Source organism: Faecalibacterium sp. An192, assembly GCF_002160175.1.
Lineage (GTDB): Bacteria > Bacillota > Clostridia > Oscillospirales > Ruminococcaceae > Faecalibacterium.
In genome coordinates this window covers 1-54917 of sequence record NZ_NFKB01000018.1, presented here as the reverse complement: position 1 = coordinate 54917, position 54917 = coordinate 1, and the positions used below count along the sequence as shown (strand labels likewise).

Annotated in this window: 50 protein-coding genes, 2 tRNA genes and 1 CRISPR repeat array; of the genes, 31 read left to right on the top strand and 21 right to left on the bottom strand. The window is 57.3% G+C overall.

Annotated features, from left to right (window positions below; translation table 11 throughout):
* Positions 1-239: 239 nt before the first annotated feature.
* Genes B5F27_RS17495 through B5F27_RS17485 form a run of 3 tightly spaced genes read left to right on the top strand, consistent with a single transcriptional unit; the run spans position 240 to position 958 of the window.
* Complete coding sequence (locus B5F27_RS17495; RefSeq protein ID WP_343214634.1) at positions 240-482, top strand: transposase; 243 nt, start codon at positions 240-242, stop codon at positions 480-482.
* Positions 479-718 carry a transposase gene (locus B5F27_RS17490; protein WP_343214633.1) on the top strand — a complete coding sequence of 80 codons (240 nt, stop codon included), beginning with the start codon at positions 479-481 and terminating at the stop codon, positions 716-718. The genes B5F27_RS17495 and B5F27_RS17490 overlap by 4 nt, the downstream gene beginning before the upstream one ends.
* 45 nt (positions 719-763) lie before the next feature.
* Positions 764-958 carry a hypothetical protein gene (locus B5F27_RS17485; protein ID WP_242962122.1) on the top strand — a complete coding sequence of 65 codons (195 nt, stop codon included), beginning with the start codon at positions 764-766 and terminating at the stop codon, positions 956-958.
* 122 nt (positions 959-1080) lie between these two features.
* Positions 1081-2735: direct repeats of the CRISPR family, unit length 33 nt; unit sequence ATTTCTATCCACGCCCTCCGTGAGGAGGGCGAC.
* Between the two features lie 219 nt (positions 2736-2954).
* Here the strand turns inward: B5F27_RS17485 and cas2 are convergent.
* From cas2 to B5F27_RS07525, 7 genes are all read right to left on the bottom strand, one after another.
* Positions 2955-3245, bottom strand: coding sequence for a CRISPR-associated endonuclease Cas2 (cas2, locus tag B5F27_RS07555; protein ID WP_087365985.1), 291 nt, complete (start codon positions 3243-3245; stop codon positions 2955-2957).
* Positions 3246-3257: 12 nt separating this feature from the next.
* Positions 3258-4289 (bottom strand): type I-C CRISPR-associated endonuclease Cas1c, encoded by a 1032-nt coding sequence (cas1c, locus tag B5F27_RS07550; RefSeq protein ID WP_087365982.1) that lies wholly within the window; start codon positions 4287-4289, stop codon positions 3258-3260.
* A complete protein-coding gene (gene cas4 / locus B5F27_RS07545; protein ID WP_087365979.1) occupies positions 4274-4954 on the bottom strand; it encodes a CRISPR-associated protein Cas4 in 681 nt (226 codons plus the stop codon). Before cas4 ends, cas1c begins: the two co-directional genes overlap by 16 nt.
* Positions 4954-5838 carry a type I-C CRISPR-associated protein Cas7/Csd2 gene (cas7c, locus tag B5F27_RS07540; protein WP_087249186.1) on the bottom strand — a complete coding sequence of 295 codons (885 nt, stop codon included), beginning with the start codon at positions 5836-5838 and terminating at the stop codon, positions 4954-4956. Before cas7c ends, cas4 begins: the two co-directional genes overlap by 1 nt.
* A gap of 2 nt (positions 5839-5840) precedes the next feature.
* Complete coding sequence (gene cas8c / locus B5F27_RS07535) at positions 5841-7601, bottom strand: type I-C CRISPR-associated protein Cas8c/Csd1 (protein ID WP_087365976.1); 1761 nt, start codon at positions 7599-7601, stop codon at positions 5841-5843.
* The gene (cas5c, locus tag B5F27_RS07530; protein ID WP_242962121.1) at positions 7598-8242 is read right to left on the bottom strand and encodes a type I-C CRISPR-associated protein Cas5c; all 645 of its coding nucleotides are present in this window, start codon (positions 8240-8242) and stop codon (positions 7598-7600) included. The genes cas8c and cas5c overlap by 4 nt, the downstream gene beginning before the upstream one ends.
* Before the next feature lie 274 nt (positions 8243-8516).
* A complete protein-coding gene (locus B5F27_RS07525) occupies positions 8517-10688 on the bottom strand; it encodes a CRISPR-associated endonuclease Cas3'' (RefSeq protein WP_087365969.1) in 2172 nt (723 codons plus the stop codon).
* 418 nt (positions 10689-11106) lie between these two features.
* On the opposite strand from B5F27_RS07525, the gene dctP reads away from it, so the two are divergent.
* The 7 genes from dctP to B5F27_RS07490 all read left to right on the top strand — a co-directional run bounded on the left by dctP (position 11107) and on the right by B5F27_RS07490 (position 17775).
* Positions 11107-12123, top strand: coding sequence for a TRAP transporter substrate-binding protein DctP (dctP, locus tag B5F27_RS07520; protein WP_087365966.1), 1017 nt, complete (start codon positions 11107-11109; stop codon positions 12121-12123).
* Positions 12124-12140: 17 nt separating this feature from the next.
* Positions 12141-12632, top strand: a complete 492-nt coding sequence (locus B5F27_RS07515; RefSeq protein WP_087365963.1) for a TRAP transporter small permease — start codon at positions 12141-12143, stop codon at positions 12630-12632.
* Positions 12633-13940: a TRAP transporter large permease gene (locus B5F27_RS07510; protein WP_087365959.1), complete on the top strand. Its 1308-nt coding sequence runs from the start codon at positions 12633-12635 to the stop codon at positions 13938-13940.
* Between the two features lie 81 nt (positions 13941-14021).
* The gene (locus tag B5F27_RS07505) at positions 14022-14975 is read left to right on the top strand and encodes an AraC family transcriptional regulator (RefSeq protein ID WP_087365956.1); all 954 of its coding nucleotides are present in this window, start codon (positions 14022-14024) and stop codon (positions 14973-14975) included.
* Positions 14972-16090, top strand: coding sequence for a glycoside hydrolase family 88 protein (locus B5F27_RS07500; protein WP_087365952.1), 1119 nt, complete (start codon positions 14972-14974; stop codon positions 16088-16090). Before B5F27_RS07505 ends, B5F27_RS07500 begins: the two co-directional genes overlap by 4 nt.
* Before the next feature lie 15 nt (positions 16091-16105).
* The gene (locus B5F27_RS07495) at positions 16106-16924 is read left to right on the top strand and encodes a sugar phosphate isomerase/epimerase family protein (RefSeq protein WP_087365949.1); all 819 of its coding nucleotides are present in this window, start codon (positions 16106-16108) and stop codon (positions 16922-16924) included.
* A 41-nt stretch (positions 16925-16965) separates the two neighbouring features.
* Positions 16966-17775, top strand: coding sequence for a gluconate 5-dehydrogenase (locus B5F27_RS07490; protein WP_087365946.1), 810 nt, complete (start codon positions 16966-16968; stop codon positions 17773-17775).
* Between the two features lie 179 nt (positions 17776-17954).
* Here the strand turns inward: B5F27_RS07490 and B5F27_RS16915 are convergent, their stop codons facing one another.
* Positions 17955-18227: a hypothetical protein gene (locus B5F27_RS16915; RefSeq protein WP_144066493.1), complete on the bottom strand. Its 273-nt coding sequence runs from the start codon at positions 18225-18227 to the stop codon at positions 17955-17957.
* A 174-nt stretch (positions 18228-18401) separates the two neighbouring features.
* A complete protein-coding gene (locus tag B5F27_RS07480; RefSeq protein WP_087365939.1) occupies positions 18402-19487 on the bottom strand; it encodes a glycoside hydrolase family 88 protein in 1086 nt (361 codons plus the stop codon).
* A gap of 236 nt (positions 19488-19723) precedes the next feature.
* Here B5F27_RS07480 and B5F27_RS07475 point away from each other — a divergent pair, with 236 nt between their 5' ends.
* Complete coding sequence (locus tag B5F27_RS07475) at positions 19724-21229, top strand: response regulator (protein ID WP_087365937.1); 1506 nt, start codon at positions 19724-19726, stop codon at positions 21227-21229.
* Positions 21226-23019: a histidine kinase gene (locus tag B5F27_RS07470; protein WP_144066492.1), complete on the top strand. Its 1794-nt coding sequence runs from the start codon at positions 21226-21228 to the stop codon at positions 23017-23019. The genes B5F27_RS07475 and B5F27_RS07470 overlap by 4 nt, the downstream gene beginning before the upstream one ends.
* 56 nt (positions 23020-23075) lie before the next feature.
* Here the strand turns inward: B5F27_RS07470 and B5F27_RS07465 are convergent, their stop codons facing one another.
* The 6 genes from B5F27_RS07465 to B5F27_RS07435 form a co-directional block, all read right to left on the bottom strand.
* Positions 23076-24341, bottom strand: a complete 1266-nt coding sequence (locus tag B5F27_RS07465; RefSeq protein ID WP_087365931.1) for a glycosyl hydrolase family 28 protein — start codon at positions 24339-24341, stop codon at positions 23076-23078.
* Positions 24342-24529: 188 nt separating this feature from the next.
* Complete coding sequence (locus tag B5F27_RS07460) at positions 24530-26041, bottom strand: recombinase family protein (RefSeq protein WP_002575864.1); 1512 nt, start codon at positions 26039-26041, stop codon at positions 24530-24532.
* Positions 26042-26135: 94 nt separating this feature from the next.
* Complete coding sequence (locus tag B5F27_RS07455; RefSeq protein ID WP_002584948.1) at positions 26136-26348, bottom strand: hypothetical protein; 213 nt, start codon at positions 26346-26348, stop codon at positions 26136-26138.
* Positions 26332-27276 carry a MobV family relaxase gene (mobV, locus tag B5F27_RS07450; RefSeq protein WP_002575862.1) on the bottom strand — a complete coding sequence of 315 codons (945 nt, stop codon included), beginning with the start codon at positions 27274-27276 and terminating at the stop codon, positions 26332-26334. Before mobV ends, B5F27_RS07455 begins: the two co-directional genes overlap by 17 nt.
* Positions 27277-27449: 173 nt before the next feature.
* Positions 27450-27845, bottom strand: coding sequence for a replication initiator protein A (locus tag B5F27_RS07440; protein ID WP_002575861.1), 396 nt, complete (start codon positions 27843-27845; stop codon positions 27450-27452).
* Positions 27846-27956: 111 nt separating this feature from the next.
* Positions 27957-28370: a cysteine-rich VLP domain-containing protein gene (locus tag B5F27_RS07435; RefSeq protein WP_002575860.1), complete on the bottom strand. Its 414-nt coding sequence runs from the start codon at positions 28368-28370 to the stop codon at positions 27957-27959.
* Between the two features lie 228 nt (positions 28371-28598).
* Here B5F27_RS07435 and B5F27_RS07430 point away from each other — a divergent pair, with 228 nt between their 5' ends.
* Both B5F27_RS07430 and B5F27_RS07425 read left to right on the top strand, forming a co-directional pair.
* The gene (locus B5F27_RS07430; protein WP_002575859.1) at positions 28599-28862 is read left to right on the top strand and encodes a hypothetical protein; all 264 of its coding nucleotides are present in this window, start codon (positions 28599-28601) and stop codon (positions 28860-28862) included.
* A gap of 78 nt (positions 28863-28940) precedes the next feature.
* Complete coding sequence (locus tag B5F27_RS07425; protein ID WP_002575858.1) at positions 28941-29741, top strand: helix-turn-helix transcriptional regulator; 801 nt, start codon at positions 28941-28943, stop codon at positions 29739-29741.
* A gap of 80 nt (positions 29742-29821) precedes the next feature.
* Here the strand turns inward: B5F27_RS07425 and B5F27_RS07420 are convergent, their stop codons facing one another.
* Positions 29822-31042, bottom strand: a complete 1221-nt coding sequence (locus B5F27_RS07420) for an MFS transporter (RefSeq protein ID WP_002584949.1) — start codon at positions 31040-31042, stop codon at positions 29822-29824.
* A 1135-nt stretch (positions 31043-32177) separates the two neighbouring features.
* Here B5F27_RS07420 and B5F27_RS07400 point away from each other — a divergent pair.
* From B5F27_RS07400 to B5F27_RS07380, 5 genes are all read left to right on the top strand, one after another.
* A complete protein-coding gene (locus B5F27_RS07400; RefSeq protein WP_087365928.1) occupies positions 32178-33119 on the top strand; it encodes an ABC transporter permease subunit in 942 nt (313 codons plus the stop codon).
* A 12-nt stretch (positions 33120-33131) separates the two neighbouring features.
* A complete protein-coding gene (locus B5F27_RS07395) occupies positions 33132-34058 on the top strand; it encodes a carbohydrate ABC transporter permease (RefSeq protein ID WP_087365925.1) in 927 nt (308 codons plus the stop codon).
* A gap of 48 nt (positions 34059-34106) precedes the next feature.
* A complete protein-coding gene (locus B5F27_RS07390) occupies positions 34107-35831 on the top strand; it encodes a twin-arginine translocation signal domain-containing protein (RefSeq protein ID WP_087365922.1) in 1725 nt (574 codons plus the stop codon).
* Positions 35832-35931: 100 nt separating this feature from the next.
* The gene (locus B5F27_RS07385; protein ID WP_087365920.1) at positions 35932-38028 is read left to right on the top strand and encodes a hypothetical protein; all 2097 of its coding nucleotides are present in this window, start codon (positions 35932-35934) and stop codon (positions 38026-38028) included.
* Between the two features lie 32 nt (positions 38029-38060).
* On the top strand, positions 38061-38843 hold the full coding sequence (locus B5F27_RS07380) for a hypothetical protein (protein ID WP_087365917.1): 783 nt from the start codon (positions 38061-38063) through the stop codon (positions 38841-38843).
* A gap of 128 nt (positions 38844-38971) precedes the next feature.
* Here B5F27_RS07380 and B5F27_RS07375 read toward each other — a convergent pair whose 3' ends face one another.
* The 4 genes from B5F27_RS07375 to B5F27_RS07360 form a co-directional block, all read right to left on the bottom strand.
* On the bottom strand, positions 38972-39673 hold the full coding sequence (locus B5F27_RS07375) for a topoisomerase DNA-binding C4 zinc finger domain-containing protein (RefSeq protein WP_087365914.1): 702 nt from the start codon (positions 39671-39673) through the stop codon (positions 38972-38974).
* Positions 39674-39780: 107 nt separating this feature from the next.
* Complete coding sequence (locus tag B5F27_RS07370; protein ID WP_087248918.1) at positions 39781-41475, bottom strand: carbon starvation protein A; 1695 nt, start codon at positions 41473-41475, stop codon at positions 39781-39783.
* 1652 nt (positions 41476-43127) lie between these two features.
* Positions 43128-43685, bottom strand: a complete 558-nt coding sequence (locus B5F27_RS07365) for a DUF4364 family protein (RefSeq protein ID WP_087249226.1) — start codon at positions 43683-43685, stop codon at positions 43128-43130.
* A gap of 88 nt (positions 43686-43773) precedes the next feature.
* Positions 43774-44709: a S1 RNA-binding domain-containing protein gene (locus B5F27_RS07360; protein WP_087365911.1), complete on the bottom strand. Its 936-nt coding sequence runs from the start codon at positions 44707-44709 to the stop codon at positions 43774-43776.
* Positions 44710-44887: 178 nt separating this feature from the next.
* Between B5F27_RS07360 and B5F27_RS07355 the strand changes: the two genes are divergently transcribed.
* From B5F27_RS07355 to B5F27_RS07325, 7 genes are all read left to right on the top strand, one after another.
* A complete protein-coding gene (locus tag B5F27_RS07355) occupies positions 44888-45085 on the top strand; it encodes a DUF951 domain-containing protein (protein ID WP_087249222.1) in 198 nt (65 codons plus the stop codon).
* A gap of 69 nt (positions 45086-45154) precedes the next feature.
* Positions 45155-46213 (top strand): peptide chain release factor 1, encoded by a 1059-nt coding sequence (gene prfA / locus B5F27_RS07350; protein WP_204228871.1) that lies wholly within the window; start codon positions 45155-45157, stop codon positions 46211-46213.
* A gap of 44 nt (positions 46214-46257) precedes the next feature.
* Positions 46258-47283, top strand: coding sequence for an L-threonylcarbamoyladenylate synthase (locus B5F27_RS07345; protein WP_087249220.1), 1026 nt, complete (start codon positions 46258-46260; stop codon positions 47281-47283).
* On the top strand, positions 47280-47900 hold the full coding sequence (gene coaE, locus B5F27_RS07340) for a dephospho-CoA kinase (protein ID WP_087365907.1): 621 nt from the start codon (positions 47280-47282) through the stop codon (positions 47898-47900). The genes B5F27_RS07345 and coaE overlap by 4 nt, the downstream gene beginning before the upstream one ends.
* Positions 47901-47902: 2 nt before the next feature.
* The gene (locus B5F27_RS07335; protein ID WP_242962120.1) at positions 47903-48463 is read left to right on the top strand and encodes a lytic transglycosylase domain-containing protein; all 561 of its coding nucleotides are present in this window, start codon (positions 47903-47905) and stop codon (positions 48461-48463) included.
* Between the two features lie 67 nt (positions 48464-48530).
* Positions 48531-49934 carry an aminopeptidase gene (locus B5F27_RS07330; protein WP_206422997.1) on the top strand — a complete coding sequence of 468 codons (1404 nt, stop codon included), beginning with the start codon at positions 48531-48533 and terminating at the stop codon, positions 49932-49934.
* A gap of 75 nt (positions 49935-50009) precedes the next feature.
* On the top strand, positions 50010-51143 hold the full coding sequence (locus B5F27_RS07325; RefSeq protein ID WP_087365901.1) for an SLC13 family permease: 1134 nt from the start codon (positions 50010-50012) through the stop codon (positions 51141-51143).
* Between the two features lie 247 nt (positions 51144-51390).
* Here B5F27_RS07325 and B5F27_RS07320 read toward each other — a convergent pair whose 3' ends face one another.
* Positions 51391-52233, bottom strand: a complete 843-nt coding sequence (locus B5F27_RS07320) for a polysaccharide deacetylase family protein (protein ID WP_087365898.1) — start codon at positions 52231-52233, stop codon at positions 51391-51393.
* A 167-nt stretch (positions 52234-52400) separates the two neighbouring features.
* Here B5F27_RS07320 and B5F27_RS07315 point away from each other — a divergent pair.
* The 5 genes from B5F27_RS07315 (at position 52401) to B5F27_RS07295 (ending at position 54773) form a co-directional block, all read left to right on the top strand.
* Positions 52401-52483: transfer RNA gene (locus B5F27_RS07315), tRNA-Leu, on the top strand.
* Positions 52484-52886: 403 nt separating this feature from the next.
* Positions 52887-52963 (top strand) — tRNA-Arg (locus B5F27_RS07310).
* Positions 52964-53428: 465 nt separating this feature from the next.
* Positions 53429-53722 carry a hypothetical protein gene (locus B5F27_RS07305; protein WP_087249210.1) on the top strand — a complete coding sequence of 98 codons (294 nt, stop codon included), beginning with the start codon at positions 53429-53431 and terminating at the stop codon, positions 53720-53722.
* The gene (locus tag B5F27_RS07300) at positions 53715-53933 is read left to right on the top strand and encodes a hypothetical protein (RefSeq protein WP_087365895.1); all 219 of its coding nucleotides are present in this window, start codon (positions 53715-53717) and stop codon (positions 53931-53933) included. The genes B5F27_RS07305 and B5F27_RS07300 overlap by 8 nt, the downstream gene beginning before the upstream one ends.
* 81 nt (positions 53934-54014) lie before the next feature.
* A complete protein-coding gene (locus B5F27_RS07295) occupies positions 54015-54773 on the top strand; it encodes a phage antirepressor KilAC domain-containing protein (RefSeq protein ID WP_087365891.1) in 759 nt (252 codons plus the stop codon).
* The last annotated feature ends 144 nt before the right edge of the window (positions 54774-54917 follow it).

Below are 54917 nucleotides of genomic sequence, written 5' to 3'. Positions count from 1 at the left end.
ACTTGGACCTTGCTTTATACCAGGCGTTTGCTGCCGTTACTTCTTCGGACTGTCGTAACTGGTTTGCTTGTGCCGGTTATTGTTGATATTTTATGGGGTTGCTCTAGGCTACAGCAGTAAAACTCTTTGGACCAGTTTTGGAGATGTGGAAGTTTAGGTGTCTCGGGATCGAAAGGGGGAATTTGAACCCCAGGTGCTAAAAAGAACCAGACCAGCATAAGCCTGAATATCTATACGGCATTTCTGTCTCAGACAGCACCATAAACCGGATTACAGATAAGATTCTTCCCATCGCCAAAGGGTGGCAGCAGCCGCTGGAGTCCATCTATACAGTGATCTTTCTGGACGCCATCTGCTACCATATTCGCAGTGAAGGCCAGATTGTGAAGATGGCCGTCTACATTACCATTGGGGTCGATCTGGACGGAAGAAAAGATGTTCTGGGAATGTGGAGCGGAGAAAATGAGAGCGCCAAGTTCTGAGCAGCTATACTGAACGACTTAAAAACGGCGGTATAGAGTGCGTTTTTGCTGACTGCACAGATAACTTCATGGGATTTGACACAGCCATCCATGCAAGATTCTCTCAGACCGAGATCCAGAACTGTATCATCCACCAGGCCGTTGTGGATGAGCAGGTCGCGACGTCTTTGGGGAGCGCTGAGACAAGAAATACCCGAAAATCTCCCAGTCCTGAAGAGACAACTGGGCAAATCTGAGTACCTACTTCAAGTATTCCCAGGAGGTCCGGCGGCTGATCTACCATGAATAACATTGAGGGCTTTAATCGCCAGCTGTGCAAGGTAACCAAGTCCGTATTCCCCACCGATGACAGCCTGCTCAAAATGCTGCATCTGGCCATGATGGACATTACCAAAAAGAGGGCCGGACGGCGGCAGGACTGGAGTACGATCCACGCACAGATGGCGATCTACTTTGCCGAATGGATGCCCGAGTAACACCGCTGTGTCTGGATGTCAAGGATGAAATGAACGGCATTGCCGCCCTGGACGTCCATCCCCATTGGCGTTATGTTTTAGACACGGGCGGCAGATGGCCTGGCGCAGATGCAGGCCTTTGTGTTTCTATCCACGCCCTCCGCGAGGAGGGCGACCCGCCGTCTGAATATCAATAACAAGGGTATCAACCAATTTCTATCCACGCCCTCTGCGAGGAGGGTGACCCTTCGGCAGCCATGAGCAGAGTCAGATGGGCCAATTTCTATCCACGCCCTCCGCGAGGAGGGCGACCTGCCTTCAAGCAGCGCACCCGGGCCGCCGAGTGATTTCTATCCACGCCCTCCGCGAGGAGGGCGACGCGGCCCGCGCCCGCAGCGCCCAGCACACCCGGATTTCTATCCACGCCCTCCGCGAGGAGGGCGACCCGCCTTTTCCGCTGCGCTCAGCAGCGGCCCCATATTTCTATCCACGCCCTCCGCGAGGAGGGCGACGATTGCGGGCGTAGCCCTTGCGGAAATCCTTCACCATTTCTATCCACGCCCTCCGCGAGGAGGGCGACTGGAGCGGATGCAAAATCAGGTCCGCAAAATCCAATTTCTATCCACGCCCTCCGCGAGGAGGGCGACTTCGAGAGCGGGCTCTTTTTTTGTGCCAATCTCCCATTTCTATCCACGCCCTCCGCGAGGAGGGCGACCGGCCGGCCTGCGTGCGCCTATTCGCGGCGGCAACCTATTTCTATCCACGCCCTCCGCGAGGAGGGCGACGGAAACCATGTTTATGGGAGGCATGTTCTAATGATTTCTATCCACGCCCTCCGCGAGGAGGGCGACTCAGGCCCTGGAGCTTGATAGACGTTCCAGGGCGATTTCTATCCACGCCCTCCGCGAGGAGGGCGACCGGTTGAGAGGCGAAAACCCGACCCCGGCCACAGAGATTTCTATCCACGCCCTCCGTGAGGAGGGCGACGAGCTTATCCAGTACGAAGAAGCACAGGCCCGTTTATTTCTATCCACGCCCTCCGTGAGGAGGGCGACTCCAGATATGCGTGTAAGCAGTATGCGCCTGCAAAAATTTCTATCCACGCCCTCCGTGAGGAGGGCGACGAGCGCGGGGCGCTGGCATCAGCCTGCGGCTGATATTTCTATCCACGCCCTCCGTGAGGAGGGCGACCCCCCACCTATGCGGACATGGCGTCCGCCATCAAATTTCTATCCACGCCCTCCGTGAGGAGGGCGACACCGGCACCTTTGTGGCCGCCTAAAATCAAAAGGAATTTCTATCCACGCCCTCCGTGAGGAGGGCGACGACCGCCCGCAAGACCTTGTATTTCTTGTGCCGGTATTTCTATCCACGCCCTCCGTGAGGAGGGCGACTCGCCAACGGCAAGAGCCAAGCTGTCATGGATCAATTTCTATCCACGCCCTCCGTGAGGAGGGCGACGCAGCGGGGCGCCGTGGTGGAGGACTTCCAGCAATTTCTATCCACGCCCTCCGTGAGGAGGGCGACCTGCCCTTAGTAAGGCTTGGATGTGTGGCATCTCTAGATTTCTATCCACGCCCTCCGTGAGGAGGGCGACTTACCCCCGCGGCCATGATCGGCGACGAACACATATTTCTATCCACGCCCTCCGTGAGGAGGGCGACCCAGCAGGATGGCCAGGATATCGATGCAGTTGCGATTTCTATCCACGCCCTCCGTGAGGAGGGCGACCCGACGGCGGCGTCTGGAAACTGGAAGCCAAAAAATTTCTATCCACGCCCTCCGTGAGGAGGGCGACAGCAAATGTGACGGTCAAATGAGAATATAACCGCTGACATTTGTTCACAAAGATAAGGCTGACAAAAAAGACATCTGTATTTTATGCAGCCTGCAATGAATGAAGGAGACAATTTTATATTTTTACCATCCAGGAACAGTCAGAATCCGGTGCGAGGAAAGCGTGAAAGTTCTGCGGACTTCCGGCTCGCACAGAGGCGGCTGAAAGCAATCCCGTCCTTTACACTAAAAGGATTCCGTCCTGGGGCCATTGGGGCGTAAGTCCGATCTGCTCCACCTTGGATGCATAGTGATTGCCAAGACAGTAAAAACGGAGACTATCCGTTTCCGGATCAATCAGTGCAGCCAGTTCGGCTTTGAACAGAGCGTATTGCGCCGCATCCAGCATACATTCAAAAACGGAGTTTTGAACCCGCTGACCATAATTGACACAAGCTTTGGCCACGTTGCGCAGACGGCGCCGGCCGGCGGCCGTCTCGGTGTTCACATCATAGGTGACAAGAACCAACATAAAACCACCCGTTTATTTCCAAAAGAAAGGAGGATACCGATCCAGATCTCCGCGCAGAGTGCGGGCCAGCAGAAGGGCCTGAACATAAGGGACAAGCCCCCAGGGAATCTTTTCACCAAGAAAAGGATGCTGGATGGTTTGCTGTCTGCGCTGCTGCCAGGCAGTCAGAAAGGCGCGCCGCCCTTCGTCGGTCAGAAGAATGGCTCCGCTCTCCTGGCGAATGCAGTGTTTGGAGAGGATGGTTTTCTGATGGATGCAGGTCAGAACAAAGCGGTCTGCAAAGGCGGTGCGCAACTCTTCCATCAGATCAAGGGCCAGGCTGGTGCGCCCGGGGAGAGGGGTATGCAGAAAGCCGACATAGGGGTCCAGACCGACGCCTTCCAGTGCAGCGGCGCAGTCCCAGGCCAGCAGGGTATAGGCGAAGGAAAGAAGTGCGTTGACGGGATCGAGAGGCGGCCGCCGGCTGCGGCGGACAAATGCAAAGTCTTTTTTCTGCTGCAGAATCAGATGATCCAGAACGCCAAAATACAGCTGGGCAGCTTCTCCTTCGATGCCGCGAAGTTCCTCTGTGGTCATGGCATCCTCGATTTTGGGCAAGGCAGCAGCCAGCTGGGCCGAGACCGTCTTGAGGGTTTCCACAGGAACGCGCTGCGGATGATCGCGGGTGGCACGTTCCAGGACCCAGCGGGCGTTATACACTTTCCCCAGGAGAAATCCTTTGGCGTACCGACAACAGACGCCGGGGTCATCGGCAGTGCGAAATTGCTGCTGGCGAAGCAATACGTTGCCTCGGGTCTGGCCGACCGAGCGGGCCAAAAACTGCCCGCGGGGTGTAAAAAAGGCCAAATCTACGTTCCGCTGCGCACAGGCGCCCATCAGGGCAGGAGAAGCGCCCGGATAGGAAAAACAGAGGATGCCCTCCAGAGTGTGCAGCGGGAAACGGGCCGTTTCGGTTTGGTCCTGTTTGATGACAACGTTTTCGCCGTCCAGGGTCAGATAGCTGCTTTCGGTCAGGACAAACAGGGTATTCAGCAGCTTTCGCATGGTATTTCTCCTTCGGATTCCAGCAGGTAGGTGCGAACGTACCCGGCAGCATCGGCGCGGCGGCATAGGACAGGCAGACAAAGCTCTTTCAAAGAACAGGCGTTGCAGTGCTTTCCGGGTTTCACCTTGGGCGTATAACCTCGGGCAAAGAGACGGGACATTTCCTCCGCCATGGACTGGGCCTTCTGGCGAAGCTCCGGCGTAAGTTCCACGGTTTCTCGCCGCCGGGTCTCGGCATAGAAAAGGAACGCCTGCGGGATGGTGCAGACCAGCATTTCTTCCAGCGCCATTGCCTGGGCGCAGAGTTGGAGACGATCCGCATCGTTGATTTTCGGGGAGCCATGTTTATACTCCACCGGTACAGGAAGCCAAAGGCCCGGGTATCCTTCCAGTGCAATGCCTTCAGGGTCGGCGTGAAATTCCACCACGTCACAGGTGCCAGTCATTTTCAAGCGGTGGCTGACAACACGCATCCCCCGCACCACCAGGAGATTTCCACGCTTTTCATGGAAGGTTTCGTCGTGGCAGCGCTGATGCAGTAGCTGCCCTTCGGTGGTCTGGAGGTTTTCGGCCCACTGCTGCTCCAGGTGAATCAAAGCCCACTGACGCCGGCAAAAGGAAAAGTGCTGGATGCCGGACATCATCAGATAACCGTCGGTGTCCATCAGGACAGTCTCTCACAGGTGACGCCGGCAGGCAGCTGCTGGTCCACCGTCACCACATAGTCGCTGTACTTGCGGGGGACCGTCACGCCGGCGGCGTGGTCCACATGAACTGCGTCAAACAGTTTGTAGGCGGGGGCGTTGCCCAGCTCACTGTCGTGCTTGAAGACGATCAGTTCCCGCACCGCCATCTTGCCGCGGGCGGCGCTGTGGTCATTTTCAAACATATTCAGGATGGCCTGCCACAGAAGCTGCAGGTCTTCCTCCGAAAAACCGGTGACCTTGCGGGCCAGATTGGCAGAGACATACCCTTCGGCCCGGTACAAGCCATAGGGGACAATGTACTTGCGGCCCATTTCGGTGCCTTTTTTCTCGGCATCGGCCTCGGTAGTGATGGCCACCCGGGTGATGGTGATTTCCTGGGGCAGGATGGGGTCCACGCTGCGGGCAAAGCTCAGCTGAACGGGTCCCCGGACCTGGCCGCAGTTCAAAGCGCCTTTGACAAAGGTGGTCATCACCGCGCCGAAGGTGCGGATGTCATAGAAGTTGTGGCACATGAAGTCACGGATTTTGACGTCCAGGGTGGGGTCGTCCTTTTTGGCTGCCTTCAGGTCCTTGTCAACCCCCAGATAGGACAGGGCTTCGGCGTCGCTGCGCTGGAGGGGAACCTGGTCCTTGATGTAGATTCGGTAGCCCTCGGCGTCCTCTTTGGCCGTTTCCACATAATTGCGGATTTTCCGCTTCAGGCATACGTCGGTCACCAGGCCATAGCCGGTTTCCGGGTCCACCCGGGGCATATTGCCGGAATCGGGGTCGCCGTTGGGGTTGCCATTTTCGACATCAAACAGAATGACGAAATCATAGCGGTTCTTGATGGGCTCGGACATGGTTACTTCTCCTCCTTCTTGGTGTAGCGCTTCTGGGTTTCGTGATAATATCCGATCTGGAATGCACTCTGTTCCGGCAGCGTCATCCGGGCGGGCAGGGTCTCGGTGATACGGCTGCTCAGTTCGGTGATCTGTTTGTCATAATAGGTGGCAATGCCGCCGTCCAGCTTATTCAGGTGCTTTTGAGCCAGATTGATGAGAGTAGGAAAGACCAGAGCCGGGGTGGCAGATGCCGAATTGAAATAGCGGTTTTTGATGGTGGTGTTGATCCCCGGATTGGCGCGCTGCTGCACAGCTTCCAGGACCGAAAACAGACGCCCCAACACATAGGGTAGATAGGTGCTTTGTTCGTTCAATTCCATGGTCATAACCTCCTTGAGCTGTTGATTGCTGGAATTGCGCAGATAGTAGGCTTTGAGGATAGCGGCCTGTCCCCAGCTGATATCCTGCTGGGCGCGGATGCGGAGCTGGACGCCGTCCAGCAGGGTGGCGGGGTAAGGGGCATTGTTCAGAATGGCCAGCAGCAGATCGCCGGCCAGACGGGGGCTGGGTTCGGGGCGCTTGGACCCGGCGGGCACTTTGCGCACCGTTTCCAGCACCATGCGCCAGACCGTGAGAGACGAAGTCTGGTCATAGGAGGGACGGACGATCCGCAGACGGTTATAATGAGCGTCCAGATTTCGGGCCAGCTGCCCGAAGCTGTTCTGCCAGAAAAAGCGGACCGACAAACGGGCAGCATTGGGGGCAAGGCCCAGAACATAAAACCGGGTATTGGGGTCCAACCGGCTTTCCTCCCAGTCAATGGCATGACCGCTGGCCAACTGCTTCAGGGCGTTCAGAAGATCGTTTTCCTGGTAGGCAGGGGCATCGGAGCCCATGCCGCCGAACAGGGCGGCCATGGCGCAGTCTTGATAGGCGTTGCCAGCTCCCTCGGCCCACAGTACAATCGTGGTGTCTCCCACCCGGCAGACGTGGTTGCGGTCGGCCAGCAGGGTGTTCAGGGCTGTTGTATAGGCAAAAGCGGCATATTCGCTGGTGGGAGCATTGGCTCCCTGCTCGTGGTCATAGGAACAGAAGGCGGAGGCGTTGAAGGACACCAGTGAAGCGCCGCTGCTCTGGGCGCCAGCCACCCCCTTGATGCTGGGATGAAGCTGGGCCAGGGGGCCGCGGCGGCCGGTGACCAGACAGAGAATATCCGGTTCGCCGGCGTCGTCTCCGCCGTCATAGTGGCGCTGCCACGCCTCACAGATGACGGGGTCCTCCGCAGCCGGGCGGTCCTGATACCAGAAGGTTAGATTGCCGCCCTTCATCAGGTCCTCCCAGTCTTCCAGCAGGACGGGACAGTCTGCGGCCCGGGCGGGGTCCCAGTTCTCAAAAAAGCGTACAATGGCCCGGGCAGCAGGGGAATCTGCGTCCCGCAGGAGACTTAGATGCAGTTCCTTGGCGGCTGCAAAACATTGGGCGGTTCGCTGGGGTTTGCCCTTGTTGTCTGCGCCCAGCAGATAGCCGCTGTTGTCCCAGAGAAAATTGGGCGCCACCCCTGAAGAACGCTTGACAGGGGCGGGGAGGGAATATTCCTGCGGGGCAAGAACCATCTTTTTGCCCCGGGAGACTTCCTGCTGCAGGTGCAGCAGCTGCACCAGATGGCCGTCGTCGTCCAGCAGCAATCCGTAGGAAATTTTGGAGAGGTTCCAGCCGGGCCGGGCAATGGTGCCAAGGTTCAGCAAATCCTCATAATAGTGGGTAAGTGCCTGCAGGATCATCGGAGCACCTCGCAATCCCGAACGTTCAGAACGCCGTTGTCCAGTTTGGCGCGGAAATAGGTGGGGGTAATGTGCTGGGGATCAGAATAGTCGAAATCATACAGCATCAGGCCCAGATCCCGGGTTTCCGGGATGGTGGGAATGGGACCGCCCGGCCAGCGCCGGAAGGATGCGGAAAACTCCCTGCACCCCAGATACGGGGTGTTGAAGCACTGGCCCCGCTCCATCCGGCGGGTGACAATATCCTGAAATTTGCCGGGATTGTCGGACAGAGAGGCCTTGTCGGTCATATCAAAATGGGCCTCTATGACATAGTGGACATCCTGCAGCAGCAGGGAGGAACGCTGTACGATTTCCTGGGGCGTGGCCAGGTATAAATCCTGTTTGCCGCCCTGGGCTGCCTGGCGCACATTGCGGGCCGAAATTTTGCTCATGACCTCGTTGCGCCGGATGCTGACAAAGCGGATGGGATTCATCACATAAATGCGGTCAATGTGCCACCGCAGACCAGGATGATAATAGATGGCTTCCACCATCCCGCGGGCCGCCGAAGGGGTGGGCACGTCATACGAAGCTCGCTCCACCTTCAGTTCGGGCCTGCTGAACAGGGCGTAAGGCCCCCAGACTTCCAGTTGGATCACTGCGATAACTCCTTTCTTCAATTAAATGTAATTTAAAATTGATTGCGATATGATTCTATACCCGATCCCCAAAACTGTCAAGACAAACCGGCAGATTTGTTGCATCGTCCAAATCAACCGCATGTAAATTGTGAAATTTGAGGGGTGAATTTGCCTTCAGCCCCATGATTCGATATAATAAAGGCGTCAGCAACTGCTGTGGATAGAAAAAATTAGATGTACTTTGTAGGAAAGCGGCGGCAAGGAAGGATCTTGCCGCCCTTTTCTTATGCCATCATCCAAAAAGAGCTTTTCCGGTCTCCGCCTGCAGGGCAAGGCCGGTATCGCGGCTGTAGAGAGAAAGATCCGTCAGGACATAGCTGTCACCGTCCAGCGGCGTTGCGGTGCCTGCATCCAGCAGGTTTTTCAGGTGGTCCGGGTAAATGTTGACGGCATACTGTCCCAGCTTCCGATAGAGAGAGCGGCTGGCATACCCGGCCCGCAGCTGGTCGATTAGGCTTTGGCCCTGATCTACGGGGATGTAGAGGGTGACGGTAGACTTATCAATCAAATGAAAATGTTCCGCCACCCAGGCAAAGGGAAGCATACAGCCCTGGATTCCCTTGCAGAACGCGTCCAGCACACCTTGGGCATCCAGAGAGGCATTGCCTTTCAAGGTTCGGTAAAAGGTGAAGTAAGCCTCAATAGCCTGGGGACTGGCGGGGTCGGAACACTGCCTCAGGACATTGTGGGCGGCGTCTGCGCAGGCCTGTATGGAAGAAAGGGGCCGTACCCCTTCCAGACGGAACACCGAGACCAGACTGTCCGCCGCATCCCGTTTACCCTCCCGGTTGCAGCGTCCGGCGGTCTGCAAGATGGAGTCGAGACCGGCTTCCTCCCGCCAGGCGGTGGGGAAGTCTACATCCACACCGGCTTCAATCAGGGATGTAGAGATCACCCGGCAGGGAAGCCCCTCCTGCAGGCGGGAACGAATCTGGTGCAGCAGGCGTTTGCGATCAACTGGGCAGAGCAGAGTGGTCAGGCAGAAGCGGCCTTCCGGTGCCACCAGGGCGCCCAGTTCCGGAACGGTGGCCCGGCGGTTGACCACACAGAGGGTCTGGGGCTGGGCGTTCAGCCGGGCGGCCAGGTCTTCCAGGGAGAGAGTGCCGGCCTGACAGAGGGTGGTCCGGCAGAAAAAGCTGTAGAGCGCCTGGGTGTCAGGACAGATTTCCCGGATGGAAAGATGGGGCGCCAGCTCTGCGAACAGAGGCTGGAGGGCTGGCTGGGTGGCGGTGCAGAGCACCGCTGTCACCCGGTAATACTGAACCAGCTGCCCAATGGCCTCCACACAGGGCCGCAGATAGGAAACCGGCAGGGTCTGGGCCTCATCAAAGATGACCACGCTATTGGCGATGTTGTGAAGTTTGCGGCAGCGGGAGGAACGGTTCCCGTAGAGAGATTCAAAGAATTGCACCGACGTGGTGACGATGACCGGAGCGTCCCAGTTTTCAGCGGCCAGAGCTTTCCGGTAAAAGGAAGGATCGGTCTGGTCTCCATTCACCTGGTAGTCTGCGCCGGAGTGATGCTCGATGACGTTTTCTTCTCCCAGAACTTTCCGGAAAATTTCGGCGGTCTGGTCGATGATGGAGGTATAGGGGATCACATAAATCACCCGGTCCTTGTGGGCGGCCTGGGCATGGGCCAGGGCGAAAGCCAGAGAAGAAATTGTTTTGCCGCCCCCGGTGGGAACCGTGAGGGTGTAGAGTCCGCTGGTTCCGGTTTGTCCGGCGTGGAGACATTGCTCCAGAATTTCACAGCGCTTTTGATTGAGGGGTGTGGTGGGATTCTGCCAGGGGGCAATGTACTGCTGCAGGCGGTGGAACAGAACCGGAATGGAATCGTATCCGCCCCGGGGGGCGGCGCGGCCCTGCATAAAGGTTTCGGTGTCCAGAAAATCTGCGTCCACCAGGCAGGAGTACAGCATCCGAATGTAAAAGGCTTCGCTCAGATTATCCATCGGGATCTGGGGCGGCCGCCGGGCCGAAGGCAGAGCAGGCTGTTCGGTGTGCCAGGCATCGCAGGAGGGGATGGTTCGCTTCATCCGTGCACATAAGGTGCTGCCTTCCGGGCTGTCTGTGGCAGCACCCCCGTCCGGCAGACCAGCGTGGTGTCCGGCCACCGCAAAAGCAGCCTCCAGCTGCCGCTGGGCAAAAGCTTCCTTTGCTCCGGCGGTGGAATGGTCAACGGTGACTGCCTGGCCCTGGAGCCGCTTTTGGAAGGCTTCGCTGTATTTGCCGATGTCGTGGAGCAGACCGGCCAGCCGGGCCTGTTCCTCTGCCCCGAAGGCGGATCCGAAGTCCTGGGCCAGGGCAGCTGTGCCCTGCAGATGTTCCAGGATGGTCTGGGCGCGGGCTTTGTCCTCGGTTTGGTGGGCGAGAAAGTGGGTCTGGGTCCGGGCTGGTTCCATGCAGATACATCCTTTCTAACCAGAATCGAGCATTCTTTTTTGTTTTTATGATAGCACAGATAAAATACGATAGAAAGGACTTATACAGCATTTTCAGAGAAAAGGTTCCGCGTTTTCCTTTTACAGATGGATCTGTAAAATAGGTTGATTACGCATTGACCTGGAGCGTGAATTGTCAAAATGCACAAAAATGCATCACTTGTTTTGAGCTATATGTGAGCAAAGCTCTTCGTTTTCCACAATGAAGCGCAAGATAGTTTGAATTCTTTTTTATTTTTGCAAGATACTCGGATGACGCATCCGTGGCTAAATGGTACAATAAGCACGTAAATCATGCATGATATCGAAGGTTCTGATGAAAACTGACGCGCAATAGTCCAGCGCACAGCTTTCAAAAAATGGGAAGAAAGGAAAATCCATGACCATTCAAAAGAAAATCGGCGCGGCTGTCTGTGCGGCTGCCCTGTTGGTGGCAGCCGGCACCTTTGTCCAGGTGTACAGCTCCAACAACTCCTCCGCGGCCGAGATCCGTCTGGCCCACAACCAGCAGGAAGGCTCCGAAATTGCGGATTCCATCGCCCTGTTTGCGGACTTTGTGGCGCAGACCGATACCGACATGGAGGTAAAGATCTACCCCTCGGGTGTGCTGGGCACCGAGAACGAGGAAATCGAGATGGTCCAGGCCGGCATCCTGGACATGGCCAAGGTCAGCTCCAACACCCTGGAGCAGTTTGATGACCGCTATGCCATCTTTGCCATCCCCTATCTGTTTGTGGATCAGGATCACTACTACACCGCCATGGAGGAGAGCCAGGCCGTCAAGGATTTGTTCACCTCCACAGCGGACCAGGGCTTCATCGCCATCGGCTACTACGCCAACGGTTCCCGCAACTTCTATCTGAAAGAAGATGTGGCCGTCACCGACCCGTCGGTGCTGGCCGGCAAAAAGATCCGGTCCATGGTCAGCTCCACCTCCATGGAGATGATCGAGGCCATGGGCGGCTCGGCTGTTCCCATGTCCTCCAGCGAGACTTATACCGCCCTGCAGCAGGGCATGGTGGACGGCGCGGAGAACACCGAGCTGGCCCTCACCGTCAACGGCCACGAGGACCTGGTCAAATCCTACACCTACACCGAGCACCAGTACTCCCCCGATATCTACATCATCAGCACCGACACCTGGAACAGTCTGACCCAGGAACAGCAGACCGCCCTGGTGGAAAGCCTGGAAAAGACCAATGAAAACTTCAAGAGCCTGTACAGCGACATGATGGCCGACGCCATTGCAGAGGCCCAGGAGCATGGGGTCCATATCTACTACGATATCGACAAGACCGCTTTCATTGAGGCGGTGCAGCCCATCCATCAGGAATACTGCGCCCGCGGCGATGAATACCGCGCCCTGTACGAGGACATTCAGAATTACGCCGACTGAGCGAGGAGGAAAGCGCAATGAAACGTTTAACCGCGCTTCTGGATAAAATCCTGGAAGTGATCCTGTCCATCATGGTGGTCCTGATGGTGTTCGGGTGCGTGTATCAGATCTTCACCCGTTTTGTTTTGCAGAATCCCAGCGACTGGACCGAGGAATTTGTCAAATACGTCCTGATCTGGACCACCATGCTGGGCGTCCCCTACGCCTATGGCCGGGACAAGCACATCTCCATCGGCTTTGTTACCGGCACCTTTACCCCCAAGGGCCTGGCCATGGACAAAATCTTCAATGATATTCTGATTCTTCTCATCAGTGTGGTCATCATGATTGCCGGCGGCATCATGGTTACTTCCAACGCGGCAGGCCAGGTGTCGGCCGCCCTTCAGATCCCCATGCAGGTGTATTACAGCGGCGTGCCGGTTTCGGGCGTGCTGATGGTGCTCTACAGCATTCCCCGCCTGATGGACCATGCCGCCGAACTGAAAAACAGCTGTGAGGAGGTCAAATAAATGGAGATTTCAGCCGCGATCGTATTGATTATCCTGTTCGCCTTCCTGCTCATCATGGGGACGCCGGTGTCTTTCAGCATCATCACTTCCGCCGCCGTCACCATCACTATGTTCCTTTCCCCCAAGTTTGCCATGTTCATTGCCGCCCAGAAGCTCACCACCGGCATCGACAGCTTCAGCCTGCTGGCGGTTCCCTTCTTCATCCTGGCCGGCAACCTGATGGGCAGCGGCGGCCTGGCGCAGCGCCTGGTGAACCTGGCCATGCTGGTGCTGGGCAAGGTGCCCGGCTCCCTGGCCCTGACCAACATTGCAGGCAACGCCATGTTCGGCTCCCTGTCCGGCTCGGGCATTGCCGCCGCTTCCGCCATGGGCAGCGTCCTGAACGGACCCGAAAAGGACGCCGGCTATGAGGAGGAATTCTCCGCCGCCACCAACATCGCCACTGCTCCTGTGGGCCAGCTGATCCCGCCCACCAACGCCTTTATCATCTACTCGGCCGCCTGCGGCGGCGTCTCGGTGGCCACTCTGTTCATTGCCGGCTGGATTCCCGGCCTGCTGTGGGCCGGCCTGTGCATGGTGGTGGCCTTCTGCTTCGCCAAAAAGAACGGCTATGTGGTCCGCAACGCACAGAAACTCACCGCTTCCCAGGTCCTCAAGACCATCTGGGACGCCGTGCCCAGCCTCCTTATGATTCTCATCATCATCGGCGGCATTCTGGGCGGCGTGTTCTCTCCCACTGAGGCCAGCGGCATCGCCGTGGTCTATGCCTTCCTGCTGTCGGTCCTGATCTACCGCAGCATCAAGCTGTCCGAAATCAAGGACATCCTGGTCAATACCGCCACCATGACCACCATCGTCATGCTGGTCATCGGCGCATCCTCGGTGCTCTCCTTCGTTCTGTCCTTCACCGGCCTGCCCCAGGCCATCAGCAATGCCCTGCTGTCGGTCACCGACAACAAGTACATTCTGCTCCTCATCATCAACCTGATCCTTCTGGTCGTGGGCACCTTCATGGATATGGCCCCCGCCCTGCTGATCTTCACCCCCATCTTCCTGCCGGTCATCAACAGCATCGGCATGGACCCCGTCCAGTTTGGCGTCATGATGGTCATGAACCTGGCCATCGGCACCATCACCCCGCCGGTGGGCAGCGTCCTGTTTGTGGGCTGCAGCGTGGCCAACCTCAAGGTGGAAAAGGTGGTCCCCCGCCTGATCCCCTACTTTGGAGCCATTGTGATCGGCCTGCTGCTGGTGACCTTCATCCCCGCTTTGAGCCTTGGCTTGCCGGGCCTGTTCGGTATGCTATAATAGCTGAAAAAACAGCTGTTTGACAGAAAGGGCTGCCCCGGTGCAGCCAGGAGCCCCTGCCCGGCTCAGGAAGGAGACCCCATGGAAGAAACCGGCTTTGTTGCGTATGGCGCCTCGGTGAACGGCATCTCTCTGGAGCATGTGAACCGCCGCCGCGAACACAACATGAGCGTCCGCCATTTTCACGATGAATACGAGATTTTTTACATCATGGACGGCTACCGGCAGTTCTTTTTCAACAACCGCTCTTTTCTGGCCGGCAAAGGGGACCTGGTCCTCATTGACAGCGACATGATTCATATGACCCGCTGTCCCGACCACTGTGAGCCGGGGTATGAGCGGATGATTTTGTACATCACCAGCCAGAAGATGGCCCAGATGGACGCCAAGTTCCCGGATCTGAACTTTGCCGCCTTTTTCCGCAAAAATCCGGGCATCTACCACCTGAACCCGCGGCAGCAGGAATTCTTTCTGCAGATGTGCGGGCGTTTTCAGGAAGAAGAAACCCGCCGCGCCTTTGGCTACGCCCAGGCCATCGAGGCCAACACTGTGCTGCTGCTCCTGAGCCTGGTGCGGGAGCTGACCGCCGGGGAATCCATCCTGCCCCTGTACCAGGATGAAAAGTACAAATGCGTGTACCAGCTGGCGGACTATCTCACCCAGCACTACGCCGAGCAGCATTCTCTGGACCAGCTGGCGGCGCAGTTTTACCTCAGCAAGTTTTATATGTGCCGCCTGTTCCGCAGGGTGATTGGATATTCGGTCAGCGAATACCAGACCATTCTGCGGATACAGAAGGCCCGGGAATACCTGGAAAAAACCAAATGGAGCGTCTCAACCATTGCGGAGCGGGTGGGCTACAACAGCCTGACCCACTTTGAGCGGGAGTTCAAGCGCTATATGACCGTTTCCCCGCTGCGATACCGTGGAACCCTGCACACCGTGACCGCTTTTGATGTTTCCACCGACTTTATGCAGCCGGCCGACAATCTTACAAGGGAGGAAAGGGAGTCAACTCCTGACACAGAGCTATGAAAATCAATGAAAAGGAATTACGGGAAAAGCTGGATCTGGTGATTCAGAAACTGATGCACCTGGGCGGCCCTGAGAATGAGGACAGCCTGAAAGAGGGCGGCGAAGCCATCGGCTTTTTCAAGCGGGACTTCGGCATCCAGGAATGGGACTGGCCCCAGGGGGTAGGCCTGTATGGCCTGCTGAAGGTGATGCAGTGCGACCACTGCCAGGAGTACCGGGAGTTTCTGGACGACTGGTTCCGCCAGAACCTGGCCCTGGGCCTGCCCAGCCGCAACATCAACACCACCACCCCGCTGCTGACCCTGGTGGAGCTGAACGAGCTGTGCCATAACGATGAATACGAGGCCCTGTGCAAGGATTGGGCCCACTGGCTGATGCACTGCCTGCCCCGGACCCAGGAAAACGGCTTTCAGCATGTGACCAGCGCCAACGGCGACCGGCTGGGGGTGCGGCTCAACGAGAACGAGCTGTGGATTGATACCCTGTTCATGACGGTGCTGTTCCTCAACCGGATGGGCCTGAAGTACAACCGGCAGGAATGGATTGACGAGGCCATGCATCAGGTTCTGATCCACATCAAGTACCTCTATGACACCCACACCGGGCTGTTCTACCACGGCTGGAGCTTTAACCGGATGGACAATTTCGGCGGCGTGTTCTGGTGCCGCGGCAACAGCTGGTTTACCCTGGGGATTCTGGACTACATCGATATGTTCAAGGGCACTCTAAACGCCGGGGTCAAGACCTTCATTCTGGACACCTATAAGGCCCAGGTGGCTGCCCTGAAGCGTTTGCAGGCCCCCAGCGGACTGTGGCACACCGTTCTGGACGACCCCACCAGTTATGAGGAGGTATCCGGCAGCGCAGCCATCACCTGCGGCATCCTCAAGGGGATTCGTCTGGGGATTCTGGACGACTCCTATCTGGACTGCGCCCAGCGCGCCATCCAGGCTCTGCTGCGGAACATCGACACCGACGGCACCGTGCTGAACGTCTCCGGCGGCACCGGCATGGGAATGAACGCGGACCACTATAAAAACATTCTCATTGCCCCCATGGCTTATGGTCAGTCCCTGACCATTCTGGCCCTGGCCGAGGCGCTGCAGCATCTGTAACCCGGGAGGTCCGCCATGAAACTTGGTTGCCGCGCCCACGATTATGGCCGCCACAGCCCCGGAGATCTGGCGGCCCTGCTGGCGGGCAGAGGGTACAATGCCTGCCAGCTGGCCCCGGTCAAGGGGCTGATGGGGGTGGAGAGCTACCGCCAGCTCACCCTGGATGACGCTTCCGCCATCGGAAAAGCCTTTCAGGATGCCGGTGTGGAGATCAGCGTCCTGGGCTGTTATATGGATCTGAGCAGCCCCGATTCCGCTGCCCGCCGCGCTGCTGTGGAAAATGTCATCCACTGCCTGAACCTCCAGAATGCCATGGGCGCCCGTTGCGTCGGCAGCGAGAGCAGCTATGAGCATCTGGACGCCGAAGAAAAGGCCCGGCGGTTTCCCCTTCTGGAGGACAGCGTCCTGCGGATCACCGAGGCCGCAGCCCGGTGCGGCGGTGTGTTCGCCATAGAACCGGTATTCTGGTACCCGCTGGACAGCATCCAGCGGACCCAGGCCCTTCTGGAACGGGTGGCCGACCCGCAGCATCTGGCCCTGATTCTGGACCCGGCCAACGTGCTCAAACGCCGGGATCAGCCCCATCAGGGAGAAATCTGGACCGCATGGCTGGAAGCGTTCGGACCCCGCATCCGGGCCATGCATATCAAGGACTTTGTCCTGGAGGGGGACACCTATTGTCCCCGGGGACTGGGTCAGGGCGTGATGGATTACACCGCCATTCATTCCTGGCTGGTTCGCTGCCGCCCTGACCTGCCTCTCCTGCGGGAGGAGGTCCAGCTTTCCCGGGATGCCGCGGATCTGGACTTTATGCGGCGGCTGGCGGAACCGTGACCTGTTTTGACAAAATCCAATCATTTGGGAGGTAAATAACCATGTCTGTCTGTACTGCAAAATCCTTTGACCTGACCGGCAAAGTGGCGCTGATCACCGGCGCATCCTACGGCATCGGCTTCGCCATCGCTACCGCCATGGCCAACTGCGGCGCCACCATCGTGTTCAACGACATCAAGCAGGAGCTGGTGGACAAGGGCGTGGCCGCCTACAAGGAGGCCGGCATCAACGCTCACGGCTACGTCTGCGACGTCACCAACGAGAACGCCGTCAACGAGATGGTGAAGAAGATCACCGAGGAAGTAGGCCACATCAACATTCTGGTGAACAACGCCGGCATCATCAAGCGCATTCCCATGTGCGACATGACCGCTGAGCAGTTCCGCCAGGTCATCGATGTGGACCTGAACGCTCCCTTCATCGTGTCCAAGGCTGTGATCCCCGACATGATCGCCCAGGGCGGCGGCAAGATCATCAACATCTGCTCCATGATGAGCGAGCTGGGCCGTGAGACCGTTTCGGCCTACGCAGCAGCCAAGGGCGGCCTGAAGATGCTGACCAAGAACATTGCCTCCGAGTACGGTGCTTACAACATCCAGTGCAACGGCATCGGACCCGGCTACATCGCCACTCCGCAGACCGCACCTCTGCGTGAGATCCAGCCCGACGGCAGCCGTCATCCCTTCGACCAGTTCATCATCGCCAAGACCCCGGCCGGCCGCTGGGGCGAGGCAGAGGACCTGGGCGGACCTGCTGTCTTCCTGGCTTCGGATGCTTCCAACTTCATCAACGGCCACATCCTGTATGTGGACGGCGGCATCCTGGCTTATATCGGCAAGCAGCCCCAGTAATAAGCCATTCTCTCCCATTCTGAAAAAGCACCGGGCTCTGGTTTTCGGGGCCCGGCCCTTTTTTCGCCCTTTGAAGAAAAACAGGGGCTGTTGCAAAACGAAAGTAGAGCGGCAGCCCCTTTTCCATAGACCTTTATGTTGAAAAGTCCGTTCAGAAGGGCTTTTTATGGAGATTGCGTTTAAAACCTCACGCCTTTCGAGAAAAATAGCACAGCAAAGCTGGACTTCTTCATAAGAGGAAGCCCGGCTTTTTGCGTTTTCAGAACCTTGAAAAATCTATTCTTTTTTTGAGAGAGAAAATATAAAGCCTTTTTACGGTAGAGAAATTCAAAAAACACCTGGAAAATGATTTGCTGCCCTATTTGAACCGTGATTCTGTTCTCATTTTGGATAATATGAAGTCTCATCACACCAAAGCTGCCAAGGATCTCCTGGATCAGGCGGAGGTTCATTACATCTATCTTCCGCCATCTAGTTCGGACTTGAACCCCATTGAAAAGCTCTGGTCAAAGAGAACGGTTCTTTTGAAAAATTCAATCAGAAAAATCCCGCAAAGCAGGAGCAACTCTGCATTTGCGGGATTTTTAGGAGAAGAAAAACGCAATAGAAGGGGAGGATAGAGGTGTTTACAGGCCGGCCTGTTCCAGCTGCTGGATGGCGGTGCACATCAGCAGGAAGGCCCCTACGCCGTGGAGGTCGTTCACTGAGCAGGGACGGCCGCAGTAGAATTCGTAGCTGCCGACGCCGGTGCCGACGCAGACCCCTCCGATCTGGAGGTCGTCGCCCTCCCAAGTCAGGCTGCGGATCACACCCTCATAGGCGGCGTGGGCTTTTTCAGCATAGGACGTGGGCAGCATACCCAACAGGACCGCTCGGGCCAGAGCGGCAGCAAATAGGCAGGTACAGGAGTTTTCCGGCCAGTTTTCGGGGCGGTCAGGCTTATTGACCACCTGGTACCAGCGGCCGTCGGGGCCCTGATAGCGGCAGATGGCTTCCAACAGCTCGGGCACAATGGCCTGCAGCTGGTCATAGCCGGGGTCAGAGGGGGACAGCTGTTCCAGATCATCCAGAATGGCCACCGGTACCCAGCCCAGGGAACGGCCCCAGAATTCAGGCGCCAGGCCGGTATCCGGATCACACCAGTCTGCCTGATGGGTTTCATCCCATGCATGGTACCACAGGCCGGTTTTCGGATCGCGGGTGTGTTCTTTCATCAGCAGAACATGGCGGATAACATCCTCCCGCAGATCGGGCCGGTTGTACCGGCGTCCATACTCAGCCAGGAAAGGCCCGATCATGTACAGGCCGTCCAGCCACATCTGGCCAGTATGCCGCACTTTGTGGTAAAATCCGCCGCACGCACAGCGGGGAACATCCGGCACCTGAGCATAAACCGACTGGATAGCCTTTTCGTACCGGGGGTTCTGGGTTTGATCCAGCACCGGGTACAGCAGAATGCCGGGCTGGATGTCATCCAGATCGGCGTGATCGTACAAAAGGATGCGGCCCTCCTCATCGATGACTGAGTCCAGCCAGTCCTTTGCGTAGTTGAAATAGCGCTCATCGCCGGTGAGCTGCCAGGTTTTCAGCACACCGGAAAGAAAGACGCCCTGGTGATAGTGAAAATGTCCCTTGGGCGGAAGGTCCGGTGCGGCAAATTTCCGCATCATGGTGTCACAGGCGGCGCGGGCATACTCTACAGGGGTTTTCATGGTGTGCAGCTCCTTTTGGATGGAATGTTGTTGTGCTTCCATTATAGCCGCGGGATGCGTGCAATGTACATATAAATCTTTTCACAAAGTTTCAAAATTTATAGTTTTTACCAGATACCAGGAAGGAAATCTCTTGTGCGGGCTTCCGGATTTATGATAGTATAAATCTTGCCGGAAGTTGCAAAAGCGGCCGGCATGCGGCGAAGCTTTTGTCAAGGAGGACGGAGGAAGATTTCATGTATCGGGTTCTGCTGGTGGACGACGAAGAAAGTGTATTGAAAGTTTTGAAAACGAGCATTGACTGGCAGGCTATGGGCGTGGAGACGCCCATGACCGCGGCGGATGGAATGCAGGCGCTGGAGATGATGGAGAGAGAATCATTCCATATGCTGATTACGGACATTAAGATGCCACGGATAAGCGGGCTGGAACTGATTCGCCGAGTGCGGTGCCTTTACCCGGAGACCCGGTGCATTCTGTTGACGGCCTACAGTGAGTTTGACTATGCCAAAGAGGCGATTCAGCTGGGCGTGGAGAACTATCTGCTGAAACCGGTGCAGAAAGAGGAACTGGAAAACACGGTCCAGAGCACCATGGCGAACCTCTACCGGCGCCGGAGCACAGGGGAGAATATGCTGTACGACAACATTCTTCACCGCTGGCTGACTGGCAGCATCTCAGAGGAAGAGCTGGGCGAACGGGCCGGCGTGCTGGGGCTGAATCTGTACCTGCCCCAGTACTGTGTGGTGGGGATCACCAAGCGCCGCAAAGACAGCACCAGCAGCCTGTTCCGATCCGCCTGCCTGGAGCAGCTGAGCAGGCAGTACGAAGTGTATCACTGCTGGAATGACAAAGGGATGTTTGTGATGATTCTGGGCGGGCGGAGCCTTGCGCAGGATCAGCTGGAAAAAGAACTGTGCATTTTGGCCCGGCAGCAAGGAGCGGAAGATCAGGTGGTGGCGGCAATCGGCGGGGTGGTCAGTGACCCCCAGGCGCTGCATCTGAGCTATTCTCTGGTGTGCGACATGATGGAGCTGGCGGATTTGAATCAGACCGGCGTGATGCTGAATATCCATGCCGACACCCGTTCGCCGGACGCAGACCAGTTGATCGAGGACCTGCGAATGTTCTGCTATCGGGCACCTGGCGGAAAGGACAGCAATGTCATTGCTGTTCAGCTGTACTGGAGTGTGCCGTACAAGGGTGCAGACGAATGCCTTCATCATGTGATCTATGCCTATCTGCGGGTGCTGACCAGTGAGTTTCCCGAGCAGGAAAATTCCCAGGAGCAGCTTTATAAACGTTTTGGAACCAGAAGCCGGGAGGCCACAGGGGACGAGGCTGTGCAGATGCTGAGCAGTGCGCTGGAATGGATGCGGGCCGACTTTGAAAAGCGGCTGGATGTGCTGAGTCCCATCGTACGGCTGGCCATCCGGTACATCCATGAGAGCGTCCGCAGCGGCGACGGAGGGTCCATCAAGGAGTTCAGCTCCAAAACCGGGGTCAATCCAGCCTATCTGGGACATCTGTTCAAAGAAGAAACGGGCAACTTTTTCAATAGCTATCTGATGCAGTGCAGGATAAACCGATCGGTGATCCTGCTGAAAAAACCCAACAGTAAGATTAAGGATGTAGCCAGTCAGGTGGGATTTGCCTCCACCAGCTATTTTGTCCGCTGCTTCCGGGAGAGCAAAGGCGTTTCGCCGGCCCGTTACCGGATTGGAAGGGAGGAGCAGTCTTGAACACAAAAGTCCAGAAAGGTCTTTTTGCACAATTTGGTTTGCGCTGGATGATGGCGGTGTTCCTGATTGTCTCGGGGATGATTGCGGCCATCGCCTGCCAGTATGCCTATCAGCAGAGCCGCAGCGCGCTGCTGCAGGAATTGGACCTGCGGCTTCAGCGGGTGGCCACCGAGTATGAAAACCTGGTGGATGATTTCTGGTCCCTGTACATTTCGGTGTTCTCTCATCAGGAGGATATGCTGTTTTTTTACCGCTATTATTCCCAGCCCGCCGATCAGGCGCTGCCCTCGGAGGAAAAGGTCGAGCTGCGGCATATTCTCTCAGAGATGGCCCTGCGGGACGGGGCGGTCCAGTGGATTGCGGTCTATGCGCCGGTGCGGCGGGTGAATTATATTTATTTTACAGCCGACGGTGCCCTGATCGAAATGCCGGAGGACTTTGCCTACCGCAGCGAGCTGGACGTGAAAAAGGACCGGATGGAGATTTATCCGGTGAAAAATGTGACCACCAGCGAGAGCTCGTATCTGGGACTTGCAATTGCAGGCGGCGTGCCCAGCTACGGCAATCTGGAGGGCTCGGTGCTGGCCAACTACAACATCAACAATCTGGTTCAGCTGTGTCAGATTGAAAGCCAGATGGAAAGCCTTCAGTTTGACATCACAGCCGACGGCATCCCTATTTTTTCTTCCGGCCAGCAGGCCCGGCAGTGGGAGGGAGAGATTCAGCCCGGCACCAGTGGGGTGCAGGACAGCGCAGGGCAGAAATGGTATGTCAGCACCTCCGAGATCTGCCCCCATGGGGCCTGCATCAGCTATTCGATTTCCTGGGACGAGCTGGTCTGGAAAGCCAGCGCCAGCGTTCGAATGATCCTGTTTTTTGTGGTGTTTTTGTGGGTGGCAGCAGCCGTGGTGTTCTATCAGTTCATGGTCAAGCGGATTCAGGGGGAGATTGAGGTGATCCGGGGCGGGCTGGCCCGCCTGGGCAGCAACGAACTGGATTACCGGCTGCCCATGAATTTCCGCCAGCCTGAGCTGACGGTGATTGCCGGGTCCATCAATCAGATGGCGGCGGACCTGCAACAGATGATCGAGCGGGTCTACGACTATGAGCTGCGCCGCAAAGAAGCCGAGCTGCAGGAATTGCAGGCTAAATTTAACCCGCATTTTCTGTACAATACCCTGGAGATTTTCCGCGCCCGGTGCTACGAGCACGGCGATGAGGAGACAGCGGACCTGATCGCCCAGACTGCGGCCAATTTCCGCAGCCTGATCGGCTCGCGGAATTTCATCCCGATGCAGGAGGAACTAAACGCCAGCAAGCGCTACCTGAGTCTGGGCCGGGCGCGGCATGATGATGAGGTGGAGGTGGAATACGACATCGACACCAGGGTGCTGCAGTTCGGCATCATCCGGAATGTCTTTCAGCCGCTGATCGAGAATTACTTTGAACATGGCTACGACGGCGAAAAGGAGGAGAACTTCATCCGGATTCGGGGCGAGCTGGCAGAGGATGGATTGATTTTGTTTGAGGTGGAGGATAATGGCCAGGGTATGCCGGCCGAGGAGATGAAGCAGCTGAATGAGCGTCTGCATGCCCCCATCCGGACAGAACAGGAAAGCTATGGCCTGAAAAACCTGCACCAGCGGCTGCGGTTGTTTTATGGTGACCCCTGCGGCCTGGTCTTGTGCCCGCGGGCAGGGGGCGGCCTCAAAGTGGAAGTCAGGGTCCGGCAGATGAAGGTAGATGCTTCGGCTCCGGAAGGCAGCACTGAAAAAGCAGCCCAGTCCTGAAAAAGCGCAAAAAGATACCCCGCGCGTTCCCAAAGAACGGCGGGGTATTTTTATTGTCAGGACTGGCTGGGGGTAATATGTACGTTCTGTGCCGAAACATCCTGGATGAAGTCGGGGAGGGTAAAGCTGCGGCTGGCCCGGATGTCCAGATCCTGAATGGTGAGATGGGACAGGCTGTATTTGGACGGATCGGGGGAAAGGGCAAAGCAGGCGTTGCAGTCGAAGGAGCAGCCCCGCAAATAGATGTGGTCGGCGGCGGATACCGGGATATCGGTGCGGCCTTTGGGGTCAAAGAACTGGGTCCAGGCGTTGACGTTGAAAAAATTGCCAACTTTGCCGCTGACGTCCTCCACGGCGATGTATTCGTAATGCTGGGGAGTATCGGGACGCATTTTGAGCCAGAGGAAATTCAGGGAAGTGAGGATTTTGGACCGGCGCAGCAGGATGTTCCGACTGTGGATGCACTCAGAGCCCACGGTCAGGCAGCCGTAGCAGAAGCCATAGGTGCAATCCTCAATGAGGATGCGCTCGTTGGAACCGTTTTCGGGCAGGGTGTCAGCCCAGGGGCCTTTGCCGCCCTTGAGGACCACCGAGTCGTCATTGACTTCAAAGTAACAGCCTTTAATTAAGATGTCGGTGCACACGTCGATATCGATGGCATCGGTGCTGGGTGCTTTGACGGGGTGAGAAGGGGAAAAGACCCGGCAGTTCAGATATTTTACATGATCGCACCGGTAAAGATGGTTGGTCCAGAAATGGGAGTTTTGAAGGCGGACATCGGCCACCAGGACGTTGCGGCAGTGGGAGAGGTAGACCAGCCGGGGGCGCTGTTCGTCTTTGTTGGTGCACTGAGGGTTCCAGCTGCGGCGCAGCCAGAAAGCCCGCCAGGAGCGCATCCCGTTGCCGTCAATGGTTCCGGGGCCGCAGATGGTGAAGCCGTCCAGCCCGTCGGCGTTGATGAGGGCTGCAAAGTACTGGCAGGATTCACCCTCGATCCGTGTCTGGCACAGGGGATAGTCGGCGATGTCGTCGCTGCCCCGGAGGGTGGCTCCCTCCGACAAATAGAGGTTGACGCCCTGCCGGAAAAACAGGGAGCCGGTCATGTAGGTGCCGGCAGGCACCACAATGACACCGCCGCCCTCGGCGGCTGCGCGGTCAATCAGGGCCTGGATCTCGGCGGTGTGGATCCGCCCGTCGTCCAGGATGCCGCAGTCGGTCAGGACATAGGGCTTGCCCAGGTCTGCCAGGGAGGGAATATGTGTGTCGTAAAACCAGGGGTCGATAGGGGTGCCGTCGGGGAAACAGTGGTCAAAGCGTTCCATATCAGATCGCATCCTTTCTTTTTTAATTCCAGGGTGAGTATAACACACCGGCACGAAGAAAACAGCTTTCCCGCAGACGCAGCAATAATTATTTATATTATCTTGGATTTTTTCTATATACACAAAAACAAAGTACAGTTTACAAGGGACTACACAGGGTAGGTATCTGACGGGAGGGGTGCCGCCAGTCAGATTTTCCATGTGATGTTCAAGCTGTCGCTTGTGGCGGCTATGGTGGTGATCATCAAATCCACCACACGCCGCTTGTCATCAAAAGATACATTCTCCCAGGTATCGAGGTAGCCGGAAATCTGGCTGACCTGTTCCGGGCTGATGGCCTCCACAGTCAACTCCGCTATCCTTGCCAGAAGTTCCTGCTTGCGCCCGTCCAGTTCCGCTATCTTCACATTCACATAGGAGAACAGGACATTGTTTGCCCCCGTCAGACTGTCCACCAGCTTTTCAATCTCGCTGTCTACATGGGCAAGTTCCACTTGCAGGGCGGTGATTTTCGGGTTTGCCTTTGCCGCTTTCTTTTTTCCTGTCAGCGTCTTGTAGCTTGCCAGCTTCTTTACCATCTGCTGATAAACAACCGCTTCCAGTTCCGAAGTGATGATTTTCCCACAGCCAGGACAGCTTTTATTGTCCAGCCGTTTCGTGCAGCGGAGATACTGTTTGCCGGAGGGATTGTAGATACTCATAAGAGCATACCCGCAATTCCCGCACTTGATTTTTCCTGCCAGCCATGTGTGGGTGGCTTTCCGGGCAGACTGGATTTTCATGTTGTTCATCAGCTTCTTGCGGCAGGTCAGCCAGGTGTCGGAGGGGACGATACCCTCATGGGGAGCCAGTACCAGCATTTGGTCTTTTAAGTCGTTTTTCTTGCTGGCCTTTACATCTCGCCCTTGATACAGATAGCAGCCGTTCATGCCCGTAAAATCGGCAACGTCATTGACAATGACTGTACCTTGACTTTTGAAAAATTCGTACACATCAAGGTCTGCCTGCACATAGACAGGATTGCGTAACATCTGCGCCAGCGTGGGGCGTATCAGCTCTTTGCCATGGAACAAAATCCCCTGTTCGGCAAAGTACCGGGTAATGTCCCCGTAGGAAGTTGTGGGCTGGGCGTACATCTCAAACATCAGCCGGATATTGGCCGCTTCCTCCGGGTTTACCACCAGCTTCTTTGTGTTGATACCGTCCATCTTGATAGGCTCCGTATGGAAGCCGTAAGGGGCTTTCCCGCCCATCTTAAAGCCCCGCTGACTGCGGGAGTAGTAAGCGTCCGTTACCCGCTTCTGTATCGTTTCCCGTTCAAGCTGGGCGAACACGATACAGATATTCAGCATGGCCCGTCCCATCGGCGTGGAGGTATCAAACTTTTCCGTAGAGGACACAAACTCCACATTGTACTGCTGGAACAGCTCCATCATGTTGGCAAAGTCCAGAATGGAACGGCTGATACGGTCGAGCTTGTAAACCACGACCTTTGCAATCAAGCCCCGCTTGATGTCCCGCACCAGTTCTTGAAACTTCGGACGGTCTGTGTTCTTGCCGCTGTACCCTTTGTCTGTGTATTCCTTGCAGTTACCGCCTTTCAACTCGTATTTGCAAAATTCAATCTGGCTTTCAATGGAAATGCTGTCCTTTTTGTCTACCGATTGTCTTGCATAGATTGCGTCTATCCGATTGTTCATATTGTCGCTCCTTTTCTTAAAAAAGAAACGGAGCTGCTGACAGTTCTATTATACCGCCAGCAGCCCCGCAAATCAATGATGGGTTTGGAAAACCTTATGTCCCGGCTTCCTCACTCTCCCGCTTGTCGGCGTACTTGCGGAACACCTCATAAAGCTGCTGTTCCAGTTCCCGGCGTTTGGCTGCTTCCTGTTCCGGCGTGAACACCGGGGAGAGATTTTCCAGTGTGATTTCCTTTCCCTGAAAAGTCACGATTTCGATTTCCTTTTTGTATCTGATATTACTTATAAGATCACCTTTCCTTTCCATGCTGCCGCTGTTGCCGTTTCAGTTCCGCTAAAATCTCCGGCGGGATACGGTCAACCAGCCGCCGCATATCGTCCAGTTCGCTTTTTAACTTCGCCCGTTCCATCGTGTCATTCATCTTGCCTTTTTCGCTGGCCTTTGCCCTGACTTCCAGCTTTTCATTTTCCGCTAACAAGTCATTGATTGTGACCTTGTATTTTTTCAGTTGCCCGGAGAAGTTCTCCATCTGCGGAAACCACTTTTTCAGCATGGAGAGGGCTTCCTCTTTCTTCTTTCCGGCGTTCAGCGGGGTAATGCCGGAGAGAACCGCTTCAATGGCCCTCGCCTGTTTGGAGAGGTTGACCGCCTGTTTGAACAGCCGGGTGGGGATATGCTTCCGGCCCGTCTTGCTGGCGCTTTCCCCACGCTCCAGGTCGGGGTACTGCTCCACCATACAGGCGTGAAAATCGTCCTGCCACTTCGTCAGATTGGCCCGGTTGCCGATAATTTCTTTGGCGCACAGGCGGTTGTCCTTTGTCAGCGGCACAAAGACCAAGTGCAGATGGGGCGTTTTTTCATCCATGTGTACCATAGCCGAAACGATGTTCTCCCGGCCCACCCGGTCAATGAGGAAGTCCGCCGCCCTCTGGAAGTAGGCCGCTATCTCCTTTGGGGACTTGCCCTTGAAAAACTCCGGGCTGGCGGTAATCAGCGTGTCCACAAACCGAGTGCTGTCCTTGCGGGTGCGGCATCTGGCCTGCTCGATGCGGCTCTGAATGAAATGGTAGTAGCGGCCATCCGGCTTGACGATGTGGAAATTGTACTTGCTCCGGCTGGTGTCAATGTCCGGGTTGCTGGCGTACTGCTCCTTTTTCCGTTCATGGTGGGCTTCCAGCGGCCCCGCCGGGTGGCCCTTGTGCTTCTCAAATCGCAAAATTGCGTGTTGTGCCATTGAACTCCTTTCCCCATTCCATTCCTTTCCGGCGGGTTTTCCCGCCGAAAATATCTCTGATAGGATTGGAATGGAATGAATGTAAATAGATGGTTTTAATCTCTGTATTTCTATATACCGTCAGATTTCCGTACTTCAAGAGGATTGATTTTCGTACTCGCCAAGTACGGTTTTCAGCCCTCCGGCGTACCATAACCGGATTTCTTGAAGTCGGTGTTTGGAACCGCTTCATAGGATTTCGGGTAAATGCGGTTGGGTTTTCCACAGCCCTGTTTCTGGATTTCCACCAGCCCCGCATACTGCAACTCCCGCAGGGTGTTGACCGCTTTCTGCCGCCCGCAGCGGAGCAAAGCGACCACCTCGCAGATGGGGTAGTACAGGTAGACCCGCCCGTACTCGTCCGCCCAGCCGTTCTTCCGGGACAACTCCGCCCGGCGCAGGACAAAGGCATACAGCACCTTCGCTTCGTTGCTCAAGGGCTGGAATGTGGGTGCTTCAAAAAGGAAATTGGGGAGCCGGGTGAAACTGAACGCCTTTTCCGGCTGGTGAATATAAATCGTGTTTGTCATAGCGTGTTTTGTGGACGGTTAGAGGCCCGTTTTCCGGGGCGAATGATAAATGATACCAGCCGCCCCGGTTGAGGGCTTGCGGAGCCTTGCAAATCAAGGCTTTTCCCGCTCTTAACTGTCCACAGCAGACCTCCTTTTCCGTTCACTTTCTGTTTTCTGCCGCCTGTGAACTCTGGCGGCGCAGTCCGGGCAGTATTTGCCCCGGTTGGACTTCGGGACGAACACACCGCCGCACTCCGCACAGCGTTTCAAGTCCCTGTCCCGGTAAATCTCCGCTTCCAGCGTCCTGTCCAGCGGCAAGACCGCCCAGCGGAACCACTTGCAGCAGACGGAGAACGAAATCATCTGCGGACAGGCGCAGGTGTCGCCATCGTCCAGCGCAAGGCAGTTTCCGTCCTCGCAGTTGCAGCACTCCCGGCGTATCAGGCCGCTGGCTCGTCTCTTCTGGGGCGGGGTTATGCGGTAGGGGGAGCCGTCCGGCCTGTGTTCCAGCGGCGGCAGGTGTTGATAGGGTCTTTTGCTCATGCGTCCCTCCGTTTTCTTTGGCGTGTTCTGTTTCCAAGGTGCTTGTCCATCGATGAACTATCCCAAGTCTACACCTTTTTGACCGCCTGTGCCGTATATCCAAGAGGTAGGAAATCAGCCTGAAAAACTCCCTATTTCCACGCTCTCGGATTTGTGATATAATCAAAAAAAGATAAAAGACAAATTCAGGTTTCTGGTCTTCTTGCACAAAATAAAGGAGGAGCTATTATGCAAATTGTTTATATTCCAAGCGAATCAATGTCTGTTCAAGGTAAAAAAGATGAAATCTATAAAAGATATGGGAAAGACTGGAATATTAGAGAACAGGGAGGAGGTAACGGAAATTGGTTGTTGACCAGAAAAAGTGATGTGCTTGTAGATGGAAAAAGTTATCGTACTTTTGTACTTGAACACTACGGTAAATCCAAGCTGACAGCGAAGCTTGTTGATAAATTTCGTGAAGATGTAGCAAATGGTAAAATAAAACTGTAAATGCCTATGCCGTTATGCTATGAGCATAGTACATAGCATAACGGCTTCTCTTTCGTTGAGCTAGCAAGGAGGGTGAATATGTCTTTATCCATACAAGAGCGATTAAAAGACCTACGTGTGGAGCGTGGCTTGACGCTGGGGCAGCTTGCGGAGCAGACCGGGCTTTCCAAGTCTGCGCTGGGCAGTTACGAAACGGAAGACTTCAAGGACATCAGCCACTATGCCCTTATCCGGCTGGCGAAGTTTTACGGTGTGACCGCTGATTATCTGCTGGGGCTGTCTGAAATGAAAAATCACCCAAACGCCGATCTTGCAGACCTGCGTTTGAGTGATGAAATGATTGACCTGCTGAAAAGCGGGAGGATAGACAATACCCTGCTGTGTGAGCTGGCGGCGCACCCGGATTTCCCCCGGCTGATGGCTGACCTTGAAATCTATGTGAACGGAACGGCACTGAAACAGGCGCAGGGTGCAAACGCCATAGTGGACACGATGAGCGCAACTGTTATAAAAAAGCATAATCCTGGCATGAGTGATACGCAGTTAAGACAGCTTATCACCGCCCATATTGATGAGGACGAGTTTTGCCGCTATGTGATACAACGGGACATAAACGGGATTGCCCTTGCTCTGCGGGAAACACACAAGGACGATTTTTTCAGCGTCCCAGAGGATAACCCGCTAAAAGAAATGCTGGAAACTGCTGGTGAAATCGTCAGCCAGGACAGCGACACGGAACAAGCGTACTTGGCGTTTATCTGCAAACGGCTCAAGCTGAATTTTAGGAAGCTGTCAGTAGAAGAACGGAAGTGGCTGAAAAAGATTGCGGAAAAATCCGACTTGCTGAAGAATCCAAAACCGCAGAGAGGACGAAGATAAAAAATGCCTGAACGGCGGTTCTGGTTTTTCAGAACCACCATCCAGGCATTTTGTTTAGTAATAGAAAAAGGTGCAGTTGATTATTGCGTATTGTCAATCTCTCTCAAACCGGGTAGTAAAAATACGGCAAGCGCAACGATGATAATGCCAATTCCGCAAATGACAAACCATTTCTCAACTCCCAGCCGCTCCGCCAGAGGCCCGGAAATGACAAGGCCAAACGGCATGGCGAGGGAAGCGGCGCTTGTCAGTAGAGAAAAAACTCTCCCCAGATATTCTGGTTTGACCGTTTCTTGAAAAATCGCATTTTGCACACCGTAAAATGGAGCGGAAATTCCCATAACAGTACAGCACACAACAAAGACAAGAAATGCGTCTGGCGGCAAAAGCCCGGAGAGCATATTGCTAACGCCCATCAGGAGAACGGAAAGACCGATGGTGTACCGCCGTTTCTTAAAACCGCCCCAAATGCTCAGAATGACTCCGCCAAGCAGCATACCAACCGCAAAAGCAATTTCAGCGGCAGAGGCATGGGCCGGTGTTCCTTTGAAGTATGACATACAGATGAGAGGAAAAAGCGTACTGATTGGCATATAAAAGAACATATAAATTACACCAATCCAGAGCAGAGCAAAGAGGCCCCTGTTTTGCTTTAATACCACATACCCCTCTTTCATATCCTGTAAAAACTGTTGTCTTTTCGTTTCTGGACATAGTTCAGGCGTTGGTATGGACGAAATCGCAACAGTCACACAGGCAAGGATTGCACCCACAATATCTAACAATATAATTGCATTAAGAGGCCAAACAGCATATAAAAACGCTGCGGCAGCTGGACTGATAATCGCACTTACTGCTTGCATGGTCTGCGTGTAACCAGCGCATTTTGTAAGTTCCTCTTTTGGCACAATCATAGGTGTTGCTGCGCTGAATGCTGGAGAATGAAAAGCAGTTCCCGCACTTCGGATTAACAGGACAACCATAATAGACCATACGGGCAATTCCATGTAAAACGCCACCAGCGCCAGAATACCGCCAGCGGCGGCAATTATCAAATCCGCACCAATCATTACGCTTTTACGGCTGTGCCGGTCAACAAAAGCACCTGCAAACGGGCCTAAACAGGCTTGCGGCAAAAATCCAATCAGTGTTGCCGCCGTCAATATGATTGCAGAATTAGTTTTCGCAACCAAATAAAAGATAATGGCCATTTGCAAAATACCGCTGCTAATAAAGGATATTGCTTGTCCGGCAAGAAGTGTAAAATAAGTTTTTCTCCATGAATTGTTGTTTTGGGTCATAATGCGAACCTCCTTTTTTATTGCATTGTTCCTTTGTTTCTGCAATAAAAAGCAGGCGTTGTCCCACAGAGAGGGCAGACGCCTGCATAACAACAAAGCACGAAAAAACACCACGATACAGTTCAAAGACTGCTCGTGTCAAACCTACGTGTTCCTTTGCATACGCACGCAAAAAAAGCCCACCATCATGTGGAAAGGTACTTCTACTTTTTATTGCTTATTAGCGTACACAAATTAACACACGTAAGCCTCCTTCCAATCTCAAACTGTCGCACAGTATAACACACATCCGATAGACTTGTCAACCATTTTTAACCTTGTTTTCCATCTTGTTTTTCCATCTCTTACGGGCAGTAGCAAAGCCAGGCGAGCCAGTCAACGGTCAAGATGAACGGCGCTTTCAGCGCCGCCGTTGACAGTCTCGCCCGTCTTTGCTAATGGGTAATCAAGGCGGGAAAGCCATTTTAGGGCTTTCCCGCCCATTTCAATTTTGGGAGAAGAAAGGCCCCAAAATGAACGAGTGCGGCCAAACACTTTTAGGGATTGGCCACCTTGTCCACCCATCCAGCGGGGCGGCGGGGAACGGTCAAGGCCGGGCGTCAGCCCATTCATTTCAGCCTTGACGGTTTCCTGCCGTCCTGCTACTTTTCCCGGAGTGTGGCCACACATCTGGTCACGGTGTCCAGAGCTTTGGGACTTTTTGTCCCATAGGCCGGGGGCGGAGGACGAGGGACGGGGGCTTTCATAATACGCCCTGTCTGCTGCTGAAATCAGCCCTTTGTTTCCGGCTTACCAGCCCCAAACAAAGCCCTGCTTTCCTGCCGCGTCAAATGCCCTTGCCCTCCCCGGCGGCAACGGTATTTTCAGGGCAACGCCGACAGAGCGTATAACACACTACACTTTGCTCCGCAAAGTCGTGTGCCAAATGGGGCGCTGCCCCCTTTGGAAACCCCCGCAACAAACAGGTGCTATGCACCCAGCCGGGAGCATAGCGCCGTTTGTTGTCAGCAGCCCGTTTCACGGTCTGCGTGTAGTTCCTTGTAAACTGACCTAACTGTCATATAAAATAATTCTTGTAAAGAATGCCAACGTTGGAACCCACCCATTGAGAATGTAAAAGGAGCTGACGCTTTTTATGGGCAATGAAGCCATCGCCGCTTTGCGGTCCCGCGCCAGAGGCAAAAAGTGGGAATCCTATAAACTGTTCCTGCTGGCCCTGCCGGTTATTATCTATATCTTTGTGTTCAAGTATATGCCCCTGTGGGGCTGGTCCTACGCCTTTTTCTCCTACAAACCAGGCCTCTCCCTCAGCCAGTGCGACTTTGTCGGACTGCAAAACTTTCAGAACCTGTTCGGCAACGCTGTCATGCGGGACAACCTGTTCCGGGTGCTGCGCAACACCTTCGGCATTCAGATCCTCAATTATATCCTGATGCCGGTGCCCATGCTGTTCGCGATCTTCCTCAGCGAGATCAAGAGCAAGCGTTTTCAGAAGCTGGTCCAGACGGTCACTACGTTGCCCCACTTCATCAGCTGGGTCATCATGTTCTCACTGGCCTCCAGCATCTTTGGTTCCTCTGGCCTCATCAATTCCATGATCCACGAGATGGGTTTTGAGCAGACCATCAATATCCTCACCACCGACCAGCACGTCTGGCTCACCCAGGCTCTGCTCAACCTGTGGAAGTCCATGGGCTGGAATGCCATCGTTTACTTCGCAGCCATTACCGGCCTGGACCAGCAGGTCTATGAGGCCGCCGAGATCGACGGCGCCAACCGCTGGCAGAAAATCACCCGCATTACCATCCCCCTGCTGATGCCTACCTTCTTTGTACTGCTGGTCATCAACATCGGCAACTTCCTCAACTCCGGCATCGACCAGTTCCTGGCTTTCAGCAACGCACTGAACATGAGTCATATTGAGGTTCTGGACCTGTACGTCTATAACCTGGGTATTGGCAGCGGCCAGATTTCCTTCAGCGTTGCCGTCGGCATCATGAAATCGGTTGTCGCAGTCATCCTTTTTGCGTCGGCAAACTTTGCCTCCAAGAAGATTCGCGGCACCAGCGTATTCTAAGGAGGAACAGCTATGACTGGAATTCTCAACCGCAAGTCCCCAACAGACCAGGGTGCTCACCGCCATATCCGCATGACGACCGAGGACAAGATTTACAACGTCATCTTTACCATCCTGTTCGCCATTGTGGCCCTGATCTGCGTGTATCCCTTCTATTACCTCATCATCTGCACCATCAGCGACCAGCAGGCGGTCAACCTCAACAAGGTGTTCCTACTGCCCACTGGCATCAACTTCCAGAATTACATCGAGATCTTCCAGGTGGAGGGTCTGGCTCAGGCGGCCTTTATCTCGGTGGCCCGCACCGTCATTACCACCGCTCTGAGTCTGGTATTCACTTCCTACGCCGCCTACATCTTCACCAAACCCAATATGTGGGGCCATACTTTCTGGTATCGTTTTGTGGTGGTGACCATGTACTTTTCGGCCGGCATGATTCCCATCTACCTGAATAACAAGCTGCTGGGTCTGACCAATACGTTCTGGATTTATGTTGTACCCCTGTGCCTGTCGGTGTACAATATGGTTCTGGTCAAGACCTCCATTGAGTCTATGAGCCCCGAGCTGGAGGAATCGGCCTATCTGGACGGCGCAGGCTACCTGACGCGGTTCTTCCGCATCGTTCTGCCCCTGCAAGGCCCCATCCTGGCCACGGTATCCCTCTTTACAGCGGTGAACCAGTGGAACGACTTCTTTACCACCCAGATGTACATCACCAACACCAAACTGTACACCCTGCAATTCCTGCTGTATGAGCTGCTGAACCAGGTTACCGCAGCGGCAAACCAGATCGCCAACGAAAACCCCTACGCCACCATCACCCCGGTGGGTATCCGGCTTACCCTCACGGCTGTGGTCACCATCCCCATCATCTGCGTGTATCCCTTTGTCCAGAAATTCTACGTCAAGGGCATTATGGTGGGCGCCGTCAAGGGCTGATTGATTTCGTATCTGTACCGGTAAAAATAGAGAGAAAGGAACTTTATCATGAAAAAGATTTCGCGCCGTAAGTTTATGAAAATCATGGGTGCCGCCTCGGCTGCCGGGGTTCTGGCCGCCTGCGGCGGGTCGGATTCCACTGCCGCCAGCTCGGGTTCCGGTGCTGCCTCGGGCGGGACCCCCACCATTACCTTCTATCCCAGCGCCGCCAATGTGTCTTCGGGCACAGTGGGCGGCTACAAGGGTGAGTTCTTTGCTTCCCGCGGGTTCAACCTGGAGGTCTGGGCCTATTCGGATGAGCGTACCAATGCCATTCTGGCCTCGGGGGATCTGCCGGACGTTATGTTCATCCCGGAGGACAGCCTGGATGTCATGATTCAGGGCGGCATGCTGCTGAACCTGGATGATTATATGGACAAGCTGCCTCACCTGCAGGCTTTCGAGCCGGCAGCCACCGCCCTGAACTATGTCCGTGCCTACAAGAGCGCCGGCACCGAAGGGGTCTACGGCATTCCCACCTCCATCGGCGACAACTACAACAAATACCTTTACCAGGATTCCACCGAGCGCAACGCCGTCAAGCTGCGCTGGGATGTATACGAACAGATCGGTGCGCCTGCCATCAACAGCATGGACGACCTGCTGGACGTGATGGAACAGATGCTGGCCGCCCAGCCCACCGAGGCTGACGGCACCAAAAACTACGGTACCGTCCTCAACAGCGGCTCGGATACCAGCTATTGGGCCTGTATGGTTATGTGGTACCGGATGCAGGGCTACAAGGAGGACCAGCTGTCTTACCTGCTGGAAATGGACATGGTCAACGGCACCGTCTCCTCGATTCTGTCCAAAGACAGCATGTATTACAAGGGACTGCAGTGGTACAATGAGGCCTACCGCCGGGGTCTGGTGGACCCCGACAGCATCAGCAATGACCGTGCCACCCAGAAGATCAAGGTGGATGACGGCTACGCTATGATTCCGTCGGGCTACCTGCCGGGCTGGGCCCCCAAGTATCTGCCCTACTACGTCCCCGGCACCAAAGTCTATTACAATGCAACCCGTCCTTATGGCGATTCTGCCTATATGATCGGCATCAATGCCAAGACCCAGAACCTGGATGCCTGCCTGGCCTATCTGGATATGCTGTGCGACCCCGACGCCTATCTGGTGATCACCTCGGGTCCCGATGGTGAGTTCTGGGAGTCGGACGACCAGGGAAATGCATTCCTGACCGAAGAAGGTCTGGCCTGGCTCACCGATGGACATTCCTCTTTCCAGGATTTCGAGCTGTCTACCGGCGAGAAGATTGAGTACTGGAATACTCCCTGGATCATCTGGAACGGTACCCTGTGCAGCTACGGTGATGGTGAGGGGAACAAGCGGTGCTGCTATACCACTGCCTGGACTGAGATGAACGAAATCAGCACCGACAACGAGCTGTATCATCAGTGGCAGGATACGGTGGGCTATGAAACCTGGGCCGACTGGCTGGCAGCGGAGAACGCCTTTGCCGACACCAGCAAGCTGGATTACATCAGCAGTTTTACTTCTCTGCCTGACGACATGATGCAGCTGACGGTGGACGCCATCCGGGACAAGGTCACCAATGCCAGCTGGCAGATGGTGTATGCTGAGGACCAGGCTTCCTTCGACGCCCTGTGGGACAAGCTGCTGGCCGACTGCGAGGGTCTGGGCGCTCAGGATATTATTGATTGGCGCCTGGCCGACATCGAGAACGCCATCAAGATCCGCGATTCTCTCCAGGCCTGATTCGATAACAAAGGTTTCATGCATTCTGGCAGGTGCTTCTGTATAAACAGACAGAGGCACCTGCCTTTTCAGAAACAGGAAAAATGAAAGGAGAACCTCCATGGAATTGCTGCAGCTGCTGGACCAGCCGGGCAGGGAATACACGCCGTTTCCGTTCTGGTTTTTGAATGATGATCTGAAAGATGAAGAAATCTGCCGCCAGCTGCAAGACTTTGCAGCCCATGGCGTGTATGGTGTGGTGCTGCATCCCCGCATCGGTCTGCCCAAAGAGATGGAATACCTGTCGGAATCGTTTTTCCACGCCATGGAAACAGCTGTCCGGGAGGCTGCCCGACTGGGAATGCAGGTGATCCTCTACGATGAGGGGATGTATCCCTCCGGGTCAGCCTGCGGACAGGTGGTGGCGGCCGATCCTGCGTTTGCCTCCCGGGGCATCGACCTTGTGCCAGCGGAAGAGCCGGGGGACACCGTCCTGGCCCGGACGGCGGAGGGTGTTCTGGTGAGCCGGTTCAGCAAGGGAACCATCCGGGGTATTCATTTTGGCCAGGACGACGGTGAGCCGGATGCACCTCCCAGCACCGATCTGCTGAACCCGGACGCGGTGGATTTGTTTATCCGACTGACCCACGATGCCTACTATCAGCGGCTGAAACCCTGGTTTGGAACAACCATCATTGGATTCTTTACCGACGAGCCCAGCATCCTGGGCCGGAATGCCCGGACGCCATTTCCCTGGACGATGGGGCTGGAAGAGGAATTCACTGCTGCCGGCGGGGTGCTGGAGGATTTGACAGCGCTGTTTCACGGGAAAGAAAACGCGTCTACCCGGCTGTATGAGACGATGATTCTGGAAAAAGAGGGGAGCGTCTATTACCGCCGGCTGTCGGAGTGGTGCGCCGGGCATGGAATTGCCCTGGTGGGTCATCCCCACCGCAGCGATGACATCGAGGTAGAAAAATGGTTTCAGATTCCGGGCCAGGATCTGGCTCTGCGATGGGTGGGGCCGCGGCATAATGCCACGGAAGGAATTGACTCCACTATGGGACATTGCAGTGCGGATGCAGCCCTGCTGATGGGCTGCCGCCGCAATGCCAACGAGTGCTTTGGCGCCTGCAACCGGGACGGCAATCCGTGGCAGCTGTCGGGCGGGGATATCAAGTGGTATCTGGACTGGCTGGCGGTGCGAGGGGTGAACCTGTTCATTCCCCATGCTTTTTACTACAGCATTGAAGGCCCCCGCAAGGGAGAGCGCCCGCCGGATGTGGGGCCTCATAGCATCTGGTGGGGAAGATACCAACTTTGGGCTACCTACATTCGTCGGTTGTCGGCCTTGCTGACCGACACCGAAGTACAGGTACAGGTGGCTTTGCCCTGCCGCAACCGGGATCTTCATCCCGATGTGGCCGCCCGGCTTCAAAAAGCACAAATCAGCTATTGCTATTTGCCCGAGAGCGTTTGGCCGGATTGCCGGATGGAAAGGGGACAGCTGCACTGCCGGGGCCTTGCCTTTAACGCCGTGGCCGGAGACATGGACTTTTTCCCGGAGCTGCCCCATCTGGGCAGTGAGGCCTTTACCCAAGCTGTCACACCTGACTGCCTGTGCAGCCCGGAACAGGAAGAACTTCGGGTGCGCCGCTTCCAGCAGGATGGTGTGGAATGCTGGCTGCTGGTCAACGAAGGCGAGGAGGAACTGGAGGCAGAGATTCGGTTTCCGGGTGCAGATTGCCTTGGCCAGTATGACCTATGGGAAGGAAAGGCTGCCCGCCTGGCGGCAAAGGATACGGCTCCGGTTCGGCTGCCCCGGCGTGGCAGTGTGTTGGTTTTCAGCTGCAGCCGAACCCAATGGGACAGTCTGCCGACTGCGGTGCAGCCAGTGATTCTGCCGGAACAATCTTTCTACCTGGTGGAAGAGCGGCCGGATGCCATCCAAAAGGTTTACCAGACAGAACTGACCGTGTCCAGTGAACTGCTGGAAGCCGAAAGCATCCTGCTGCCGGTCCAGGCGGAGGAAATGTGCGAGCTGACAGTGAATGGCAGGGACGCAGGGGCTGCGTTCTGGTCGCCCTGCCGGTTTGAATTGAAACCGTATCTGCATCTTGGCACCAACAGGCTGCAGCTTACCGTCACTGGCAGCCTGGCCAACCGGTATGGAAATCACCCGGTACCTTATGGGCTGGGGATCAGGGAAATCTTTTGAATCAGCGGCGTAACCGCGAAAGAGAGGATATCATGAGTCTGCTGCAGGATTTGTTCCGCCGAGAGGACCGGCCGGGCCCGGGTGTGGAGCCGAATGAGCCCCGCAAAAAGGGAATCCGCCGCCTGTGGGAAGTATGTACCCGGGATTTGTCCAGCTTTTTTGGAGCAGGTCTGGCAGGCCTGGCGGGGATTCTGCCCTGGATGATGCTGGTTTCTTTGGCTTTGCTGACCCGATCTGTAGCGGGGACGGCTGTAGCGGGAGCGCTGGGGGGAATGATCGCCGCCCCTGAGCTGTGTGCCCTGACCGATTTGATCCTTCGGGGGCTGCGGGATGAGCCTTTTTACGGTTGGAGTGCCTGGCGGAAAGCCTGGAAGGAAAGCCTGAAAGCCGGGCTGCTGCCGGGAGCTGTGCTGGGAGCAGCGGCAGCCCTGGAGCGCTTGGCAGTACAGCTCATTCTGGAAGGAAGCGGCACACCCGGTCTTTTGGGAGGGGTATTGCTGGGCATGGTGATCGGCGTCGGTCTGGCGCTCTATCTGGTAAGCCAGATTGTCTTGTTTGACCAGCCTCTGGGGCGAACCTTGAAAAACAGTGTGCTTTTGTTTCTGCATGGCCTGCCCCGCAGCGTTGGAGCGGCGATTTTGCTGCTGGCCTATGGAGTTGGAATCGGATGGTTTGCGCCAGCATCGTATGTGGTGCTGATTCTGGGCAATGGATGGCTCCCGGCTGCGGCTGCTCTGTTCCTCATCTACCGCCCTATGGAGCAGGCTCTGGATCTGGAAGTTAGAGTTCACAATGCACAGGAACAAAGAAGATAAAACAGTTTGACAAAGCATCCTATTTTGTCTGATTTTGCCGTCGCCCCTCACGCAGGGGCATGAGGGGGTGCTTACAAAAGTCATGACCCCCGGCTTTGCCGGGGGTCATGACTTAACTTATCAGATGTTTATTCTTCTGCTGATATCGTTGCTTTACATTGTGGATATCGGCTGCATTCCCAAAAGGAACCGTATTTTTCCTGTCGTTTCATCATCAGTGAGCCACACAATGGGCAATAATGCAGTTCTTTCATTCTAGCTTCGCTTTTTAATCGAGTTTCTAGCGAGACATTAAAATCCTTTATATGTGCTATTCGTTGTCTGCCGGAACATAGAATAATTCCATCAGTATTCGAAATACAGTATTCACAGTAAAAGCAATCATCTATAATATTGGCATAGGTACGTCTGTGCCAAGTGCGCATTTTAAGAGGACAATCATATACATGTAGGGCATAGCTATGTTCTACAATGCTTTTTTTGTCTGCGACTTTTTTAAATCGGCTCAGCCATTTGGTTGCAACTGCATTATAGAGCCATTTCTTGGCTTTATTACTTTGCAAAAGAATTTCTTGGAGTTCTTCAAGTGGAATCATTCTGTCAAACTTACTTAAATCGATTTCGAGCGTGGAAATATTATTGTTTTGCAATTTGGAAAGTTTGCGCTCATCTACTGGATGGGTCACAAATATTTCTATAAAAAAGTATTTTTCTCCAGAATAAACAACAACATCTGGAATCACGCCATCAAAATGCTGTTCCGAAAATTCAGGGAACCGCAAGAGGAAAAAGCGCATCCGCCGGATAAAACGATACTCCGTAGATAACATAACAACAACCGCCGTCCGAGGCTTGGGTCCCGGGCGGCGGCTGTTTTGGTTTTGTGTTGTTTTCAATGGATGGGGGTGCCGGCTGGTTTTATCAAGCCCGGCGGGGGTTACTTGGCGCTGGCTTCGCTGTTGTGCTCAGCGCGGAAGTAGGACCGCAGAGAGTTGACCACGATGGTCAGGCCCAGGGCGATCAGCAGGACGGCGAAGATCAGCTGCAGGCCCTCCATCATGAAGGTGGCGCTGCCGGCCTGGAAAGCCTGGATCAGAGCCATGAGCCGCTGCACCAGAGCGGTGAAGGTGACGCACAGCATGATGATCAGCGGGGGGAACAGCATCTTGTTGCTGCGGCCGGTGACCTTGAGGAAGACGCAGAGGGTCACCAGAACCAGAGCGCTCAGCAGCTGGTTGGCGGAGCCGAACAGGGGCCAGATGTTGGAGTAGCCCACCTTGGTCAGGATGAAGCCGCACACCAGGGTGATGACGGTGGCGAAATAGGTGTTGCACAGCAGCTTGCGCCAGCCCTCGGCGTGGGCCATGTCGTCCACGCTGAACAGTTCCTGGAAGCTCATGCGGCCGATGCGGGCCACGGCGTCCAGACTGGTGAGAGCCAGAGCCGACACGCACATGGTCATGAAGCACTGGGCCACATACACCGGCACGCCGAACATTTCCAGGAAGCCGGCCACGCCGCGGCTGAAGATCTGGAAGGGAGTGCCCACGGCGGCGGTGCCGTCGGCGGCAGCGGATGCGCCTGCCACGCACAGGGCCAGGACAGCCAGCAGGCTTTCCAGCACCATGGCGCCGTAGCCGACCTTCAGCATGTCTTTTTCGTTTTCAACGGTCTTGGAGGAGGTGCCGGAGGACACCAGGCTGTGGAAGCCGGACACGGCGCCGCAGGCCACCGTGACGAACAGGATGGGGAACAGGTCGCCCAGGCTGTCGTTGTGGAAGCCGGTGAACACCGGCAGGTTCATGGTGGGGTGAGCCACCAGCAGGCCCACCACAGCGCCGGCGATCATGCCGATGAACATGAAGGTGGTCATGTAGTCGCGGGGCTGTTTGAGGAGCCACATGGGCAGGACGGCGGCGAAGAAGATGTAAACGAAGGTGATGTAGGTCCAGGTGGTCTGGTCTGCCACCAGAGGCATCATCATGCCCAGAGCCAGGGCGGCCACGGTGCATACCAGGCCCACGGCGGCCTCCTTCCAGCCGGTGAGGTGGAAGTTCTTCTGGATCAGGCCAAAGATCATGGCGAAGACGATGAACAGCAGCGAGATGCTGCCGGCTGCGCCGTTGGTCTGGGCAGCTTCCACCAGGGCGCCGTCTGCGCCGAAGGCATTGAAGGTGCCGGCCACCATGTCTGCAAAGGCGGCGATCACCAGCAGGGTAAACAGCCAGCAGAACAGCAGGAACAGCTTGCGGCCCAGCTTGCCGATGTACTTTTCAATCAGCAGGCCCATGGACTTGCCGTCGTTCTTGACGCTGGCGTACAGGGCGCCGAAGTCGGTGACAGCGCCGAAAAAGACGCCGCCCAGCAGAATCCACAGCAGCACCGGCAGCCAGCCGAAGGCGGCGGCCTGGATGGCGCCGGTGACAGGGCCGGCGCCGGCGATGGAGCTGAACTGATGGCTGAACACGGTCCAGCCGTCGGTGGGAACGTAGTCCTTGCCGTCGTTCAGGCGGACGGCAGGGGTTTTGGCGGTGGGGTCGATGCCCCAGCTCTTGGCGATCCAGCGCCCGTAAAGGGTGTAGGCCGCAATGAGGCACACCGCTGCGATCAGGACGATAACAAGTGTGTTCATGATTTTCCCCTTCTCTTTCAGTGAAGATTTGCCTGCCGGGCAGGCGGTTGGTTCTCGGGCCAGACGCCGGCGAATAAAAAAGCCCCCGTCCTGTGCACACAGTCTTGCAACTGGATGCAAAGACGAAGGCTGAATGCTCCGCGTTACCACTTTGCTTGCCGCCGGGGGCGGCCACTCTGCCGCGGCAGGGCCGGCGAACCGGCCTGTACCGCGCGCCCGGGATAACGGTGGGCTTCCGGCCGGTGCTAGTGGGCGGCTGGCCTTTCGCACAGGCTGCTTGCAGGGGATGGCCGGCCCGCTCCTTGCTGCCGCGTTTTCATCGTCGGCGGCTCTCTGCAAGCGGTGTGCGGGCAGACAGATCCTGTTCATCGCATTTGGTGTCTGGTGTTTGAACGCCACTACAGTAGCACGAAGGTGAAAGCTTGTCAACCGTCTCGTGAAGATTTGTATGGTGTGATAAAACTGTGTCCGTAAAGTGAGCAATCTTTGAACACTTTTTGACCATGAAGCGCCGCCCCCGCAGCCCGGAGGCTGGAGGGCTGGTTTTCTTGCGCTTTGCCGCTCTGCCCTTGAACATTCTATTTCTTTTCTTTTTTGTCCGCTCCGCTGGGGCCAGAGGGCTGCGGAGCCGAGGCGCTGCCTGCGGCAGAAACAGCCGAGGCGGAGCAGGGGCAAACACAGCGACCGCGTCCTGCGGACGAAACAGGGAGCTGTGTTTGGCGCCGCGCTCCAATTTTCACAAGGGCGCACTGTCGCCCGCTGGGAAAATTGGCTAAGCGCAAGAGGACAGCGGTCTGCTTTTTGCGAGAGCGCAGCGACGCTCGAAGCAAAAGCAGGGCACCGCAACCCGGAGCAGGGAGGGGCGGCTCTCTTGCGCTTTGCCGCCCCACCTTTAACACTTTTTTCTTTTTCGTCTTTGTCCGCTCCGCTGGGGCCAGAGGGCCAGGGAGGGGGTTTCGACTCCCCCTCCCTAGGCCCTCTGGACTCCCTACCCTCCCTAACGACCAGGCCTCTTGCGCTTAGCCGATTTTTGCGGCGCGCCGCGGAGGGCGCTTGCAAAAACCGGAGCGCTGCGCCAGCTTCGGCCCGGCTGTTTCGTCCACTGGACGCGCCGGGCCAAAGCTGCCCTGGACCCAAAAGAGGAAGTCGCGGCGTTCAAAAGCCTAAAAAACACTGTCATGCCTGGTCCGTGGAAACTTTCAGAGCCTCAAACGGCGGCACGGGTGTTTTTCTTAACGGCTTTTGCCCGCCGCTCCGATTGCTGAGTGCGACCGCTCTGGCGGTCGCGGGGCCCGTGGGTAAACCCATAACAACAGAAAACCCCCGCCTCTTTTTGAGAAGCGGGGGACTTTGTTGTTGCTTTTTCAGACGTGCCGGACAAGAAAATCAGGTCATCCGAAACCTCGGACTCACCGGGCCGCAGGCCGGGAGCCTCATAAAGCGGCTGAAAGTTTGCCGCCGGCAGGGCCAGGTGAAGTCCACAGCGGTCAGCGGTACCAGGTGAAACCTCTTGCGCTTAGCCGATTTTTGCGGCGCGCCAGGGACGGCGCTTGCAAAAACCGGAGCGCGGCGCCAGCCTCGCCTCGCTGCTTCGTCCACTGGACGCGCTCGGCTCGGCTGCCTTTTGGTTACTTTTCTTCCAGAAAAGTAACTCAGGCGTTCTCTTCTTCGGTCAGCTTGTTGATGAGGAGCTGGTAGATCTCGTTGCCCTTGAGGATGAACTGTTTTTTCACCTGTTCGGCGGTGAGTCGGTCGGGCATGCCCAGGTCCAGGGAGAAAAGTTTTTCGTCCAGGCGGTTGATGGTGCAGTGGACGGTACAGCGGCCCATTTCGCCCTCGGTGATGGTGGCGCTGTACTCCGCCCGCTTGCGGGACCACAGCTGTGCCTTGAGTACGGCGGCCACCGCCTTTTCCCGGACGCTGCGGGGCAGGTCGTAGGCCAGCTCCCCGGCCACCTTGCGCCCCTTGTCGGTGATGGTGAACAGCCCTTCGGCATCCACCTGCACCAGTCCCTGACGCCGGATGTCGTCCAGCCCCGAACCGATCTCGAAATAATTCACCAGCTGGGTGTCCATCAGGGCGGTTTCCAGCTGATGCTGGGACACCGCGCCGGTGTTCTGCACCAGATAACACAGCAGCAGCCGGATCTCGGTGCTGGTGGTCAGTCCGCCGGGCCGGACCCCGGCGGTAAAGGCGTCGCGTTCAGCCATGTTTCTTCACATCCTTTTATGATGAGGCGGGCATGGCCCGCCATAGAGCTTGCGTATGCTACCAGTATAAAAGGTTTCGGCCCGGATTTCAAGCCGGATTCAGGGCCGGGCAGGCGAATTCGGTGACGATCTGCTTTTTGCTCTCGGGGGTGGAGTAGACCCAGCGGTCGATGTGGCCCTCGGTGACGAAATATTGCAGGTCAAAGCGGTGGTTCTGGCCCAGGCTGCGGTTGACGATCACCAGCTTGATCTTCATTTTTTCGGGCAGGATGCTCTTGATGTAGACGCTGACGGCCTGGCCCGGGCGCAGGTCGGGACAGCTCTCGGCCAGCCCGGCCAGATTGGGTGCGATCTCCACAAAGGTGCCGTACTCCTCGATGCTGCGGACAATCCCCACCACCGTCTCACCGGGGGAGAAGGCGGCGGCGTTTTCGGCCCAGGTCCCCAGCAGCTCCCGGATGGTCAGAACAAACCGGCCCTGGGCGTCCCGGCTGCGCAGGGCGCAGAGGATCTGCTGCCCCACGCTGACCCGGTCGGCGGGGGAGGAGATGCGGCTCACCGACATGCAGTCGATGGGCAGCAGGGCGCTGATGCCGCAGCCCACGTCGCAGAAGGCCCCAAAGGATTCGATGTGGGTCACCGCACAGGGCAGAATGTCCCCCGGGGCCAGGGTGTCCAGATATTCCTCCCGGCACATCTGCTGGGCCCTCGCCCGGGACAGCCGGTAATAGGGCCGGCCCTGGGCGTCCTCCTCCAGCCCCTCGATCACAAAGCAGGTGGCCCGCCCCACCCGGGTGAGCGCCGCAATGTCCCGCACCGCGCCGGTGCCGGCCCCCTCGGCGCATTCGGCGAAGGGCATGATCCCACGCACCCCGCCCAGCTCAAAGCGGAGCTGGCGCTGGGTGTCGAACGCCAGGGCGGTGCTCTGGAGGATTTCGCCCCCCGCCATGGCGGCCCGCAGCTCGGCGCTGCTCAGGCGGGACGCGTCACGATAGTTGCCTTCGGTTCTGAAGCTTTGCATCATCTTTCGTTCCTCTTTCTTCGGTTCAGTTGCATTGCGGCCAGACGGCCAGGCGGCCTGGTAACAGCATATGCGAATTTTTTGTAGGGTATTTGCTTTTTACATGCGTTTGGTTTATACTATGGAATGCGGTCCCGCCGGCGTCGGCGGCCGCACAGCCAGCCAGGAAAGGAGCCTGCCCATGGATATCGCCGTCGGAGACATCATTCAGACCCGCAAAAAGCATCCCTGCGGCGCCTCCAGCTTTGAGGTGCTGCGTGTGGGGATGGATTTTCGCATCCGCTGCACAGGCTGCGGACGCGAGGTCATGCTGCCCCGGGTCAAGATCGAAAAGAACATCAAAAAGGTCATCAAGCCCGCCCCGGAAGGGGAGCGCTAGCCGCTTTTGCATGGGAGCAAACGTTTCGATGCAGAAAGGAGCGAACCTTTTTTGAACCTGGAACAACAGATGGAGGCGGTGAGCCGGCGTTTTGCCGAGCTGTCCCACCGGCTGAACCAGCCCGAGACCGCGGCGGACCCGGCCAAGTTCCGGCAGCTGATGCAGGAATACCACGAGGCCGAGCCGGTGGTGAACACCTGGCGGGCCTGGCAGACCGAGCTGGATCACCTGGCACAGGCAAAAGCCCTGCTCGCGGGCGAGGACGCCCAGGAGCCGGACTTCAAGCAAATGATACAGCAGGAAATCTGCGAAAAAACACAATCCGCGGCGAAACTGGAAAATTCTCTCAAACTTCTTCTTTTGCCCCGGGATGAATACGACGGCCGCAGCGTCATCGTGGAGGTGCGCAGCGGCGTCGGCGGGGAGGAGGCGGCCCTGTTTGCCCACAGCCTGGTGCGGATGTACAGCATGTACGCCCAGTCCCGCCACTGGCAGATGGAGCTGCTCAACCTCAGCGAGACCGAGCTGGGAGGGGTCCGGGAGGCGGTGTTCGCCGTCAACGGCCAGGGCGCCTACAGCCGCCTGAAATTTGAGAGCGGGGTCCATCGGGTGCAGCGCGTGCCCGACACCGAGACCCAGGGCCGGATTCACACCTCGACGGCCACGGTGGCGGTGCTGCCCCAGGCCGAGGAGGTGGAGGTGGAGCTGGACATGAAGGATCTGCGGATCGACACCTTCCGTTCATCGGGGGCGGGCGGCCAGCATATCAATAAGACATCCAGCGCCATCCGCATCACCCACCTGCCCACCGGCATGGTGGTGGAGTGCCAGAACGAGCGCAGCCAGTTCCAGAACAAGGACAAAGCCCTGGAAATCCTGCGCAGCCGGCTGCTGGCCCAGAAAAAGAGCGAACAGCAGAGCGCCATCAACGCCGGCCGCCAGGCCCAGGTGGGCACCGGCGACCGCAGCGAAAAGATCCGCACCTATAATTTCCCCCAGGACCGCTGCACCGACCATCGGATCGGCCTCACCGTCCACAACCTGGACAAGGTGATGGACGGCAACCTGGACGAGGTGCTGGACGCCCTGATTATGAAGGAACAGGCCGAAAAGCTGTCCCGGCTTTGAGCGGCCCGGACGAGAATTGAAAACTGGAAAGCAGATGAATCACTATGGAGATTGAAACCCTTCTCTGCCCGGCGGACGACGCGGGAATTGCCCGGGCGGCCGCCCTGCTGCGGCAGGGGGAGATTTTGGCCCTGCCCACCGAGACGGTGTACGGCATCGCCGCCGACGCCCGCAACGGCAAAGCGGTGGCCAAGATATTTGAGGCCAAGGGCCGGCCCCAGGATAACCCCCTCATCGTCCACATCGACGATGTGAAGATGCTGCCGGGCCTGGTCAGCGAGTTCCCCGAGCGGGCCCAGCTGCTGGCGGCGGCCTTCTGGCCGGGTCCGCTGACCATCATCATGCCCCGGGGTCCCGAGGTGGCAGACGAGTGCTGCGCCGGGCTGGATACGGTGGGCATCCGGATGCCCAGCCACCCGGTGGTCCGCCGCGTCATCGAGGCCAGCGGCTGCGCCTTTGCGGCGCCGTCGGCCAATTTGTCGGGCAAACCCAGCCCCACCACCGCCCAGGACGTCTGGACCGATATGCAGGGCCGCCTGCCTCTGATTCTGGACGGCGGGGCCTGTGCCGTGGGGGTGGAGTCCACCGTGGTGTCGGTGGTGGGGGAGAAACCCACCCTCCTGCGCCCCGGCTACATCACCCTGGAGGACCTGGAACGGGCTCTGGGGGAGGAAGTGGTCCTGTCGGGGGCCATCCTGGAAAAGCTGGCCGAGGGCGAGGTGGCCCGCAGCCCCGGCATGAAGTACAAACATTACGCCCCCAAGGCGGATATCACCATCCTGAACGGCAGCTTTGACCAGTTCAAGGCCTATGTCCAGGCCCACGCCGACCAGGACCCCGCCTGCCTGTGCTTCACCGGCGAGGCGGCCCGGCTGCCCTTCCCCTGCGTGGAATACGGCCGGGAGGGGGACGGGGCGGACCAGTCCAAACACATTTTCCGGTGCCTGCGGGCCCTGGATGAACAGGGGGACCGGGTGGTCTACGCCCGCTGCCCCCAGAAGGACGGCGTGTCCATGGCGGTGTACAACCGCCTGATCCGCGCCGCGGCGTTCCGGGTGATCGACCTATGATGACGGTAGCCATCACAGGCCGCAGCGGCTGCGGCAAATCCACCGTGACCGAGTGTTTTGTCTCCCGGGGCATCCCCACCGTGGACGCCGACCAGCTGTCCCGCCAGATCCTGCAGCCCGGCTCGCCGGTGCTGGAGAAGCTGGCGGAGCGGTTCGGGCCGGATATCCTGGAGGATGGGGTGCTCAACCGCCGCCTGCTGGCGGACCGGGCTTTCGCCACCCCCGAGGGCAAACAGGCCCTGGACGCCATCACCCATCCCGCCATTGTAGAGGGGATTCAGGCGGCGGGCCGGGCGGCCCGTCAGGCCGGCAGCCCCCTCTTTGTCATCGACGGGGCGGTGCTGGTGGGCAGCGCCCTGGATGGGGCGTGGGACCGCCTGGTGGTGGTGGCCGCCCCCTATGAGACCAGCGTCCAGCGGATTGTCCTGCGGGACGGCATCCGGCCCGAAATGGCCCGGCGCCGCCTGGACGCCCAGCTGCCCGAGGCCCGGCTGCGGGCCCGGGCGGACGTGGTGCTGGAAAACGACGGCACCCGGGACCAGCTGCGCCAAAAGGCTGAGGCCCTGGTGGACCAGCTGCTGGCCCAGGCAAAGGGAGGTGCGGTTGAGAGGATTTGAACGTGCGAAAGAGACTCATCGCCCTGATTCTGGCGGTGGTGGTGCTGGCCTGTATGCCGGCCCTGGTGCGCCAGGTGGAGCGGCAGCTCTACCCCTGCAAATTCCCCGATATCGTCCATACTTACGCGGCGGAATATGACCTGGACCACCTGCTGATCTATACCTTTATCCGCACCGAGAGCGGCTTTGACCCCGAGGCGGTGTCCAATATGGGGGCCCGCGGCCTGATGCAGATGACCGAGGAGACCTTCGACTGGCTCAAGACCAAGCTGGCCCCCCAGGAGGACCTGACCTTCGACGACCTCTATGACCCCGACTGCGCGGTGCGGTTCGGGGCGTATTACCTGCGGCTGTGCCTGGACCGGTACGGCGGGGACGTGGCCACCGCGGCCGCGGCCTATCACAGCGGGTGGGGGACGGTGGACAGCCTGCTCAACCGCGAGGACTATGCGGGGGACGGCCGGACCCTGCCCAGCTTCCCCTACAGCAACATGAACCACTACGTGGAGAAGATTCTCCGCAGCTATGAACGCTATACGGAGCTGTACGGCTCCAGTATATAAAAATGAAAAAGGGCGTCTGCGGGCCGCTCCCCGCTCCGCCCTTCGGATGGAAAACGAGGTATACACTATGAAAGAACTGACCGAAATGCAGAAGAAGGCCAAAGAGCTTCTGTATGAGCCCGAGTACAAGTCGGACAAGGACGCCGCCGTGCGCCAGGCAGCCGCAGACTTTGCCGAGGGCTACAAGGATTTCATCACCCGCTGCAAGACCGAGCGGGAGGTGGCCGTCTACGCTGAGAAGGCCCTGCAGGACGCCGGCTATCAGCTGTTTGACGACCGCAAGAAGTACAACCCCGGCGACAAGGTCTATTGGATCCACCACAAGAAGGTGGTTCTGTGCGCCACCATCGGCACCCGCTCCCTGGAGGACGGCTTCCGCCTGATGATCGCCCACATCGACAGCCCCCGCCTGGACATCCGTCCCAACCCCCTGTATGAGGCTGCCCACTTCAGCTACTTCAAGACCCACTACTACGGCGGCATCCGCAAGTACCAGTGGGCCACCATGCCCCTGGCCATCCATGGCGTGCTGACCCGCGCCGACGGCAGCTCGGTCACCGTCCAGGTGGGCGAGGACGTGGGGGACCCCGCTTTCTGCATCACCGACCTGCTGCCCCACCTGAGCGCCGAGCAGAACAAGCGTGAGCTGTCCGACGGCATCCGCGGCGAGGAGCTGAACATCCTGATTGGTTCCGACGCCGTGGCCGACGAGGACATCAAGGAGAAGGTCAAGCTCAGCACCATGATGCTGCTGAACGAGAAGTACGGCATCACCGAGAAGGACTTCACCCGCGCCGAGCTGGAGATCGTCCCCGCCACCCCCGCCCGCGACATCGGCTTTGACCGGTCCATGGTCGGCGGCTACGGCCAGGACGACCGCGTGGACGCATACCCCGCCCTGATGGCCGAGATCCAGGTCAAGAACCCCGCCTACACCACCGTCTGCGTCCTGGCAGACAAGGAGGAGATCGGCAGCTACGGCATCACCGGCATGGGCAGCGCCTTCACCTATGACTGGCTGCGCCAGCTGTGCGCCTGCCAGGGCGCCGACTCCATCCGCGCCTTCCGCAGCAGCCTGTGCCTGTCGGCGGACGTCACCGCCGCCTATGACCCCACCTGGGCCAGCGCATTCGAGCCCCAGAACGGCACCTATGCAGGCCGCGGCGTGGCCTTCTTCAAGTACACCGGCAGCCGCGGCAAGAGCGCTGCCAACGACGCCACCGCCGAGCAGATGGGCTACCTGACCCGTATGCTGGATGAGGCCGGCGTGGCATGGCAGGTGGGCGAGCTGGGCCGCATCGACCTGGGCGGCGGCGGCACCGTGGCCACCGAGGTGGCCCGCTACGGCATCCCCGTGGTGGACATCGGCGTGCCGGTGCTGTCCATGCACTCTCCCTTCGAGGTGGTCAGCAAGACCGACCTGTACATGGCTTACCGTGCGTTCAGCACCTTTGCAGCCGCGGAGGAGTAAACCCAAAAGCGTAACCCCGTGGAGCGGCGCGGCGTCAGCCTGCGCCGCTCCTTTTGCGGGTTGGGGGAGGATCGTATGACAAAACTCAAGCAGTTTCTCAAACAGGAGACGGTGCTGGCGGTGGCGGCGGCCCTGGCGGTGGTTTCGGCCTTTTTTGTCCGGCCGGACGCGGCCTATCTGGGGTATATTGACTGGCGCACCCTGGCGATTTTGTTTTCCCTGATGACGGTGATGGCGGGCCTGCGGCGGCAGGGCGTCTTTGACCGGATGGGCCGGGCCCTGCTGGCCTTGAGCGGCGGCACCCTGCAGCTGGTGCTGGTGCTGGTGGGTCTGTGCTTTTTCGGCAGCATGTTCATCACCAACGACGTGGCCCTGCTGACCTTTGTGCCCTTCACCTTTGCGGTGCTGGACAGCATGGGCGGCGAAATGCGTCAAAAGCTGGCCCTGCCGGTGGTGTGCATGCAGACGGTGGCGGCCAACCTGGGCAGTATGCTCACCCCCATCGGCAACCCCCAGAACCTCTACCTCTACGGCAAGAGCGGCATGGGGATGGGTGCCTTTGTGGCCCTGATGCTGCCCTACAGCCTGGCGTCCCTGGTGATGCTGGTGGCCTGGGCGGTGCTGGTGTGCCGTGGCCAGCGGTCGGGGTCGGGGCCCTTCCTGGAGTCCCGCCAGAACGCCCCCTCCAGCCGCAGAATCATCGGCATGTATGGCGTGCTGTTTGTGGTCTGCCTGCTGGCGGTGATGCGGGTGCTGCCCTATGGGGCGGCCCTGGCGGCGGTGCTGCTGGCGGCCCTGGCGGCCGACCGGGACACCCTGGGCGGGGTGGACTATTCGCTGCTGCTGACCTTTGTGGCCTTCTTCATCTTCATCGGCAACCTGGGCCGGATTCCCGCCTTTTCCAGCTGGCTGCAGGGGATCATTGCCGGGCGGGAGGTGCTGGTGTCGGTGCTGGCCTCCCAGGTCACCAGCAACGTCCCGGCGGCGCTGCTGCTGTCCGGCTTCACCCAGAACACCCAGGCTCTCATCATCGGCACCAACCTGGGCGGCCTGGGCACCCTGATTGCCTCCATGGCCAGCCTGATTTCCTACCGCCAGATTGCCCGGGAGGAGCCGGAGGGAAAGGGGAAGTACTTCGCCCTGTTCACCCTGTCCAATGTGGTGTTTTTGGCGGCCCTGCTGGGCCTGTGGGCGGTGCTGTCCCTGTGACGGCCGGCCCGGCCGGGGGACAGCGGTCTGACCGGGTTCCCCTGGGATGACCCCCGCCCGGACAGGGGCGTGAAACCCGCCTCCGCCGGAAATACGGGGCAGGTTTTCCCGGAAGGGCATCCCCATAAATACCGCAAACGATAAAAAGTCCGCCGTTTCGGCCCTGCGGGGCGCGGAAGCGGCGGATTTTTGTTTGGATGCCCGGACACAGGGAAGCCCCCGGCGAGCCTGCCAACTGGGGGCCGGGTCAGGCCAGCTCGTCATACAGCTGGGAGATGGTGCAGAAGGTGTAGCCGTTGTCCTTGTACCAGCGGATGATGTCGGGCAGGGCCTCGGCGGTGGTGCCGGTGGTGGCGGAGTCGTGCATCAGGACGATGCAGCGGTCCAGGCCCTCGCTGCCGTGGGTGACGTTGTAATACACCTCAGAGGCGGAGAGCTTTTCGCCGGCGGCGTCCTCGGCGCAGACGTTCCAGTCCACCCAGCGCCAGCCCCGCTGTTCGGCCTGGGTCTTGAGCTCGGCCATAATGCCGCTGCCGCCGTATTTCCGGCTGACGGTGTTGGTGCTGCCTCCGGGGAACCGCAGGCACCGGATGGCCGACGTGTCGGCATAGGGGGCCAGCCGCTCCCGCAGCAGGTCGATGTCGTTCCAAAAGGCGTCGGTGCTGCGGTAGATGTCGCTGTACTTGTGGGAGGCGGAGTGGAGGGCGATCTCGTGGCCGGCCTGCTGGGCCTGCTGGATCAGGGGCAGGTGCTTTTCGTTGGATTCGTTGGCCACCACAAAGAAGGTGGCGGAGACGTTTTCAGCCGCCAGCGCCTGCAGGACGGCGGGGGTGGTTTTGCTGGGGCCGTCGTCGAAGGTGAGACAGACCCGGCGGGCGGCGGTGTCCTCGCCCGAGACGTTGGTGTCCTGCTGGGCGGCCACCGCCTCCAGAAAGCGGGTGTCCGGGGCGGCGGTCAGGTCCTCGGCCCGGCACAGGGCCAGGGGCCCCGCCGACAGGCCCCACCCCAGCCCGAACCCCGCCACGGCGCTGACGGCCGCCAGCAGGAGGGTGCGCACCGCGCCGTGCGCCCGGAAAAATGAAAACTGCATAGAATGCCTCCTTGCGTGGGAAAGAATTCAGTAACAGCATATGAGGCGGAAAAATTTCTATGAAACCCCTGAAAAACAAATTGACGGCTTGACTTTGGAGCCCAACTGTGCTATTATAATCAAGCAGTTCGCACACGGCCCCGGCAAAGGGCGCCGCGGATAGATATGCGAGGGTGGCGGAACTGGCAGACGCGCACGTTTGAGGTGCGTGTGGGTAACCTTGAGGGTTCAAATCCCTTCCCTCGCACCACGACGGGTGCTCTTATAGCAAAACGCTGTAAGGACACTCGTTTTATTGTAACAGGGCCTTTTCCCCAAAAAAGGCTTTTCCATATTTCCGGCGGCGCCCCATCCGCGCCGCCCCAACCGGATAGGTCTCTATAGCTCAGCTGGATAGAGCGTTCGCCTCCTAAGCGGAAGACGGTCAAGAACCTCTTTCCGCTGGGAAAAATGCAGATGGCAGTTCAAAATTGATCAAGCGCACCCCCGAAAAACCGGCTTCTGACGGCTGAAAGAGGTGCAAAAAAGCCCAAAAACTGGAAAATCGGCACCGGCTGGGACGGCTGAAAAGCCTCCGAAGGCAAAAAACACAAAATAAAGCAAAAACCGAAAACCAGTTAAGATTCAAACAAAAAATCTCCCAAAAACTATAAGTCTCCGTAGCTCAGTTGGATAGAGCGCGAGCCTCCTAAGCCCGAGGCCCCCGGTTCAAGCCCGGGCGGGGACACCAGAACAGGCGGAAAATTGGTCAGACGCGAAAGTCTGCCTCCAGTTTTCCGCCTTTTTTGTTGGGAAAACCAGGTTTTTCCAGCCCAAAACGGGAACGAGGCTAAATTTTAAAAAAGTTCTTAGCCGAAAACCAATGAAAAAGGGCCTGGGCCTAGAAGGAATTTTCGAGGTCCCTTTTCAGGCCGGACTAAAAAAGAACAAAGCTCCAATTCCCAACGATGTCATTTAACGATCATTCACCAAAAATTGGAAGCCCAAACAGGAAAAAATGGAAGATGATTCCAGAAATGCGAAAAAACCCGCATCGGAACATTAGCTCCCATTCTATAGAAATCAGAAACATCCAGGAGACTGACGGCTTTTTTGGTCGGTCTATGCGGAATATACATAGCGGCTCTGACTTGCCAGGATATGGCAGATCAGGGCCGCTTTTTGTTTTCCCGAGACAATGAAAGGAGTCAGTACGATGGAAGATCGGAACTACATCATGATCGACGGTGTTCGCTACCACGCAGACCGCCCGGCCGACTGCCGGTTCTGCCAGTTCTGGAAAAACAGGAGGCGGGGCTGCATCCTGGGCAGAGAGAACTGCTACTACCTGGCCCAGGTCGTCATCACCGAAGAAGAACGGAAGTGCGAGGGCTGCCGGTATGCGGTGGGCGCCCCCTGCGTCAGTGCCTGCTGCTATAAGGACCTGGAACGGGACCTGTGGAAGCAGCGTGAAGCAAAGGCTGCAAGGAGGAAGAACGGTCATGGGTAAGAAAACGGGAGACATCCGCCGAGCGGAGAAACTGATCCAGAAAAAAGAGCGGCAGACCAAAAAGGCCAAGCGGCCGGCCTGCTGCGGCAGCTGTGAATACAACCAGCCCAACTTCAAGTATAGAACCTGCCTGTTTGTCCGGTGTCCGATGGACAAGACCCGGAGGACGCTGCGGGACAAGCCGCTGCGCAAAGATAAGTTCTCGGCATAACGGAAGAACGGACGGCCCCTTCGGGAAGGAACGAAGGGGCCTCTTTTGATGAACCAGCAACAGAGTAAAGGAGACTCAGTTATGGAAAACATGATGGCCAGCTTCAGCAGCAAAGAGTTCGGACAGATTCGCGTGATCCAGGAGAACGGCAAGTGCCTGTTCTGTGCCAGCGATGTAGCAAAAGCACTCGGCTATGCTAAGCCGGAGAACGCGATCGGGCGTCATTGCCGGTGTACCCTGAAACGGGGTACACCTCATCCCCAGTCTCCGAACAAGATGATGGAGATGGTTTTTATCCCTGAAGGTGATGTTTACCGGCTGATCGTTCACAGCAAACTGCCCGCTGCGGTGCGGTTTGAGCGCTGGGTGTTCGATGAGGTCCTCCCCACCATCCGCAAGCACGGCGGCTACCTGGGTGAATCGCTGATGGAGCAGATCGAGAGAGACCCGGAAATCCTTTTCCGCTTTGCCGACGCCCTGGTCAAGGAGCGGAGGGAAAACAAAGCGCTGCGGAAGGAGCTGCTGAACCTGAAGCCCAAGGCAGAGTTCTACGACGCCTTTGTGAATCCGGGTGACTGCACCAACATCCGGGCCACGGCCAAGGAACTGAATGTGCCCGAGCGGCTGTTCTGCAAGTATCTCCAGCATAAGAAGTATCTCTACCGTGCCCCTGCCGGAAACCTGATGCCCTACGCGGGACCCTTCCGTCGGGGCCTTTTCATTGTCAGGGACTTCTACAACCGGGATACCGGTTTCTTCGGCTGCTACACCCTGTTCACCCCGGCCGGAAAAGATGAGCTGCGCCGGCAGCTGGCCGAGATTGAGGCATGGCAGAGGTAAGATTGCCTCCCTGCCCACAGATGACAGACACAGATGATCTAGAGCAAACCCAGAAAATAGAGTGAAGTCACCGCCGCACTGTACAGCAGTGGTATGATAAATGTGGAGATGATGAATATGCTTCACAATGAATCACGGAACTTA

Excerpts from the sequence above, each read along its gene's own strand:
- B5F27_RS07360 (WP_087365911.1), bottom strand. The coding sequence starts at position 44,709 with ATGATGCAAAGCTTCAGAACCGAAGGCAACTATCGTGACGCGTCCCGC.
- B5F27_RS07500 (WP_087365952.1), top strand. The coding sequence starts at position 14,972 with ATGAAAATCAATGAAAAGGAATTACGGGAAAAGCTGGATCTGGTGATT.
- B5F27_RS07435 (WP_002575860.1), bottom strand. The coding sequence starts at position 28,370 with ATGAGCAAAAGACCCTATCAACACCTGCCGCCGCTGGAACACAGGCCG.
- mobV (WP_002575862.1), bottom strand. The coding sequence starts at position 27,276 with ATGGCACAACACGCAATTTTGCGATTTGAGAAGCACAAGGGCCACCCG.
- B5F27_RS17485 (WP_242962122.1), top strand. The coding sequence starts at position 764 with ATGAATAACATTGAGGGCTTTAATCGCCAGCTGTGCAAGGTAACCAAG.
- B5F27_RS07390 (WP_087365922.1), top strand. The coding sequence starts at position 34,107 with ATGAAAAAGATTTCGCGCCGTAAGTTTATGAAAATCATGGGTGCCGCC.
- B5F27_RS07305 (WP_087249210.1), top strand. The coding sequence starts at position 53,429 with ATGGAAGATCGGAACTACATCATGATCGACGGTGTTCGCTACCACGCA.
- B5F27_RS07430 (WP_002575859.1), top strand. The coding sequence starts at position 28,599 with ATGCAAATTGTTTATATTCCAAGCGAATCAATGTCTGTTCAAGGTAAA.
- B5F27_RS07505 (WP_087365956.1), top strand. The coding sequence starts at position 14,022 with ATGGAAGAAACCGGCTTTGTTGCGTATGGCGCCTCGGTGAACGGCATC.
- B5F27_RS07455 (WP_002584948.1), bottom strand. The coding sequence starts at position 26,348 with ATGGAAAGGAAAGGTGATCTTATAAGTAATATCAGATACAAAAAGGAA.
- B5F27_RS07515 (WP_087365963.1), top strand. The coding sequence starts at position 12,141 with ATGAAACGTTTAACCGCGCTTCTGGATAAAATCCTGGAAGTGATCCTG.
- cas1c (WP_087365982.1), bottom strand. The coding sequence starts at position 4,289 with ATGCGAAAGCTGCTGAATACCCTGTTTGTCCTGACCGAAAGCAGCTAT.
- B5F27_RS07420 (WP_002584949.1), bottom strand. The coding sequence starts at position 31,042 with ATGACCCAAAACAACAATTCATGGAGAAAAACTTATTTTACACTTCTT.
- B5F27_RS07460 (WP_002575864.1), bottom strand. The coding sequence starts at position 26,041 with ATGAACAATCGGATAGACGCAATCTATGCAAGACAATCGGTAGACAAA.
- B5F27_RS07345 (WP_087249220.1), top strand. The coding sequence starts at position 46,258 with ATGGAGATTGAAACCCTTCTCTGCCCGGCGGACGACGCGGGAATTGCC.
- B5F27_RS07330 (WP_206422997.1), top strand. The coding sequence starts at position 48,531 with ATGAAAGAACTGACCGAAATGCAGAAGAAGGCCAAAGAGCTTCTGTAT.
- B5F27_RS07425 (WP_002575858.1), top strand. The coding sequence starts at position 28,941 with ATGTCTTTATCCATACAAGAGCGATTAAAAGACCTACGTGTGGAGCGT.
- B5F27_RS07495 (WP_087365949.1), top strand. The coding sequence starts at position 16,106 with ATGAAACTTGGTTGCCGCGCCCACGATTATGGCCGCCACAGCCCCGGA.
- B5F27_RS07400 (WP_087365928.1), top strand. The coding sequence starts at position 32,178 with ATGGGCAATGAAGCCATCGCCGCTTTGCGGTCCCGCGCCAGAGGCAAA.
- B5F27_RS07325 (WP_087365901.1), top strand. The coding sequence starts at position 50,010 with ATGACAAAACTCAAGCAGTTTCTCAAACAGGAGACGGTGCTGGCGGTG.
- B5F27_RS07295 (WP_087365891.1), top strand. The coding sequence starts at position 54,015 with ATGGAAAACATGATGGCCAGCTTCAGCAGCAAAGAGTTCGGACAGATT.
- B5F27_RS07525 (WP_087365969.1), bottom strand. The coding sequence starts at position 10,688 with ATGGAACCAGCCCGGACCCAGACCCACTTTCTCGCCCACCAAACCGAG.
- coaE (WP_087365907.1), top strand. The coding sequence starts at position 47,280 with ATGATGACGGTAGCCATCACAGGCCGCAGCGGCTGCGGCAAATCCACC.
- B5F27_RS16915 (WP_144066493.1), bottom strand. The coding sequence starts at position 18,227 with ATGAACCTCCGCCTGATCCAGGAGATCCTTGGCAGCTTTGGTGTGATG.
- cas2 (WP_087365985.1), bottom strand. The coding sequence starts at position 3,245 with ATGTTGGTTCTTGTCACCTATGATGTGAACACCGAGACGGCCGCCGGC.
- cas4 (WP_087365979.1), bottom strand. The coding sequence starts at position 4,954 with ATGGACACCGACGGTTATCTGATGATGTCCGGCATCCAGCACTTTTCC.
- B5F27_RS07475 (WP_087365937.1), top strand. The coding sequence starts at position 19,724 with ATGTATCGGGTTCTGCTGGTGGACGACGAAGAAAGTGTATTGAAAGTT.
- B5F27_RS07320 (WP_087365898.1), bottom strand. The coding sequence starts at position 52,233 with ATGCAGTTTTCATTTTTCCGGGCGCACGGCGCGGTGCGCACCCTCCTG.
- B5F27_RS07395 (WP_087365925.1), top strand. The coding sequence starts at position 33,132 with ATGACTGGAATTCTCAACCGCAAGTCCCCAACAGACCAGGGTGCTCAC.
- B5F27_RS07385 (WP_087365920.1), top strand. The coding sequence starts at position 35,932 with ATGGAATTGCTGCAGCTGCTGGACCAGCCGGGCAGGGAATACACGCCG.
- B5F27_RS07490 (WP_087365946.1), top strand. The coding sequence starts at position 16,966 with ATGTCTGTCTGTACTGCAAAATCCTTTGACCTGACCGGCAAAGTGGCG.
- B5F27_RS07510 (WP_087365959.1), top strand. The coding sequence starts at position 12,633 with ATGGAGATTTCAGCCGCGATCGTATTGATTATCCTGTTCGCCTTCCTG.
- cas7c (WP_087249186.1), bottom strand. The coding sequence starts at position 5,838 with ATGTCCGAGCCCATCAAGAACCGCTATGATTTCGTCATTCTGTTTGAT.
- B5F27_RS07370 (WP_087248918.1), bottom strand. The coding sequence starts at position 41,475 with ATGAACACACTTGTTATCGTCCTGATCGCAGCGGTGTGCCTCATTGCG.
- B5F27_RS07440 (WP_002575861.1), bottom strand. The coding sequence starts at position 27,845 with ATGACAAACACGATTTATATTCACCAGCCGGAAAAGGCGTTCAGTTTC.
- dctP (WP_087365966.1), top strand. The coding sequence starts at position 11,107 with ATGACCATTCAAAAGAAAATCGGCGCGGCTGTCTGTGCGGCTGCCCTG.
- prfA (WP_204228871.1), top strand. The coding sequence starts at position 45,155 with ATGGAGGCGGTGAGCCGGCGTTTTGCCGAGCTGTCCCACCGGCTGAAC.
- B5F27_RS07380 (WP_087365917.1), top strand. The coding sequence starts at position 38,061 with ATGAGTCTGCTGCAGGATTTGTTCCGCCGAGAGGACCGGCCGGGCCCG.
- B5F27_RS07465 (WP_087365931.1), bottom strand. The coding sequence starts at position 24,341 with ATGGAACGCTTTGACCACTGTTTCCCCGACGGCACCCCTATCGACCCC.
- B5F27_RS07480 (WP_087365939.1), bottom strand. The coding sequence starts at position 19,487 with ATGAAAACCCCTGTAGAGTATGCCCGCGCCGCCTGTGACACCATGATG.
- B5F27_RS07300 (WP_087365895.1), top strand. The coding sequence starts at position 53,715 with ATGGGTAAGAAAACGGGAGACATCCGCCGAGCGGAGAAACTGATCCAG.
- cas8c (WP_087365976.1), bottom strand. The coding sequence starts at position 7,601 with ATGATCCTGCAGGCACTTACCCACTATTATGAGGATTTGCTGAACCTT.
- B5F27_RS07365 (WP_087249226.1), bottom strand. The coding sequence starts at position 43,685 with ATGGCTGAACGCGACGCCTTTACCGCCGGGGTCCGGCCCGGCGGACTG.
- B5F27_RS07375 (WP_087365914.1), bottom strand. The coding sequence starts at position 39,673 with ATGTTATCTACGGAGTATCGTTTTATCCGGCGGATGCGCTTTTTCCTC.
- B5F27_RS07355 (WP_087249222.1), top strand. The coding sequence starts at position 44,888 with ATGGATATCGCCGTCGGAGACATCATTCAGACCCGCAAAAAGCATCCC.